This is a genomic window from Pseudoroseicyclus sp. CXY001, from assembly GCF_041714655.1.
Taxonomy (GTDB): Bacteria; Pseudomonadota; Alphaproteobacteria; order Rhodobacterales; family Rhodobacteraceae; genus Pseudoroseicyclus_A.
Window position 1 is genome coordinate 2,418,644 of sequence record NZ_CP168219.1, and the last position, 55,122, is coordinate 2,473,765.

Annotated in this window: 53 protein-coding genes and 1 riboswitch (2 of these 54 only partly in view); of the genes, 25 read left to right on the plus strand and 28 right to left on the minus strand. The window is 70.6% G+C overall.

What is annotated here, in order from left to right; genetic code table 11:
* The 6 genes in view from ACAZ03_RS11775 to ACAZ03_RS11800 are tightly spaced (at most 37 nt apart) and all read left to right on the plus strand, a layout consistent with a single transcriptional unit that may run on beyond the window.
* A protein-coding gene (locus tag ACAZ03_RS11775) for a cytochrome P450 (protein ID WP_373353801.1) crosses the window boundary here: on the plus strand, positions 1-611 show its 3' portion. Its footprint begins 562 nt before the window's first position; the window shows 611 of its 1,173 coding nt (coding positions 563-1,173); the start codon falls outside the window, past its left edge; its stop codon occupies positions 609-611.
* Entirely contained in the window at positions 608-2,056 is a 1,449-nt protein-coding gene (locus tag ACAZ03_RS11780; protein ID WP_373353803.1) for an amidase, read from the plus strand. The genes ACAZ03_RS11775 and ACAZ03_RS11780 overlap by 4 nt, the downstream gene beginning before the upstream one ends.
* A gap of 37 nt (positions 2,057-2,093) precedes the next feature.
* Positions 2,094-3,149: an ABC transporter ATP-binding protein gene (locus ACAZ03_RS11785; protein WP_373353805.1), complete on the plus strand. Its 1,056-nt coding sequence runs from the start codon at positions 2,094-2,096 to the stop codon at positions 3,147-3,149.
* A gap of 4 nt (positions 3,150-3,153) precedes the next feature.
* On the plus strand, positions 3,154-4,041 hold the full coding sequence (locus tag ACAZ03_RS11790) for an ABC transporter permease (RefSeq protein ID WP_373353807.1): 888 nt from the start codon (positions 3,154-3,156) through the stop codon (positions 4,039-4,041).
* Positions 4,034-4,840 carry an ABC transporter permease gene (locus tag ACAZ03_RS11795; RefSeq protein ID WP_373353809.1) on the plus strand — a complete coding sequence of 269 codons (807 nt, stop codon included), beginning with the start codon at positions 4,034-4,036 and terminating at the stop codon, positions 4,838-4,840. The genes ACAZ03_RS11790 and ACAZ03_RS11795 overlap by 8 nt, the downstream gene beginning before the upstream one ends.
* 36 nt (positions 4,841-4,876) lie before the next feature.
* Entirely contained in the window at positions 4,877-5,899 is a 1,023-nt protein-coding gene (locus ACAZ03_RS11800) for an extracellular solute-binding protein (RefSeq protein WP_373353811.1), read from the plus strand.
* A gap of 160 nt (positions 5,900-6,059) precedes the next feature.
* Here ACAZ03_RS11800 and ACAZ03_RS11805 read toward each other — a convergent pair whose 3' ends face one another.
* Positions 6,060-7,088: a histone deacetylase family protein gene (locus ACAZ03_RS11805; RefSeq protein ID WP_373353812.1), complete on the minus strand. Its 1,029-nt coding sequence runs from the start codon at positions 7,086-7,088 to the stop codon at positions 6,060-6,062.
* 87 nt (positions 7,089-7,175) lie between these two features.
* A complete protein-coding gene (gene cobT, locus ACAZ03_RS11810) occupies positions 7,176-8,192 on the minus strand; it encodes a nicotinate-nucleotide--dimethylbenzimidazole phosphoribosyltransferase (RefSeq protein ID WP_373353813.1) in 1,017 nt (338 codons plus the stop codon).
* A gap of 86 nt (positions 8,193-8,278) precedes the next feature.
* Here cobT and ACAZ03_RS11815 point away from each other — a divergent pair, with 86 nt between their 5' ends.
* Complete coding sequence (locus tag ACAZ03_RS11815; RefSeq protein WP_373357076.1) at positions 8,279-9,031, plus strand: adenosylcobinamide-GDP ribazoletransferase; 753 nt, start codon at positions 8,279-8,281, stop codon at positions 9,029-9,031.
* Here the strand turns inward: ACAZ03_RS11815 and ACAZ03_RS11820 are convergent.
* Positions 9,028-9,783, minus strand: coding sequence for an FG-GAP repeat domain-containing protein (locus ACAZ03_RS11820; protein WP_373353815.1), 756 nt, complete (start codon positions 9,781-9,783; stop codon positions 9,028-9,030). The two genes, ACAZ03_RS11815 and ACAZ03_RS11820, sit on opposite strands and share 4 nt — an antisense overlap.
* A gap of 1 nt (position 9,784) precedes the next feature.
* A complete protein-coding gene (locus ACAZ03_RS11825; protein WP_373353817.1) occupies positions 9,785-10,108 on the minus strand; it encodes a 2Fe-2S iron-sulfur cluster-binding protein in 324 nt (107 codons plus the stop codon).
* A 200-nt stretch (positions 10,109-10,308) separates the two neighbouring features.
* On the opposite strand from ACAZ03_RS11825, the gene ACAZ03_RS11830 reads away from it, so the two are divergent.
* Positions 10,309-10,836 (plus strand): peptidoglycan-binding protein, encoded by a 528-nt coding sequence (locus tag ACAZ03_RS11830; protein ID WP_373353818.1) that lies wholly within the window; start codon positions 10,309-10,311, stop codon positions 10,834-10,836.
* Positions 10,837-10,910: 74 nt separating this feature from the next.
* Here the strand turns inward: ACAZ03_RS11830 and ACAZ03_RS11835 are convergent, their stop codons facing one another.
* From ACAZ03_RS11835 to rpiA, 6 genes are all read right to left on the minus strand, one after another.
* Entirely contained in the window at positions 10,911-12,449 is a 1,539-nt protein-coding gene (locus tag ACAZ03_RS11835; RefSeq protein ID WP_373353819.1) for a Do family serine endopeptidase, read from the minus strand.
* Between the two features lie 231 nt (positions 12,450-12,680).
* The gene (locus ACAZ03_RS11840) at positions 12,681-12,875 is read right to left on the minus strand and encodes a DUF2065 domain-containing protein (RefSeq protein ID WP_373353821.1); all 195 of its coding nucleotides are present in this window, start codon (positions 12,873-12,875) and stop codon (positions 12,681-12,683) included.
* Complete coding sequence (gene hflC / locus ACAZ03_RS11845; protein WP_373353822.1) at positions 12,875-14,071, minus strand: protease modulator HflC; 1,197 nt, start codon at positions 14,069-14,071, stop codon at positions 12,875-12,877. The genes ACAZ03_RS11840 and hflC overlap by 1 nt, the downstream gene beginning before the upstream one ends.
* A gap of 1 nt (position 14,072) precedes the next feature.
* Positions 14,073-15,320, minus strand: coding sequence for an FtsH protease activity modulator HflK (hflK, locus tag ACAZ03_RS11850; protein WP_373353824.1), 1,248 nt, complete (start codon positions 15,318-15,320; stop codon positions 14,073-14,075).
* 375 nt (positions 15,321-15,695) lie between these two features.
* On the minus strand, positions 15,696-17,060 hold the full coding sequence (gene gor / locus ACAZ03_RS11855) for a glutathione-disulfide reductase (protein WP_373353825.1): 1,365 nt from the start codon (positions 17,058-17,060) through the stop codon (positions 15,696-15,698).
* Positions 17,061-17,184: 124 nt separating this feature from the next.
* Complete coding sequence (gene rpiA / locus ACAZ03_RS11860) at positions 17,185-17,973, minus strand: ribose-5-phosphate isomerase RpiA (protein WP_373353826.1); 789 nt, start codon at positions 17,971-17,973, stop codon at positions 17,185-17,187.
* 217 nt (positions 17,974-18,190) lie between these two features.
* Here rpiA and ACAZ03_RS11865 point away from each other — a divergent pair, with 217 nt between their 5' ends.
* The 5 genes from ACAZ03_RS11865 to ACAZ03_RS11885 all read left to right on the plus strand — a co-directional run bounded on the left by ACAZ03_RS11865 (position 18,191) and on the right by ACAZ03_RS11885 (position 22,438).
* Positions 18,191-18,544: a YbaN family protein gene (locus ACAZ03_RS11865; protein ID WP_373353828.1), complete on the plus strand. Its 354-nt coding sequence runs from the start codon at positions 18,191-18,193 to the stop codon at positions 18,542-18,544.
* Positions 18,545-18,744: 200 nt separating this feature from the next.
* Positions 18,745-19,413, plus strand: a complete 669-nt coding sequence (locus ACAZ03_RS11870) for a glutathione S-transferase family protein (RefSeq protein ID WP_373353830.1) — start codon at positions 18,745-18,747, stop codon at positions 19,411-19,413.
* Positions 19,413-20,786, plus strand: coding sequence for an L-serine ammonia-lyase (locus ACAZ03_RS11875; protein WP_373353832.1), 1,374 nt, complete (start codon positions 19,413-19,415; stop codon positions 20,784-20,786). The genes ACAZ03_RS11870 and ACAZ03_RS11875 overlap by 1 nt, the downstream gene beginning before the upstream one ends.
* Before the next feature lie 188 nt (positions 20,787-20,974).
* Complete coding sequence (locus ACAZ03_RS11880; RefSeq protein ID WP_373353834.1) at positions 20,975-21,427, plus strand: host attachment protein; 453 nt, start codon at positions 20,975-20,977, stop codon at positions 21,425-21,427.
* 102 nt (positions 21,428-21,529) lie between these two features.
* On the plus strand, positions 21,530-22,438 hold the full coding sequence (locus ACAZ03_RS11885; RefSeq protein ID WP_373353835.1) for a DMT family transporter: 909 nt from the start codon (positions 21,530-21,532) through the stop codon (positions 22,436-22,438).
* Here the strand turns inward: ACAZ03_RS11885 and ACAZ03_RS11890 are convergent.
* Positions 22,386-23,081, minus strand: coding sequence for a thiamine diphosphokinase (locus tag ACAZ03_RS11890; RefSeq protein ID WP_373357077.1), 696 nt, complete (start codon positions 23,079-23,081; stop codon positions 22,386-22,388). The two genes, ACAZ03_RS11885 and ACAZ03_RS11890, sit on opposite strands and share 53 nt — an antisense overlap.
* A 138-nt stretch (positions 23,082-23,219) precedes the next feature.
* Here ACAZ03_RS11890 and ACAZ03_RS11895 point away from each other — a divergent pair, with 138 nt between their 5' ends.
* On the plus strand, positions 23,220-25,718 hold the full coding sequence (locus ACAZ03_RS11895; RefSeq protein ID WP_373353837.1) for a hypothetical protein: 2,499 nt from the start codon (positions 23,220-23,222) through the stop codon (positions 25,716-25,718).
* Positions 25,719-25,878: 160 nt separating this feature from the next.
* Positions 25,879-27,468 carry an ATP-binding cassette domain-containing protein gene (locus ACAZ03_RS11900; RefSeq protein WP_373353839.1) on the plus strand — a complete coding sequence of 530 codons (1,590 nt, stop codon included), beginning with the start codon at positions 25,879-25,881 and terminating at the stop codon, positions 27,466-27,468.
* 33 nt (positions 27,469-27,501) lie between these two features.
* Here the strand turns inward: ACAZ03_RS11900 and ACAZ03_RS11905 are convergent, their stop codons facing one another.
* Positions 27,502-28,008: a D-galactarate dehydratase gene (locus tag ACAZ03_RS11905; RefSeq protein ID WP_373353841.1), complete on the minus strand. Its 507-nt coding sequence runs from the start codon at positions 28,006-28,008 to the stop codon at positions 27,502-27,504.
* Between the two features lie 123 nt (positions 28,009-28,131).
* On the opposite strand from ACAZ03_RS11905, the gene moaA reads away from it, so the two are divergent.
* A complete protein-coding gene (moaA, locus tag ACAZ03_RS11910; protein ID WP_373353842.1) occupies positions 28,132-29,130 on the plus strand; it encodes a GTP 3',8-cyclase MoaA in 999 nt (332 codons plus the stop codon).
* 7 nt (positions 29,131-29,137) lie between these two features.
* Positions 29,138-30,433 (plus strand): 3-deoxy-D-manno-octulosonic acid transferase, encoded by a 1,296-nt coding sequence (locus ACAZ03_RS11915; RefSeq protein ID WP_373353843.1) that lies wholly within the window; start codon positions 29,138-29,140, stop codon positions 30,431-30,433.
* 269 nt (positions 30,434-30,702) lie between these two features.
* Here ACAZ03_RS11915 and ACAZ03_RS11920 read toward each other — a convergent pair whose 3' ends face one another.
* The 4 genes from ACAZ03_RS11920 to metZ form a co-directional block, all read right to left on the minus strand.
* A complete protein-coding gene (locus ACAZ03_RS11920) occupies positions 30,703-31,863 on the minus strand; it encodes a M20 aminoacylase family protein (protein WP_373353845.1) in 1,161 nt (386 codons plus the stop codon).
* 77 nt (positions 31,864-31,940) lie between these two features.
* On the minus strand, positions 31,941-33,389 hold the full coding sequence (locus ACAZ03_RS11925) for a TrkH family potassium uptake protein (RefSeq protein WP_373353847.1): 1,449 nt from the start codon (positions 33,387-33,389) through the stop codon (positions 31,941-31,943).
* 153 nt (positions 33,390-33,542) lie between these two features.
* Positions 33,543-34,670: a GTP cyclohydrolase FolE2 gene (gene folE2, locus ACAZ03_RS11930; RefSeq protein ID WP_373353849.1), complete on the minus strand. Its 1,128-nt coding sequence runs from the start codon at positions 34,668-34,670 to the stop codon at positions 33,543-33,545.
* A gap of 62 nt (positions 34,671-34,732) precedes the next feature.
* The gene (gene metZ, locus ACAZ03_RS11935) at positions 34,733-35,944 is read right to left on the minus strand and encodes an O-succinylhomoserine sulfhydrylase (protein WP_373353851.1); all 1,212 of its coding nucleotides are present in this window, start codon (positions 35,942-35,944) and stop codon (positions 34,733-34,735) included.
* A 64-nt stretch (positions 35,945-36,008) separates the two neighbouring features.
* Positions 36,009-36,086, minus strand: a riboswitch (SAM riboswitch).
* A 267-nt stretch (positions 36,087-36,353) separates the two neighbouring features.
* On the opposite strand from metZ, the gene ACAZ03_RS11940 reads away from it, so the two are divergent.
* Positions 36,354-37,217 (plus strand): DUF726 domain-containing protein, encoded by an 864-nt coding sequence (locus ACAZ03_RS11940; RefSeq protein ID WP_373353853.1) that lies wholly within the window; start codon positions 36,354-36,356, stop codon positions 37,215-37,217.
* A gap of 49 nt (positions 37,218-37,266) precedes the next feature.
* Here the strand turns inward: ACAZ03_RS11940 and ACAZ03_RS11945 are convergent, their stop codons facing one another.
* From ACAZ03_RS11945 to ftsY, 3 genes are all read right to left on the minus strand, one after another.
* Entirely contained in the window at positions 37,267-37,887 is a 621-nt protein-coding gene (locus ACAZ03_RS11945; protein ID WP_373353854.1) for an inner membrane-spanning protein YciB, read from the minus strand.
* A gap of 9 nt (positions 37,888-37,896) precedes the next feature.
* A complete protein-coding gene (locus ACAZ03_RS11950; RefSeq protein WP_373353856.1) occupies positions 37,897-38,799 on the minus strand; it encodes an EamA family transporter in 903 nt (300 codons plus the stop codon).
* A gap of 430 nt (positions 38,800-39,229) precedes the next feature.
* Positions 39,230-40,693 (minus strand): signal recognition particle-docking protein FtsY, encoded by a 1,464-nt coding sequence (ftsY, locus tag ACAZ03_RS11955; protein ID WP_373353858.1) that lies wholly within the window; start codon positions 40,691-40,693, stop codon positions 39,230-39,232.
* A 227-nt stretch (positions 40,694-40,920) separates the two neighbouring features.
* On the opposite strand from ftsY, the gene ACAZ03_RS11960 reads away from it, so the two are divergent.
* Together ACAZ03_RS11960 and ACAZ03_RS11965 are read left to right on the plus strand one after the other, a co-directional pair.
* Complete coding sequence (locus tag ACAZ03_RS11960; RefSeq protein ID WP_373353859.1) at positions 40,921-41,322, plus strand: DUF2177 family protein; 402 nt, start codon at positions 40,921-40,923, stop codon at positions 41,320-41,322.
* 75 nt (positions 41,323-41,397) lie between these two features.
* Positions 41,398-41,787, plus strand: coding sequence for a hypothetical protein (locus ACAZ03_RS11965; RefSeq protein ID WP_373353861.1), 390 nt, complete (start codon positions 41,398-41,400; stop codon positions 41,785-41,787).
* Positions 41,788-41,791: 4 nt separating this feature from the next.
* Here the strand turns inward: ACAZ03_RS11965 and xseA are convergent, their stop codons facing one another.
* Both xseA and ACAZ03_RS11975 read right to left on the minus strand, forming a co-directional pair.
* Entirely contained in the window at positions 41,792-43,384 is a 1,593-nt protein-coding gene (gene xseA / locus ACAZ03_RS11970) for an exodeoxyribonuclease VII large subunit (RefSeq protein WP_373353863.1), read from the minus strand.
* Positions 43,385-43,484: 100 nt separating this feature from the next.
* The gene (locus tag ACAZ03_RS11975) at positions 43,485-44,045 is read right to left on the minus strand and encodes a type 1 glutamine amidotransferase domain-containing protein (RefSeq protein ID WP_373353865.1); all 561 of its coding nucleotides are present in this window, start codon (positions 44,043-44,045) and stop codon (positions 43,485-43,487) included.
* 148 nt (positions 44,046-44,193) lie between these two features.
* On the opposite strand from ACAZ03_RS11975, the gene purD reads away from it, so the two are divergent.
* The gene (gene purD, locus ACAZ03_RS11980) at positions 44,194-45,456 is read left to right on the plus strand and encodes a phosphoribosylamine--glycine ligase (protein WP_373353866.1); all 1,263 of its coding nucleotides are present in this window, start codon (positions 44,194-44,196) and stop codon (positions 45,454-45,456) included.
* Here the strand turns inward: purD and ACAZ03_RS11985 are convergent.
* The 6 genes from ACAZ03_RS11985 to ACAZ03_RS12010 all read right to left on the minus strand — a co-directional run bounded on the left by ACAZ03_RS11985 (position 45,453) and on the right by ACAZ03_RS12010 (position 51,015).
* A complete protein-coding gene (locus ACAZ03_RS11985; protein WP_373353868.1) occupies positions 45,453-45,854 on the minus strand; it encodes a VOC family protein in 402 nt (133 codons plus the stop codon). The two genes, purD and ACAZ03_RS11985, sit on opposite strands and share 4 nt — an antisense overlap.
* Positions 45,855-45,969: 115 nt before the next feature.
* A complete protein-coding gene (locus tag ACAZ03_RS11990) occupies positions 45,970-46,479 on the minus strand; it encodes a CarD family transcriptional regulator (protein WP_373353870.1) in 510 nt (169 codons plus the stop codon).
* Between the two features lie 225 nt (positions 46,480-46,704).
* The gene (fdxA, locus tag ACAZ03_RS11995) at positions 46,705-47,040 is read right to left on the minus strand and encodes a ferredoxin FdxA (protein WP_373353872.1); all 336 of its coding nucleotides are present in this window, start codon (positions 47,038-47,040) and stop codon (positions 46,705-46,707) included.
* 76 nt (positions 47,041-47,116) lie between these two features.
* Positions 47,117-47,422, minus strand: coding sequence for an RNA-binding S4 domain-containing protein (locus ACAZ03_RS12000; RefSeq protein ID WP_373353873.1), 306 nt, complete (start codon positions 47,420-47,422; stop codon positions 47,117-47,119).
* 22 nt (positions 47,423-47,444) lie between these two features.
* Positions 47,445-50,405, minus strand: a complete 2,961-nt coding sequence (locus tag ACAZ03_RS12005; RefSeq protein ID WP_373353875.1) for a helicase-related protein — start codon at positions 50,403-50,405, stop codon at positions 47,445-47,447.
* A 46-nt stretch (positions 50,406-50,451) separates the two neighbouring features.
* Positions 50,452-51,015, minus strand: a complete 564-nt coding sequence (locus ACAZ03_RS12010; protein ID WP_373353877.1) for a hypothetical protein — start codon at positions 51,013-51,015, stop codon at positions 50,452-50,454.
* Positions 51,016-51,087: 72 nt separating this feature from the next.
* Here ACAZ03_RS12010 and ACAZ03_RS12015 point away from each other — a divergent pair, with 72 nt between their 5' ends.
* The 4 genes from ACAZ03_RS12015 to ACAZ03_RS12030 all read left to right on the plus strand — a co-directional run bounded on the left by ACAZ03_RS12015 (position 51,088) and on the right by ACAZ03_RS12030 (position 54,995).
* Entirely contained in the window at positions 51,088-51,378 is a 291-nt protein-coding gene (locus ACAZ03_RS12015) for an SCP2 sterol-binding domain-containing protein (RefSeq protein WP_373353878.1), read from the plus strand.
* Position 51,379: 1 nt separating this feature from the next.
* The gene (locus ACAZ03_RS12020) at positions 51,380-52,318 is read left to right on the plus strand and encodes an alpha/beta fold hydrolase (protein ID WP_373353879.1); all 939 of its coding nucleotides are present in this window, start codon (positions 51,380-51,382) and stop codon (positions 52,316-52,318) included.
* 131 nt (positions 52,319-52,449) lie between these two features.
* On the plus strand, positions 52,450-54,267 hold the full coding sequence (locus tag ACAZ03_RS12025) for a M3 family oligoendopeptidase (protein ID WP_373353881.1): 1,818 nt from the start codon (positions 52,450-52,452) through the stop codon (positions 54,265-54,267).
* Between the two features lie 254 nt (positions 54,268-54,521).
* Positions 54,522-54,995: a GNAT family N-acetyltransferase gene (locus ACAZ03_RS12030; protein ID WP_373353883.1), complete on the plus strand. Its 474-nt coding sequence runs from the start codon at positions 54,522-54,524 to the stop codon at positions 54,993-54,995.
* Between the two features lie 65 nt (positions 54,996-55,060).
* Here ACAZ03_RS12030 and ACAZ03_RS12035 read toward each other — a convergent pair whose 3' ends face one another.
* Positions 55,061-55,122, minus strand: the 3' end of a protein-coding gene (locus ACAZ03_RS12035; protein WP_373353885.1) for a S1C family serine protease. It continues 1,048 nt past the right edge of the window; only the last 62 of its 1,110 coding nucleotides appear in the window; its start codon lies off the right edge, out of view; it ends in the stop codon at positions 55,061-55,063.

A 55,122-nucleotide genomic window follows, 5' to 3' on the forward strand; every position in this document is an offset into this window, starting at 1 on the left:
CCTTCGCCGATTACATCCGCCGGATCATTGCCGCCCGCCGGACCCGACCCGGCGACGACCTGATCACCGAGCTCATCGCCGCCGAGGCCTCAGGCGAGAAGCTCTCGCCGGAGGAGCTGGTGACCACCTGCATCCTCCTCCTCAACGCCGGCCACGAGGCGACGGTGCACACTTTGGGCAATGCCGTGGCCCTGCTCCTTCCGAGTCCACCCGACAGGGTGGACGAGGCACTCATCGAGGAGGTCCTCCGCTTCGATCCGCCGCTCCACATGTTCACCCGCTGGGTCTACGAGCCCTGCGAGCTCTTCGGGCATGAGTTCCAGCGCGGCGACCAGATCGCCTGCCTGCTCGCCGCCGCCGGGCGCGACCCTTCGGTCTACCCGGACGCCGCGACCTTTGACCCCGCCCGCTTCACCGCCAAGGCCCCGGCCCATGCGGCCTTCGGGGGCGGCATCCATTTCTGCGTCGGCGCGCCGCTCGCGCGGATGGAGCTGCTCGCCGGCCTCAAGACCCTCTTCGAGCGGGCCCCGGGCCTCCGCCTCGCCGAGCCGCCGGCCTTCGCCGATCTCTACCATTTCCACGGCCACGACCGCCTCATGGTGACCCGATGACCCCCGACGATTACGCCCGCCACGACGCCACCGCTCTCGCAGCCCTCGTCGCCTCGGGCGAGGTGACACCCGACGAGCTTCTCGACCTCGCCCTCGCGCAGACGGAGCGGCTCAACCCCGAGCTCAACGCCGTCGTGCTGATCCGCGAGGAGGTCGCCCGCAAGACCATCGTCGATGGCCTGCCGCCGGGGCCCTTCCGGGGGGTGCCCTTCCTCCTCAAGGATCTCGGCTGCGAGGCGATGGATTTCCCCTCGCACAACGGCTCCCGCCTCCTCGCGAACACCACCTACAGCCAGGACAGCGCCATCTTCACCCGCATCCGCGCCTCGGGCGTCGTCACCTTCGGGCGGACAACGTCGCCCGAGGGCGGCATCGGCCCGGCGACGGAGGCGGCCGTCTACGGCGGGCCGACCCGCAACCCCTGGGACCTGGCGCGCACGCCCGGCGGCTCCTCCGGTGGGGCCGGGGCGGCGGTGGCGGCGGGGATCGTGCCGATGGCCCATGGCTCCGATGGCGGCGGCTCGGTCCGCATCCCCGCCGCCTCCTCCGGGCTCTTCGGCTTCAAGGCCTCCCGCGCCCGTTTCCCCGACGGGCCCTATGCGGGCGAGGGCTGGGCGGGGATGGCGATCGACGGGTTTCTCACCCGCTCCGTCCGCGATGCCGCCACCATGATGGACGAAACGCAGGGCCCCGACCTCGGCGCCCCCTATTACGCGCCGCCCCTCCGCATGGGCTTCGCGCGGGCCATCGAGGCGCCGCCGGCGCGGCTGCGCATCGGGCTTTGCCCCACCCGCTTCGACGGCGCACCCGTCGCGCCGGAGGTCGCCGCCGAGGTGGAGAAGGCCGCGACGCTCCTCGAGAGCCTCGGCCATGAGGTCACCCCCTTCCGCCCCGAGGCGGATCACGAGGGCATGATGCAGGCCTGGACGCGCATCGTCGCCTGCGGCACGGCGCTCTCCGTCCGCAAGGCGCTGGCCCGCGCCGGGCGGGCGCTCGCCCCCGAGGATGTCGAGCCCGTCACCCGTGGCACCATGGCCTATGCCGAGAGCCTCTCCGGCGCCGATTATCTGGAGGCGGTGGGCAAGATCCATGCCTATGGCCGCCAGATGGCCGCCGCCTTCGAGACAATCGACGTGCTCCTCTCCCCCACCCTCGCCGAGCTGCCGGCCAAGATCGGGCGCTTCGATCACCGGACGGAGGATTACGTCGCCTTCCGCACCGGGCCGGAGGGCGTCTTCGCCTATTCGCCCTTTTGCGCCGCCTTCAACGCCTCCGGCCAGCCGGCGGCCTCCGTCCCGCTCGGCGAGGCGGAGGGCCTGCCGGTCGGCATCCACCTCGCGGCACCGATGGGTGAAGACGAGCGCCTGCTCGCGCTCTGCGCAGAGCTTGAGCAGGCAGCGCCCTGGGGGGGGCGCAGGCCGGCCATGGCCCTTGCCACCGCGTAAACTGCCGTTCAACATCGGGGCAACGACAGGGAGCCGCATGACACACGCCATCGAAGCCCGCGATATCACCAAGCGCTTCGGCACCGGCACGGATGCCGTCACCGCCCTCGACGCCGTCTCCATCGAGATCGCCGAGGGAGAGTTCTTCACCCTCCTCGGGCCCTCCGGCTGCGGCAAGACCACGCTCCTGCGCTGCATCGCCGGTTTCGAGACGCCGACCTCCGGCACGCTCCTTCTCGCCGGGAAAGAGATCACCCATGCCCCGCCCAACAAGCGCAACGTCAACACGGTCTTCCAGAGCTACGCGCTCTTTCCGCACCTGACCGTCGCCCAGAACATCGGCTTCGGGCTGAAGATGCGGGGCGACGCGGCCGAGACGGTCAAGGCGCGCACCGAAGAGATGCTGGCGCTGGTGAAGATGGAGCCGATGGCGGCCCGCTATGCCGCCCAGCTTTCCGGCGGGCAGCAGCAGCGCGTGGCGCTGGCCCGCGCCCTCGCCCCGGCGCCGGAAGTGCTGCTGCTCGACGAGCCTCTTTCGGCGCTCGACCTGAAGCTCCGGAAGGAGATGCAGGGCGAACTCAAGCGCCTGCAGGCCGAGACCGGCATCACCTTCGTCTTCGTGACCCACGATCAGGAAGAGGCGCTGACGATGTCGGACCGGATCGGCGTCATGTCGGGCGGGGTGCTCCAGCAGGTCGGCACGCCGCGCGAGATCTACACCAAGCCGGTCAACCGCTTCGTCGCCGATTTCATCGGCGAGACGAACTTCCTCGTGGCCAGGGCGGAGGGCGACAGCGTCACCCTCTCCACCGGCGAGCGGCTGGCGCTGCCGGGCGCGGGGACGGGCGAGATCACCCTCGCCGTCCGCCCCGAGCTCATCCGCCTGACCGAGCCAGCGGAGGGAGACCTCGCCGCCAAGGTGACGGGCACCGTCTATTTCGGGACCGACTGGCACTGCCATCTGGCCCTCGGCGACGGCACGGAGGTCGTCGCCCGGCTGCAATCGCCGCCCTCGGGCGAAAGCGCGCTGGCCCCCGGGCAGGAGGTCGGGCTGGCCTTCGCCCCGGGCGCGCTCCGCGTGCTGGAGGACTGAGCGCATGGCGACGAGCCCCACCCGCACGGCCTGGCTCCTCTCCGCCCCCGCGCTCTTCGTGCTCTTCATCGGCGCGGTCGGCCCGCTCGCCATCGTGGTGATCTATTCCTTCCTCGAGCCCGGCGAATACTCCGGCGTCGTCTGGAATCCGACACTCGAGGCCTGGTTCCGCGTGCTCTTCCGGCGCGACATCTTCGACGGCACGGTGCATCTGGCCGATGCCCATCTGACGATCTTCTGGCGCTCGGTGAAGCTGTCGCTGCTCACCACGCTGATCACCTTCATCGTCGGCCTGCCGACCGCCTGGTTCATCGCCACGCGCTCCGCCCGGTCGCGGCCGCTCTGGCTCTTCCTCATCACCATCCCGTTCTGGACGAACCTGCTCATCCGCACCTTCGCCATCATGCAGGTCATCCGGAACGAGGGGCTGCTCAACGTCGTCCTCCTCAAGATCGGCATCATCGAGCGGCCGCTGCAGCTACTCGCCACCGATACCGCCGTGCTCATCGGCATGGCCTATGTCTACCTGCCGCTCATGGTGCTGCCGCTCTTCGCGGCCATCGACCGCTTCGACTTCCGGCTCATCGAGGCGGGCTACGACCTCTATGCCTCGCGCCTGAAGGTGCTGCGGCGGATCATCCTGCCGATCATCCGGCCGGGGATCGTCGCGGGCTCGATCCTCGTCTTCGTGCCCTCCCTGGGAGCTTACGTGACCCCCCGCCTCCTCGGCGGCGGCAAGAACATGATGATCGGCAATTTCATCGAGCTGCAGTTCGGCCAGGGCCGCAACTGGCCGCTGGGCGCGGCGCTGTCGATGGTTCTTCTCGTGATCGTCTGCGCGGCGCTTCTCGTCTATGTCCGCGTCTCCAGCCGGGATCAGCCCCATGGCTGAGCGCGCCTTCTCCGTCACCCGCCTGCCGGGCTTCACCACGATCGCCATCACGGCCTTCGTGGCGCTCTATGCGCCGATCCTGGTGCTCGTCGTCTATTCCTTCAACGCGTCCAACTCCGTCGCCACCTGGGGTGGCTTCTCGCTCGACTGGTACCGCGCCGCCTGGGAGAACGAGGCCGTGCAGGAGGCGGCCTTGCGCTCCGTCATCATCGCGGCCTTCGCGGCCTGCTTCTCCACCATCCTCGCGACGCTGACCGCCGTCGGCACCACGCGGCGGGGCCGCTTCAAGGGCGAGACCTTCATCTACGTGATCATCAACCAGCCGTTGATGGTGCCCGAGATCGTCACCGCCGTCGCGCTGCTCATCCTCTTCGGCGCCATCCGGCAGGCAACCGGCCTTCACGGGCTCGGCTACCTGATCCTCGCCCATACCGCCTTCTGCGTGCCCTTCGCCTATCTGCCGATCCGCGCGCGGCTGGAGGGGATGGACATGAGCCTCGAGACGGCGGCCGCCGACCTCTATGCCACGCCCTGGCAGGCCTTCCGCCATGTGACGCTGCCGCTGCTCCTCCCCGGCATCATCGCCGGGGCGATGCTGGCCTTCGTCGTCTCGCTCGACGACGTCATCATCACCGAATTCGTGAAATCTGCGGGGCAGGACACGCTGCCGACCTATATGCTCGGCCAGCTCCGCCGCGCCATGACGCCGGAGGTGAACGCCATCTCCACCGCGCTTCTGGCGCTGACCGTGCTGCTCTTGACGATCTTCTTCTTCATCACCCGGGGCCGGGACCGCTGAAGGCCCCCAAAGCCGACCGCAACAGGGAGAAAGACCATGACACGGACACTGACGCTGACCACCGCGCTCACGTTCCTCGCCGGCGCCGCCGCCGCACAGGAGCTGCAGCTCTACAACTGGGGCAACTACACGAGCCCCGAGCTTCTGGAGAAGTTCACCGAAGAGACCGGGATCACGGTGACGGTCACCGATTACGATTCCAACTCCACCGCGCTCGCCAAGATCGAGGCCGGCGGCCACGGCTTCGACCTCGTCGTGCCCTCCGCCAACTACGTGCCGATCTATGTCGAGAAGGGGCTCCTGATGGAGCTCGACCACGAGCGCCTCGCCAACATCGGCAATATCGAGCCGCAATGGGTGGATGTGCCCTGGGACCAGGGCCGCATGTACACGGTGCCGTGGCAATGGGGGACGACGGGGATCTCCGTCAACACCTCCGCCTACGACGGCGACATCAACACCTCGGCCATCTTCCTCGACCCGCCGGACGAGCTGGTCGGCCAGGTCAACGTCGTGCCCGAGATGGCCGACGTGATGTCGATGGCGATCATGTATGTCGGCGGCGAGCCCTGCACGGAGGATCTCGAGGTGCTCCGCGAGGTGCGCGACCTCCTCGCCGCGGCCAAGCCCGACTGGATGTCGATGGATTACGGCATGACCGAGCGGATGACGGCGAATGACGTCATGGCCTCCGTCAACTGGAACGGCTCATCGATGCGCATCCGGCTCGACAACCCGGACGTCGCCTATGGCTACCCGGTCGAGGGCTATCCGGTGTGGATGGATTCCGTCGGCATCCTCGCCGATGCGCAGAATGTCGATGAGGCCTACCTGTTCCTCGACTTCATCATGGAGCCGGAGAACGCCGCGATGATCTCGGGCTTCGCGCGCTATGCCAACGGCATCGCCGGCTCCGGCGAGTTCATGCCGGAAGACATGAACACCGCCCCCGAGATTGCCATTCCGGCGGAATATGCCGATGCCGGCGTCTTCCTGCCGACCTGCCCGAGCTCGGCGAACGATCTCTACACGCAGATCTGGACGGAGCTCATGCAGTAGCGCCAGGTCGAGAGGCCGGGGGGCCGTCTGCCCCCCGGACCCCCCGAAGGGTATTTGGAAAGGGGCAGAGGCAGGGTGGGTCCTGCCAACTCTCGCTTTTCTCCAAATACCCGCGGGGGAAGTCGGCCTCGCAGGCCGACGGGGGGCAGAGCCCCCCTCTTCACGCCCCCTCGAAGCCCGCCAGCACGTTCACGGTGTTGATCCCCACTGCCTCGATGGCATAGCCGCCCTCCATCACGAAGAGCGTCGGCAGACCCAGCGTGGCGATCTTCGCGCCGGCACGGGTGAAATCTTCCGACTGGAGCTTGAAGAAGCTGATCGGGTCGTCCTTGAAGGCATCGACGCCGAGCGAGACGACGAGCGCCTCGGAGCCGTGGTCGCGGATCCTGCCGAGCGCGTCATCGAGGGCGGCGCCCCATTCATCCCAGGCCGTGCCGGGCTTCATCGGATAGTTGCGGTTGGCGCCCTCGCCGGCGCCCGCGCCTCGCTCGTCTTCATGGCCGAGGAAATAGGGATAGGCCTCCATCGGGTCGCCATGGAGCGAGGCGAACAGCACGTCTTCCCGGTCGTAGAAGATGTTCTGCGTGCCGTTGCCATGGTGGAAGTCGATGTCGAGCACCGAGACCCGGGCGCCGCCCTCCGCGAACATCTGGGCGGCCATGGCGGCGTTGTTGACGAAGCAATAGCCGCCGTACTGATCCGCCGTCGCATGATGGCCCGGCGGGCGGCAGAGCGCGAAGGCGGCGCCGGCCCCGCCCGCCACGGCGCGCTGCGCCGCCTGGGCCGAGGCGGCGGAAGAGAGGACGGCCTCCCAGGTGCCGGCGGTGATCGCCGTCTCGGACGCGTGGCAGTAATAGCCCGCCTTGCCGTCGATATTGTCCGGGATCCGGTCGGTGCGCATGCCGCGGGGCGCGATGCAGCCGGCGATGAGCTCGCCGGCATTGCCGTCGGCCTTCCACTCCGCGAAGGCGCTCTCAAGGAACGCCAGATAACCGGTGTCGCAGATCGCCTCGATCGGGCCCATGTCGGCGGCGCCCGGGGCGAGGATCTTGCCCATGCCCCGCGCCAGAAGCTCGGCGCGCACGTATTCGACGCGCGACGGCCGCTCGAAGGGCGTCACGAACTGCCCACCGGAGAGCTCGGCCTGCGGAAAATGCTTGCGGTGGTCTTCGGAGAAAAAGGTCTGCATCTGGGGTCCCCCTCGTCTGCCGCTCACGCTGCCCTGCCCCGAGCCGGCCCGCAAGGGCCGGCCGAGGGGGGCCGCCCCGGGGAGGCCTCAGCCGTCGCTCACCCCGGCCTCGGCGAAGGTCGCCATGCCCGAATGGCAGGCGAGCGCACCGCGCAGGATGCCGATGGCCAGCGCCGCGCCCGAGCCCTCGCCGAGCCGGAGGTCCAGCGACACGAGGGGGTTCTTGCCGAGCCGCACGAGCATGGCGGCATGGGAGGATTCCGCGCTGCAATGGGCGGCGACGCAGTGATCGAGCGCCGCGGGCGCGGCACGGTGGAGCACGGCGGCCGCCGCGCTGCAGATGAAGCCGTCGAGCAGCACCGGGATCCGGTGATGGCGCGCGGCGGCGATGGCACCGGCCATGGCGGCGATCTCGCGCCCGCCCAAGCGGCGGAGCACCTCGAGCGGGTCGCCGAGCGCGTCCCGGTGCAGCGCGAGCCCGGCCTCGACGATCTGCCGCTTGCGGGCGAGGCCGGTGTCATCCACGCCCGTCCCCCGCCCGACCCAACCGCTCGCCGGTCCCCCGAAGAGCGCCGCGGCGATGGCGGATGCCGCCGTCGTGTTGCCGATGCCCATCTCACCGGTGACGAGGAGATCCGCCGACGGGTCCACCGCCGCCCAGCCGGCGGCGAGCGCCTCGACGAATTCCGCCTCGCTCATCGCCGGGGCTTCGGTGAAATCCGCGGTCGCCGTGTCGAGCGACAGCGGCGTCACGCTCAGGCGCGCGCCGAATTCCCGGGCGAGCTGGTTGATCGCCGCGCCGCCCGCTTCGAAATTCGCCACCATCTGTTCCGTGACCTCCGGCGGGAAGGCCGAGACGCCGCGCGCGGCGATGCCGTGATTGGCGGCGAAGATGCAGATGAGCGGCGCTTTCAGCTCCGGCCGCGCCTCGCCCCGCCAGCCGGCATACCAGAGCGCCAGCTCCTCCAGGCGGCCGAGCGCGGCCGGCGGCTTGGTCAGCTGCGCATTGCGCTCCGCGGCGGCGACAAGGGCGGCGGCATCGGGCCCGGGCTGGACGGCGAGCAGGGCGCGGAATCCGGCGAGATCGGTGAAGGGGGCTGACATCGGGCTGGCCTCATTGCAATCGGGACGCCCCCTCTCTAACGCTCGGGCCAGCAAACGAAAGGCCGGGGGCGGACCCAATGACAAGGATTGGCGACATCGGGACGCAGGGTCTTCGCGATATCGCCGCGGCCATCGGGCTTCTGACCCGCCTGCCGGTCGGCCAGGGCGGCGCGGCGGCGCGCGGCGCCCGGGCGGCCTGGGCCTTCCCCGTCGCCGGGCTGGTCGTCGGAACCCTCGCCGGGCTGGTCGGCACCCTCGCGCTCTGGCTCGGCCTGCCCGCCGGGCTGGTGGCGGCGCTGGTGCTCGCCGCCCAGGCACTCGCCACCGGGGCGCTCCACGAGGACGGGCTGGCCGACACGGCGGACGGGCTCTGGGGCGGCTGGGACAGGGCGGCGCGGCTCGCCATCATGAAGGACAGCCGGACGGGCGCCTATGGCGCCATCGCGCTCGTCCTCACCACACTCGCCCGCTTCGCGGCTCTGGAGCCGCTGATCGCCGCCGGGCTTCTCTGGCCCGCCCTGCTGGTGGCCCCGGCTTTCGCGCGGGGCGCCATGGCCTGGGTCATGGCCGTGCTGCCGCCGGCGCGGGCGGACGGGCTGTCGCGCGGGGTCGGCCGGCCGGGCAAGGCGGGCTGGGCGGCGCTGGGGCTCGGCACGCTCTGGGCGCTGATCCTGATCGGCGGGGCCGGGCTGGTGCTGGCCCTAGCCGGTTTCGCGGCGGCCGCCGCGCTCGCGCTGGTGGCGCGTGCCAAGATCGGCGGCCAGACGGGAGACATCCTCGGCGCCGCCTGCGTGCTCGCCGAGATCGGCGGGCTCGCGGCGCTGACAGCGCTGATCTAGGGCGCCTCGCAGCGGAGCGCCCGCGTGAAGGCGGGCCGGCCGGCGGCGGCGGAGCCGATGTCGCGGGCCGTCAGCTCCGCCCCGTCGAAGGTCACGGCCAGCACCCGCGCCCAGTCGGGGCTGGCGACGATGATCTCCGGCCCCACCCCGCAATCGCGGATGCCGCCGGAAATCCAGTCCTCGCCGATCCGATGCGCGGTGACGCCGGAGAGCGCCGCGACCTCCACCAGCGCCGCGCCGTCCTGCCGCACCACGCGCAGCACCCGCGCCAGATGCGGCCGGTCGACATAGGCGAGTTCCACCCGCCCGTCCCCGTCGAGATCGGCGGCGCCGAGGGGAGCGAGCCAGCGGTGGGGCTGGCCGATGAAGGGCGTCGCCGCCATGAGGCCGGAGGGCGCATAGACGGCGAGCCGGGCGCCGAGGGCGAGATCGCTCTCGACCGTGATCGCCTCGGCCACGCCGTCGCCGTCGATATCGGCAAGGCGCGGCTCGAGATCCTCGAAGACGCGCGACTCCGGCAGGGTCAGGCGGCGGTGAACCGGCTGGAAATTGGCGCAGGCCGGGCAGCGGTCGAAGGTGAAGACCAGCGCGCCCCATTCGATGGCATCGCCGAGGACGCCATGGTCATAGCGATCCGTCGGCGCGTCATAGACGGCACGGACGGGGCGGTCGGCCCCCTCGATGAGGGCAAGCCCGTCCTCCGCCGCCGCTCCGCCGGCCCAGAGGGCGAGGAGGAGCGCGGCGCCGCGCATCTCAGATCTGCTTCTCGGGCATCTGGACGACGAGCCCGTCGAGCGCGTCGGAGACCTTGAGCTGGCAGGTCAGCCGCGAGCGCGTGGGATCGGGCTCGAAGGCGAAATCGAGCATGTCCTCCTCCATCGGCTCGCGCGGGGGGAGCTTCTCGACCCAGTCGGGATGCACATAGACATGGCAGGTGGAGCAGGCGCAGGCGCCGCCGCAATCGGCCTCGATGCCGGGGATGCCGTTATCGCGCGCCCCCTCCATCACCGTGAGCCCGTTCGGCACATCGACCTGATGCTCGGTGCCGCCATGTTCTATATAGGTAATCCGCGCCATAGATGCCTCTTGCCTCACCTCGCCCCTAGATAGGGGAGCCTGCCCGGCATGGCCAGAGGGGGCATGGGACGGCATGACGACGCGGCAGGTGAGGACGCGCCGCCACAACGCCCGGGGGCCGGGGCGGCGGGCCTTGCGGGCCCCCGCAGGCGCCCCCTAGGATCGGCGACCAGAATGCGGCAGCGGTGACCGGCAGCCAGATGAGACGCGCCCTCCTTCTCCTGACCCTTGCCGCCTGCGCGCCCGCCCCCGACAGCCCGGGCCAGGGCGGCTCCGGCGCCATGCCCCCCGCCTTTTCCGGCGCCGAGATCGAGATCGGCGAGGAGGGGCGCTGCTACGGGCATGACATCACCCCGGCGGTGATCGAGACCTTCACGGCGCAGGAGCTCGTCCGCCCCGAGGTGCGCGCCGAGGACGGCACGGTCGTCTCCCCCGCCAGCTACCGCACGGCCACCCGGCAGGACATCACCCGCGAGCGGCAGGATGTGCGCTTCGAGACGCTCTGCCCGCCGGTCTATACCCAGGCCTTCGTCGAAAGCCTGCAGCGGGCGCTGGCCGTCCGCGGCTTCTATGCCGGGCCGGTCAACGGCCAGATGGACGTGGCGACGGGCCGGGCGATCCAGGATTTCCAGCGCGGCAACGGGCCGGACAGCCCGCTCCTGTCGCTCGCCGCGGCGCAGGCGCTGGGGCTGGTGGCGCTGAGCGAGGCGCAGCTCGACCGGCTCTGATCCGGGGCTGCCGCCCCCACAGCAAAAGGGCGCCCCGAAGGGCGCCCCTGCCGCTCCCCGCGAGGGGGAGGCGTTTACTCCGTGTCGACGCTGTCGTCGATCACCAGCGCGACGAAGCGCGGGTCACCGCCGCGGCGGATGAGGAGGAGGAGCGAGCGGCGCCCGGCCTCCACCGCCTCGTCGATGCGCGCCGTGAAATCGTCGAGCGAGGCGACGGGCTGCTGGCCGGCCTCGGTGATGACGTCACCGGGCAGGATGCCCTTCTCGCCGGCGTCGGACAGCGGGTCGACATTGGTGACAAGCAGGCCCGCGAGGTCGCCGAGGTCATATTCCTCCGAAAGTTCGGGGGTGATCTCGGAAAGCTCCAGCCCGAGGATCTCGTCGCTCTGCGGCATCAGATCGTCCTGCTGCGCAGCGGGGAAGACCTCCTCGACATTCTCCTCGCGGCGGCCGAGCGTGACGCCGATGGTCACCTCTTCGCCGTTGCGCAGGATGTCGACCTGGACTTCCTTGCCCACCGGCGAGTTGCCGACGATGTTGACGAGCTCGCGGGTGCTTTCGACCTCCTGACCGTCGAAGGTCAGGATGACGTCGCCGGCGAGCATCCCGGCATCCTTGGCGGGCCCGTCCGGCACGTCGGTGACGAGCGCGCCCTCGACCGAATCCATACCCTCGATGGCATCGACCATGTCGGGCGTGATGTCCTGGATATGGACGCCGAGCCAGCCGCGGCGGGTCTCGCCGAATTCGATGAGCTGGTCGACGACGCGGGTGACGACGTTCGACGCCATCGAGAAGCCGATGCCGATGGAGCCGCCGTTGGGCGACAGGATCGCGGTGTTCACCCCGATGACCTCGCCGTCCATGTTGAAGAGCGGGCCGCCCGAGTTGCCGCGGTTGATGGCGGCGTCGGTCTGGATGAAGTCGTCATAATTGCCGGAGAGCGCCCGGTTCCGCGCCGAGATGATGCCGGCGGAAATCGAGAAGCCCTGCCCCAGCGGGTTGCCCATGGCCATGACCCAGTCGCCGACCTCGGCGGTCTCGTCGTCGCTGTCGCCGAATTCGACGTAAGGCAGCTCGACGCCCTCGACCTTCAGGACGGCGATGTCCGTGTTCGGGTCGGTGCCGACCAGCTCGGCAGAGAGCGTATCGCCGGAGAAGAACTCGATCTCGATCTCGTCGGCGCCCTCGATGACGTGGTTGTTGGTGACGACATAGCCGTCAGACGAGATGACGAAGCCCGAGCCGAGCGCGGAGGAGCGGCGCGGCGCCTCGCCGCCCCGATCCTGGAAGTCGCGGAAGAAATCCTCGAAGGGCGAGCCCTCGGGCACGACGCCCTGCGGCGAGGTGCTGCCGGCCACCATGGTGGTGGTGGTGATGTTCACCACCGCCGGGCTGACGATGCGGGCGAGGTCGGCGAAGGAGGCCGGCCGGTCGAGCCCGGGATTGCCGAGCGGCGGGGTGTCGCTGTTCTCGGTGACCTCGGGATTGACCCCGTCGTCCTGCGTCTCCTGCGCGCCCACATGGACGGGCGAGAAGGCCAGGGTGAGGCCGACGGCGGCGGCGCCAAGGCCGAGCGGCCCGACCGTCGTGATTTTGGACCTGTTCGACACTTGTATCTCTCCATGTTGTTTGCGGCTCGTCCCGCCGGCCCGGGAAGGGGGCGGGGCGGATGCGCGACCATCGCGCGTTCGGGGGCCCGGGCACAATCGCTCATTGCAAGGCGTCAAGGCCATGTGAATGCCTGCAATCGGCATGTGAGCTTAGCGTGAACAGGCGGTTAACAGGGCGGCCGGCACCGTGGCGATCGGCCTGATGCGGCCGAGGGGCCTTATAGCGGGGCGTCAGGCGCCGAGGCTCTTGGCCAGCCAGAGCAGCGCCACGCCGGCGGCGAGGGCACCGAGCCCGAAGAGCCGCCGCTGGGCGTGATCGAGCGCGCGGAGCGCCTCGAGCATCGCCTCGATCAGCCCGGGCGCCAGCGCCCAGAGCAGACCCTCGGCCACCAGAAGGAGGCCGAGGGCGAGGATGGCTGTCGCCATCAGGGATTGGTCGCCGGCGCGGTGGCGTCGTCCGCCGCCGCATCGTCTTCGGCGGCGGCGTCATCGGCCGTGGTGTCGTCAGCAGCGTCGTCAGCCGGGGCTTCATCCGCCGCAGCGTCGTCGGCCGGAGCCTCGTCCGCCACAGGCTCGTCGGCAGCCTCGTCGGCCGGAGCTTCCTCCGCCGCATCGGCCTCCTCCGCCGGGGCGTCCAGCAGAGCGTCCTCCGCCTCCTCGGCCGGCTCTTCGAGCGCGGGCGACGGGACGTCGTCCGACTCATCGGCCGGCAGCACCGCGGAAGCCTCCGCGCCGCCATCGCCGGAGCCCGCGATATCGTCGGTGTAGAGGTAATCGAAGAACTCGCTCGAGGGCGTCAGCACCATCGAGGAATTCGCCGAGCCCAGCGCCACGCGATAGGCCTGCAGAGAGCGGTAGAAGTCGAAGAACTCCGGATCCGCCCCATAGGCCTCGGCGAAGATGCGGTTGGCTTCGGCATCCGCCTCGCCTCGCGTGATCTGCGCCTCGCGTTCGGCTTCGGACTGGGTCTCGACCACTGTCCTGTCGGCCAGGGCGCGCACGCGCTGCGCCGCCTCGTTGCCTCGGGCGACCTCGTCCGCCGCCTCGCGCTCACGCTCGGCGCGCATCCGGTCGAAGGTCGCATCGAGGTTCTGCGGCGGCAGGTTGGTCTGCTTCAGCCGCACGTCGACGACGTCGAGCCCGAGGTTCAGCGCCGAGGCGCGGGCCTGATCGCGGATCCGGGTCATCAGGAGCCGCCGGTCGGAGGACAGGATCGTGTCGGAAGTCACCTGATCGGCGCCGAGGACCTCGCGGATCTGGGCGTTGAGGATCGACTGCAGCCGGTTCTCGGCCGTGGCGATACCGCCCACGCCCACCGCCTGGCGGAAGCGGACGACATCGTTGATCCGGTAGCGGGCAAAGGCATCGACCACCAGCCGGCGGTCATCCGACGGCGTGACCTCGATGGTCTGCGTGTCGAGGCTGAGAATCCGGTCGTCGTACTTGACGACCTCCTGGATGATCGGGATCCGGAAGCCGAGGCCCGGATCCTCCTTCACGGTGACGATCTGGCCGAATTGTAGGACCAGCGCCTTTTCCTTCTCGTTGACGACGTAGATCGACGAGAGCGCGAGCGCGAGCACCACGACGATGGCGGGGATCAGATAGACGGCGCGGCGCATGTCAGTTGCTCCCCGATTGCGTTGTGATCGCGCCCGAGGGCGGCGGTGCCGTGCGGCCGAGCTCGTTCAGCGGCAGATAGGGGATGACCCCCTGCCCGCCACCCGAACCGCCGGCGATGGCATCGTCGAGGATGATCATGTTGGTCTCGCCCAGCACCTCTTCCATCGTCTCGAGATAGAGACGGCGGCGGGTGACATCCTCGGCCGTCTGGTAGGCCTGGAGCACCGAGGTGAAGCGGCTCGCCTGGCCGAGCGCGTCGTTGACGGTCTCGGCGCGGTAGGCCTCGGCCTCCTCCACGATCTGCGCGGCGGCACCGCGCGCCTCGGCGAGGGCACGGTTCGAATAGGCATCCGCCTGGCGCTGCAGCCGGTCGCGTTCCTGCTCGGCGGCCTGCACGTTGCGGAAGGCGTCGATCACCTCGGCCGGCGGGTCGGCCCGCTCGAGGTTGACCCGGACGATGTTGATGCCGCTTTCGTATTCGTCGAGCGTCGCCTGGATGCTCTCCTGCACGGTCGCGGCGATGAGGCCCCGGTCGCGGTTGAGGATCGGCGCGAGCGTCGAGGCCGCGATGACCTCGCGCATGACGCTTTCCGACACCGCCTGCACCGTCTCCTGCGGCTCGGCGATGTTGAAGAGGTAGCGCGCCGGGTCGGCGACGTTCCAGACGACCTGGAAGTTGATGTCGACGATATTGGCATCCGTCGTCAGCATGAGGCCCGTCTGGTCACGCGCGGTGCCGGTGGAGCCGATGCTCTCCGTCCGTTCGGAGGTGACGTTGACGACCTCGTGGGTGACGAAGGGCCAGGGCGCGAAGTTGAGGCCCGGATTGCCGGTGGAGGAATACTGGCCGAAGAAGAGCTCGACCGACTGTTCCTCGGGGCGCACCGTGTAGAACGACATGAAGGCCCAGGCCGCGATGACGACGAGGGCGGCGAGACCGACGGTCCCGCGGGTGATGCGGAACTCGCCGCCCCCGCCCGGGCCGCCGCCGGTGCCGTTCGGCCGCTTGTTGCCGCCGCCGCCCATCAGGACGCGCAGTTGCTCGCGGCCGCGGTTCATCAGATCGTCGATCTCGGGGATGCCCTCCTGCCGGGGCGGACGGCCCGTCGGGCGGCGCCCGCCGTTCGGGCCCCCGTTCGGCCCGTTCCCCTGACCATTGCCAGAGCCGTTGCCCTGGCCACCATCATCACTTCCTCCGCCCTGTCCGCGACCACCGCCGCCCCAAGGCCCCTGGCTGTTGCCTGCCATCGGCTCCCTACTTTCTTTTTGCCGCTCCCGGCCGTTCCCCTCCATCTGGACTGCTCTGGCCCGATTTTCAAGCCGGGCGCGACGCCGCGGCAGGCTCCGGCGCGGGCGCTGGGCCGGTTCAGGGGACCTCGCGAAGAGATCGTGGATAGGCCAGACGCGGGGGCTGCCGCCCCGTCGCCATGGGTGCTCGAACCCATGGCGCACCCATGGCGACCCCCGCCTCGGGGGGCGCTCGCGCCCCCCGAGATCCCCCCTGAGGATTTTCCGGGAGCAAAGACGAATGGCCCCGGATCCCCTTTCATCTGGCCGAAAATACCTCGGAGGTGTGGAGGCAGAGCCTCCACCCGGCCCAACGGGCCGGCCCCCCGCGAGCCCTCAGCCCAGCCGCCGCACCGGCATCTTCATCGTCACCAGCTCTTCGGCCATGGTCGGATGCACGGCGCAGGTGCGGTCGAAATCCTCCTTCGTCGCGCCCATCTTCACCGCCACGGCGGCGAGCTGGATCAGCTCCCCCGCCTCGGGCGAGACGATGTGGCAGCCAAGGACGCGGCGGCTCTCCGTTTCCACCACCAGCTTCATGAGCACCCGGTCGGGCGCCCCGGCGAAGGCGGAGCGCATCGGGCGGAAGGACGTGGCGTAGATCTCCACCGGGCCCCGGCCCCCGGCCTCGTCCTCCGTCAAGCCGACGGAGCCGAGCTCCGGCTGGGTGAAGACGGCCGAGGGCACGAGCTCGTGATCGACGGGCGTCGGGTTGCCGCCGAAGACCGTCTCGACGAAGGCCATGCCCTCGCGGATCGCCACCGGCGTCAGCGCGATGCGGCCCGTCACGTCGCCGACGGCATAGATCGAGGGCACATCCGTCTGGCTGTATTCGTTGACGACGATCTCCCCGGCCTTGCCGATTTTCACGCCGGCCTCCTCGAGGCCCATCCCGTGGGTGTTCGGCACCCGCCCGGTGGCGAGGAGGACCTTCTCGTAGACCTCCGCGCCGCCGGTCGAGGCGGTGATGCGCGTGCCGCCCTCCACCTCTTCCGCCGCCTCGATGGTCGTGCCGAGCCGCAGGTCGACGCCCCGCTCGCGCATACCCTCGGCGACGAGGTCGCGCGCCTCGCCGTCGAAGCCGCGCAGGATCTGCTCGCCGCGGTAGAACTGCGTCACCTTCACGCCGAGCCCGGCGAGGACGCAGGCGAATTCGCTGGCGATATAGCCGCCGCCGATGATGAGGATCGACTTCGGCAGGGTCTCGAGATTGAACACATCGTCCGAGACCATGGCGCTCTCGCAGCCGGGGATCTCGGCCCGGAAGGGCCGGCCGCCGGTGGCGACGAGGATATGGCGGGCGGTGAATTCGGTGCCGTCGGCGAGCCGCACCCGGTGCGGATCGGCGATCACCGCCCGCTGGTCATGGATGGTGACGCCGGCATTGACGAGCCCGGCGCGGTAGATGCCCTCCAGCCGGTCGAGCTCGGAATGGAGCTTCTTGCGGAAGACCGGCCAATCGAAGGAGGCGGCGCCGACGCGCCAGCCATAGCCCGCCGCCTCGGCCAGCGTGCCCGGCACGGTGGAGGCGAAGACCATCAGCTTCTTCGGCACGCAGCCGCGGATCACGCAGGTGCCGCCCATGCGGCTCTCCTCCGCGAGCGCCACCTTGGCACCGCCCTGCGCCGCCACCCGCGCGGCGCGCACGCCGCCCGAGCCGCCGCCGATCACGAAGAGATCAAGGTCGAAGGAAGTCGCCATGGCCTGCCCCTTTGCTGCCCGCCCGGCCCCTGAGATAGGCCAGCGGGCGGCAGAGTGCCAGAAGGGGGCGGCTAGAGGCCCGCCCGATGGGCCGGGCGATGGCGGCGCCGGAGCCGGCCGGGGCTCAGTCCGTCATGTCGGAGAAGGCGTTGCCGTCCTCGACGAAATCGTAGCTCTCGCTGGTCGTCTCGCCGGTGGCGAGGTTGCGCATCTCGACACGGCCGTCGCCATGGCCGATGACCACGGCGTCGCAGATGTCGATGAAGAGCCCGTTCTCGACCACCCCGGGGATCTGGTTGAGCACGAGGCTGAGCTGCCGCGCATTGCCGATCCGGTTCAGATGCAGATCGAGGATATGGTTGCCCTCGTCGGTGACGTAAGGCGCCTCGCCGTTCATGCGGAGCGCCGTGGTGCGTCCGAGCACGTCGAGCCCGATCAGCGTCTCCTCGATCAGAAGCCGCGTCGTCTGCCAGCCGAAGGGGATGACCTCGACGGGCAGCGGGAAGGCACCCAGGGTCTCGACCTCCTTGGAGCCGTCGGCGATGACCACCATCTGGTCGGAGGCGGTGGCGACGATTTTCTCCATCAGAAGCGCCCCGCCGCCGCCCTTTATGAGGTTGAGCTTTTCGTCGAACTCGTCGGCGCCGTCGATGGTCAGGTCGAGCCAGCGCGCCTCGTCGAGCGATATGACCTCGATGCCCACGTCCCGCGCCAGCGCGGCGGTGCGAGAAGAGGTCGGTACGCCGGTGATCTTCAGCCCCTCCTCGCGGACCATCTCGCCGAGGCAGCGCACGAGCCAGGCGGCGGTGGAGCCGGTGCCGAGCCCGACGCGCATCCCCGATTCCACCATCTTCGCCGCCCGCTTGGCGGCGACGAACTTGGCCTTGTCGATGGGGGAAAGATCGGCGGGCATGGGCGGGCTCCTCAAGACGTTGGGCTCTTATAGGAAGGTTGGCGGCGAAGGGCGAGAGGTCTGGCGGCGGCCGGACGGGCGCAGAGGCGGCCGGGGCGCAGGGGGGCGCGGCTGCCCCCGGGGCCGGATCAGCCCGGGCACCGGCCGGCCTTGACGGGGGCGGGAGGCGGCGCCACTTCCGGAAAGGGCGAGAGGCCAGGCCAGAGAGGAAGCCGCGATGCAGCGATGGGTCTATCTCGGGCTCGGCTGGCTGATGATCGGGCTCGGGCTCATCGGGATCGTCCTCCCCGGCCTGCCAACCACGGTCTTCATCATCCTCGCCGCCTTCTTCTTCGCCCGCTCCAGCCCGGCGCTCCATGCGAAGCTCCTCGCCCATCGCCGATTCGGGCCGGTGCTGAGGGATTGGGAGGCGCGGGGCGCCATCCCGCGCCGCGCGAAAGCCTGGGCCGTGGGCAGCATGGCGGCGATCCTGATGCTCAGCCTCGTCCTCGGCCTGCCGGCCTGGGTGATCGGAGTGCAGGTCGTCGGCATGGGCGCCGGCGCCGCCTATATCCTCACCCGGCCGGACTGAGGCTTCGGGGTAGCCCGCCCTGCACCTCCGCCCCCCCCGGATCCCCCTTCATCTGGCCCAAAATACCTCGGAGGTGTGGAGGCAGAGCCTCCACCCGGCCCGGCACGGGCCGGCCCCCTCCCCGCGCAAGACGTCGCTTTCTGGCTGCGGCCTGTCTGTCCCGGCTGGCCGGACGGGCGGCGAGGTGCTTAGCTGCCCCCATGACCCCACTCGTCCTTCACTACGCGCCTGACAATGCCTCGCTCTGCGTCCGGCTGGCGCTGGAGATGCTGGGCACGCCCTATCGGACGCAGCTCGTCGACCGACGGGCGCGGGCGCACAAGATGCCGGAGTACCTGCTGCGGAACCCGATGGGGCTCATCCCCGTCCTCGAGACGCCGGGCGGGCCGATGTTCGAGACCGGCGCCATCCTTCTCTGGCTCGCCGACGATGCCGGGCGGCTCTTTCCGGCGCCGGCCGAGGCGGCGCGGGGGCCGGCGCTGAGCTGGCTCTTCTGGCTCTCCAACGCGCTCCACCCCGCGCTCCGGGCGCGTTTCTATCCGCGCCAGTTTCCCGAGGCGGCGCCCGAAGCGGCGCGGGCGCGGGTGATGGAGCTGCTGGAGATCGCCGAGGCGCGGCTCTTCCCGGTAATGACCGAGATGGAACCGGGCATCCTCGATTGCTACCTCGCGCCCATGCTCCGCTGGCTGGCGCTCTACCCCGAGGAGGGCGACTGGCCGCCCCTTTCCCGCTGGCCGGGGCTCGAAAGCCTCGCCAAGCGGATGGAGGCGGAGCCGGCGACGGCGCGGGCCGCCGAGGCCGAGGGGTTGGGGCCGGCGCCCTTCACCCGGCCCGAGCCCTGCCGGCCGCGCGAAGGGAGTGCGCTCTGATGTTCCTCTCCGTCTTCGAGATGTTCAAGGTGGGGATCGGCCCCTCCTCGTCGCATACGATGGGGCCGATGGTGGCGGCGGGCCGCTTTCTCGATCACCTCCGCGCCCAGCCCTTCAGCACCGCGCGCATCCGCGCCACGCTCTACGGCTCGCTCGCCTTCACCGGCATCGGCCATGCGACCGACCGGGCGGTGATCCTCGGCCTCGCCGGCTTCACCCCCGAAGGCTACGATGCCGAAAAGGCCGAGGCGGCGCTGGCGGCGATCCGCGAGGAGAAGGCGCTGACCCCCGAGGGCCTGCCCCGGCTGGCCTTCGACCCCGAGCGCGACCTGCAGTTCGATTACGGCGGCCCCCTGCCCGGCCATGCCAACGGCATGGTGCTGCAGGGGCGCGACGCCGAGGGCGATGTCATCACCGAGGTCACCTATTACTCTGTCGGCGGCGGCTTCGTGCTGACTGCCGAGGAGCTGGCATCGGGGGAGGACAAGGCGGGCGGCCCGCCCGTGCCCTACCCGTTCAAGACCGCCGCCGAGATGCTGAAGATGGCCGGCGCCTCGGGCCTGACCATCGCCCAGATGAAGCGCGCCAACGAGGAAAGCCGCATGGGGCGCGGCGATCTCGATGCCGGCATCGCCCGCATCTGGGAGGTGATGGAGGCCTGCATCGCGCGGGGGCTGGAGGCGCGGGGCACGCTCCCCGGCGGGCTCGACGTCCGCCGCCGGGCCGCCGCGATCCACGAGGCGCTGAAGGCCGAGGCCGGGCAGAACCTCGCGGCGCCGCATGTCATCAACGACTGGATCAGCGCCTATGCCATGGCGGTGAACGAGGAAAATGCCGCCGGCGGGCAGGTCGTCACCGCCCCCACCAACGGCGCCGCCGGGGTGGTGCCGGCGGTGATCCGCTACTGGCTCTCTCATGTGCCGACGGCGCAGGCCTCGAAGCTGCCGGACTTCCTCCTGACGGCCGCCGCCATCGGCGGGCTCATCAAGTACAACGCCTCGATCTCCGGCGCCGAATGCGGCTGCCAGGCGGAGGTCGGCTCCGCCTCGGCCATGGCCGCCGCCGGGCTCTGCGCCGTTCTCGGAGGCAGCCCCGAGCAGGTGGAGAACGCCGCAGAGATCGCGCTCGAGCACCATCTCGGCATGACCTGCGACCCGGTGAAGGGGCTGGTGCAGGTGCCCTGCATCGAGCGGAACGGCCTCGGCGCCATCAAGGCGATCTCCGCCGCCTCGCTGAGCCTGCGCGGCGACGGCCAGCATTTCGTGCCGCTCGATGCGGCGATCGAGACGATGCGCCAGACGGGCAGCGACATGAGCGAGAAATACAAGGAGACCTCCCTCGGCGGCCTCGCGGTGAACGTCCCGAATTGTTGATCGGGCTGGTCAGTGGAGCGGCCAGGGCCGCATTTCCCTTGTGACGCTGGGGGCATTCTGCCCCCAGACCCCCTGAGGATTTTTCGGGAGCAAAGACAGGGAGCGCGCCCGCGGAACGGCGTGGCGGGGGGCGGCGTTCTCCTTCCAAAGGGTCCGGGTAAAGGGCCGCAACGGAAGGAGTTTTCCCGATGGGCGAGATCAGCCTCAAGCACGACACCTATGTCATGGTCGCCGATGGCGAGAAGGCGCTGCTCTTCCGCAACGAGGGGGACGAGAAGTTCCCCAATCTCGAGGTCGTCCGCGAGTTCCATGAAGAGAACCCGCCGACCCGCGAGCAGGGCACCGACCGGCCCGGCCGGATGAACGACGGCGGCGGCCGGGTGCAGAAGAGCGCCCTCGACGAGGCCGACTGGCACAAGCTCGCCAAGGAGCGCTTTGCCGACGAGCTGGCGGAGCGGCTCTACAAGCTCGCCCACAAGGGCGCCTTCGAGCATCTGGTGATCGTCGCGCCGCCGGTGGTGCTCGGCGAGATGCGCCAGAAGCTCCACAAGGAGGTGGAGGCCAAGGTCATCGCCGAGGTGCCGAAGACGCTGACGGGCCATCCCGTCGACAAGATCGAGGCGGTGCTGACCGCCGCCTGACCCTCCCCCTTGGCCCCGGCCTGCCCTGTGTGGCGATACGCCGCCGGACGCGCCTGCGGCCCGAGGCTGGACCTGATGCCATGGCGCGGCTAGCGTCGCGCCATGGCTCAAGACCGCCCGCTCCTCGGCATCCTCCTCATGCTCGGCTTCTGCATCATGGCGCCCATCGGCGACGCCATCGCCAAGGTGCTTGGGGAGAGCCTCGCCATCGGCCAGCTCGTGGCGATCCGCTTCGGGGTGCAGGCCGCGGTGCTGGTGCCCCTGGTGCTCCTGACGGGCGGGACGCTCGTGATGTCGCGGCGGGCGATGGGGCTGACGCTTCTGCGGACGATCCTCCATATCCTCGGGCTCTTCGGCATGTTCACGGCGCTGCGCTATCTGCCGCTGGCCGATGCGGTGGCCATCGCCTTCGTCATGCCCTTCATCCTCCTCCTCCTCGGCTGGGCCATTCTCGGCGAGAGTGTCGGCCCGCACCGGCTGGGCGCGGCGGCGGTGGGCTTTGTCGGGACGCTCCTCGTCCTGCAGCCGAACCTGCGCGAGGCGGGGGCGGTCGCGCTTCTGCCGCTCGGGGTGGCACTCGTCTTCGCGCTCTTCATGCTCGCGACCCGCGCCGTCGCGCGCGAGGTCGGGCCCGTCCCCCTGCAGGCGATGAGCGGGGCGATGGCGAGCGTGATCCTCGTGCCTCTGGCGCTGATCTTCGCGGGGCCGGAGGGGCTTTTCGCCTGGTCGGCGCCCGATGCCGCCACCTGGGGGCTGATCGCGGCGCTGGGGCTGACGGGGACGCTGGCGCATCTGGTCATGACCGCGTCGCTGCGCTTCGCGCCCGCGGCGACGCTGGCGCCGATGCAATATCTCGAGATCCCCTTCGCCACCTTCATCGGCTGGCTGGTCTTCACCGATCTGCCGGGGCCGATGGCGACGGCGGGCATCGCGCTCACCATCGCCGCCGGGCTCTATGTCATCGCGCGGGAGCGGCGGGCGGCCAGGCCGGCGCCGCCACCAGCGCCCTGACGAGGGCGCCGAGCGCCTCCAGCGGCAGGATCAGCAGCATCCCCGGCGCATCGGGGCGGAGCCGCACCTGCCCCGCCACCTCGTTCGACGTACCGATGCGCCCGCCCATCTCGAAGAAGAGCCCCTCCGTCGGCCAGAGAAGCCCCTCGCTCTCGCAGCGGCAGGGCGTGAGCGGGAAGAGCGAGAGATCCATCCCCGCCGGCAGGTCCGGCGCCAGCTCGGGCGGGCAGAGGCAGGCGAGGTCCTCCTCGCCGACGAGGAGGCACGGCCGCTCGGGATGCGCGGCGAGCACCGAGAGCCCCGCCAGCTCGTGATCGAGCCGGCCACCGCGGAGGCCGAGGCCGATCACCAGCGGCGCCGAGATGAGGCGAAGCGCCTTGTCGAAATCCGTCGTCTCCTGCTCTGGGACCTCGACGAGCCGCCCGGCGAGCGCAGCCCGCGCCGGCTCCGACAGGCTGTCCATGTCGCCGATGACCGCCTCGGGCCGGTGGCCGAGCGCCAGCGCCCGGTCGGCGCCTCCATCGGCCGCAAAGAGCCGCGGCGCGAGGGCCAGCGCCGCCGCCAGTGCCTCGGCGGCCACGGGGCCTCCGCCGACAAGCGTGACGGGAGCGGTGCTGACAATCACCGGGCGTGGTGCCACAATGTGCCCCTATTCGGGATGGATTGCCCAGAAAAGGTCCTGAAAACAGCCATGGCCGACCTACTTCTTCCGTCTGAATGGAACGTCAAGAGGGGCCCTTTCGGCCCGATGCACCGAGCCAGACAGCGAAGTGAGTGACGAATGGTCGGATCGAGCAAGATTCTTACCGTCTCCTACGGGACGTTCAGTTGCACCCTCGAGGGGTTCGACGATTCCTTCGGGACGATGAAGGCCATTGCGGAATACTTCCGCGATCTGGCGGCGGATGACAGGTATTTCGGCGCGGAACCGCCGACGCCCGATGCGGACATGCTGGCCCGCATCGCAGAGCGCGAGATCGCCCGCCGCGTCGAGGCCCGTCAGGAAGGCGGCGGGATCGTGCTGCGCGCCGCGCAACTGACGGCGCCGGAGGCAGCGCCCGCGCCGGTCGAGCCGCCCGAGGCCGCCTCGCAAGAGGCGGATGACGAGGCCCCCGCGCCGGCAGAGGCTGCCGAAGACAACGCGGCGGACAGTGCCGAGACCGCCGAGGATCACACCCCCGCCATGCCCCCCTCCCCCCGGCAGCCCGCCGGGGCCGGCGGCTCCGTGGCCGACAAGCTGGCGCGCATCCGTGCCGTCGTCGGCACCGGCGCGGCCGCTGTGGCCGGCGCCGCCGCCGCAGAGGTGGAGGATGCCGAAGAGGTGGCCGGCGCTCCGGCCGAGCCGGCTCCCGAGGCTGCGGGCAGTGCCGAGATGTCGGCGGAGCCCGAGGTGGCCGAGGCGACCGCGTGGGAGACGGCCGAAGATACCGCCGCTGAGGCCGAGGTCGAAGAGGAGGCGAACGTCTTCGCCGAGCCCGACCTGGCCGAGCCCGACCTCTCCGAGACCTACGAGCCCGCCCCCACAGGCGAGCCGCCCTTCTCCGAAGAGGCGTCCGAGGCCCGTGCCGAGGATCTCGGCCTCGATCTCGACGTCCCCGCCGGTGCCGAAGACGAGGCGCTCGCGGAGGAGGACGAGCTGACCGACGGCATGACCGACGAGGAGCTCGAAGCCCTCGCCGCGGCGCTCGAGGCCGGCGACGGCCCGGCGTTCGAGACCGCCCTTGCCATGCCCTACGACAGCCTGTCGCCGGCGGAGCAAGAGGGGGCGCAGGCCCCCGCCGCCGCTGACCCCGCCCATGATCCGGCCCAAGAGGCCGCGCCCGCCCCGCAGCCCGATGCCGCGGGCACGGTCGGCCCGGCCGTGCCGGAGAGCGAGGAGGTCGGCGCCGAAGAAACGGATTCGCCCTTCGTCGGCACCCTGTCCGACAGCGAGGAGGCGGAGCTTCTTGCCGAGCTCGCCGCGCTCGAGGCCGACGACGAAGACGCCGCCTTCGCCTCGGCCGCGCCCATCGAGCCCGAGGCGCGGGTCGGCCAGCACATGCCGACCGAGAGCATGGATACGGCCGGCGAGATTCCGGCCGAAGAGGCGCTCGACCTGCCGGACGAACCCGAAGACGACCTTCCCGAGCCGACCCGCTTCGCGACGGCGCCCCAGGCGCCCGATGTCGACGCCGCCCCCGCGGCGGACGGCTGGCCGGTGGGCGAAGCGCCCGAGGCGCTCGGCGCCCTCGGCGAGGAAGAGCCGCCGCGCCCCGACCCTGCCGAGCTCGCCGCCGCCGAAGCCGAGCTGCAGGACTGGGCCGAGGATGAAGCCCTCTTCGCCGACCCCGAGGAGCCGGCCCTCTCGGACGAGGCGATCGGTGAGGCCGACGGCTGGGACGACGATGAGGACGACATCGAGGACGACGAGGCCGGCGATGCCTGGCCCGGCCCCGCGAACGCGTTCGACAACGGGGCCGATGACGACACCGCGGACGATCTCGATAGCGACGCGGCCCCCGTGCCCGCCGCCGACTCCGGGGCGCCGGCCCAGGCCGCCTGGGACGAGCCGCGCCCCTTCGCCGCCGCGCCCGAGGCGGATGAGGCCGGGCTCAACCGCATCCTCACCCGCACCGACGAGCAGCTCGCGGAGCCCGGCAATTCCCGCCGCCGCGCCGCCATCGCCCAGCTCAAGGCCGCCGTCGCCGCCACCGAGGCCGCCCGCCGGCTCGGCGAGGGCGACGGGCGCGAGGGCAAGATGGCTGCCTTCCGCGAGGATCTCGATCAGGTCGTGCGGCCCCGCCGCCCCGTACGCGGCGGCGACCACCAGTCCGAGCGGCCGCGGACGGCGCCGCTGAAGCTCGTCGCCTCCCAGCGGGTCGACATGACGGCCGAGGAGCCCGCCGCCGCCCCCGCCTCGCGCCCGGGCGAGCCGATCCGGCCCCGCCGGGTCCTCCCCGGCGAGGCCCCGGCGCCGCGGCCGATGCCGCCCGCCGCCGAGGCCCCGGAGGAAGAGCTCGAGACCTTCCCCGTCTATGCCGCCGATGCCGGCGCCGAATCGCTCTCGGACCTTCTCGAGGCCGCCGCCGCCTACACCTCGCAGATCGAGGGCGCCGAGGATTTCTCGCGCCCGCAGCTCATGCGGCTCGTGGGCGAGGCCGCGCCGGAGAGCTTCGACCGCGAGGAGGGTCTGCGCAGCTTCGGCACGCTCCTCCGCCAGGGCCGGATCGTGAAAGTCCGCTCCGGCCGCTTCGCGCTCTCGGGCACCAGCCGCTTCCATCCCGAGCGCCGCGCTGGCTGACGCGCCTTACCTTCTCTCCAGTGAGGGGCCGGCCCGGTGGGTCGGCCCTTTTTCTTTGCGCCCGGGCACCCTAGCTTGGGGGAGAGACCGCAAAGGAGGCTCAAGATGGATCGCACCGCAGTTTTCGTCGCCCGTCCCGCAACGAACGCCCCGGTGATCCATGCCTGCCTTTCTGACCCTTTCGGATGTCTCTCTCGCCGCGCCTGACGGCACCCCCCTCCTGCCGCCCCTCTCGCTCGCCTTCGGGGCCGAGCGCACCGGTCTGACCGGCGCCAACGGCGCCGGCAAGTCCACGCTTCTTTCCGTCATGGCCGGCGCCCTGAGCCCGGGCTCTGGCAGCGTTGCCCGAAGCGGCACGCTCGGGCGGCTCCTGCAGAGCTGGCCCGACGCCGGCATCCCCGTCGCCGAGGCCATCGGCGCCGGCCCCGGCCTTGCCCGCCTCGCGCGGATCGAGGCGGGCGACGGCACGGAGACGGATTTCGCGGAGGCCGACTGGACGCTTCCCCAGCGCGTCACCGCGGCGCTTGCCCGCGCCGGCCTGCCGGAGGATGCGCTGGAGAGCCCGCTCGGCACCCTCTCTGGCGGCCAGCGGACCCGCGCCGGCATTGCCCGTGCGCTTCTCGAGGCGCCGGACCTCCTCCTCCTCGACGAGCCGACGAACAACCTCGATGCCGAGGGCCGGGCCCTGATCGCCGGGCTCGTCCGGGACTGGGCCGGCGGCGTCGTGATCGCCAGCCACGACCGGGCGCTTCTGGAGGGGGTAGACCGGATCCTGGAGCTCGCCCCGACCGGCGCCACGCTCTTCGGCGGCGGCTGGAGCGCCTATGCCGAGGCGCGCGCCGCCCGCATCGCCCGGGACGCAGCGGCGCTGGAGGAGGCCGAGCGCGACCTTGCCCGCGCCCGCGCCGAGGCCCGCGCCCAGGCGGAGCGGCAGGCGCGGCGCATGGGCGCCGGGCGGCGGCAGGGCAAGGCGGGCGGCATCCCCCGGATCGTCATCGGGGCGATGAAGCAGCGCGCCGAGGGCACCGCCGCCCGCACTCGCACGCTCGGCCAGCGGGCGGAGGCGGAGGCACGCGCCGCCCGCGACGCCGCCGAGGCCAGGATCGCGCGCCGGGCGCCCCTGAAGATCGGCGCCGAGGCCGGCGAGGCGCATGGGCTCGTCCTGTCGCTGGACGGCGTCACCGCCCGGCGCGGTGCCTTCCGGCTCGGGCCGCTCGACCTGGGGCTCCGCGCCGGCGAGCATGTGGCGCTCGACGGCGCCAACGGCGCCGGCAAGTCAACGCTGCTGGCGGTGATCCGCGGCCGCCTTCCGCCCGAGGCCGGCGCGCTCCGCCGGCCCGCCCGCCTCGCCATGCTCGATCAGCATGTCTCGGATCTGCAGGCGGGAGAGACGCTCCTCGCCGCGCTCCGCCGGACCCACCCGGCGCTGACGGACGAGGCCGCCCATGCGCTTCTGGCGCGCTACGCCTTTCGCGGCGAGCGGGGGGAGGCGGAGGTCTCGACCCTTTCGGGCGGCGAGCGGCTGCGGGCGGGGCTGGCGCTGGCCCTCGGCGGCGCGGAGCCGCCGCAGCTCCTCATCCTCGACGAGCCGACCAACCATCTCGACATCGAAGCGGTGGAGCTGCTGGAGGCGGCGCTCGCCGATTACCCGGGCGCCATGCTGGTGGCCAGCCACGATGCGGCCTTCCTCGCCGCCATCGGCATCGACCGGCACCTGCGGCTGGCGGCGGGGCAATGGGCAGAGCCGTAAGCGCCTGCCTGCCCCTGCCCTGCCCCGGCCGCCCTAGCTGGGCGCCCCGCCCGGCAGCTCGTAGAGCACCAGCTCGGGGAGCGCCGTGAAGGGCAGCTCCAGAAGCCGCATGGCGGGCAGCGACAATTCGGCGCCGGCGCCGGGCTCGCCGCCCGTGGGGCGCAGCTCCAGGCTGATCGCGGCGCCGGTCGAGGGCACCTCGACGCGGCCCCAGGTCAGCTCGGTCACATAGCCGGTCTTCACCCAGATGCCGGGATCGGCGGGATCGCCGAGGGAGCCTATCGTCTCCCCCAGTCGCCGCTCGCCGCCGGCGGCGACGGGGCTCGCGAGCGCGGCGGTGCGATCCTCCTCGCTCGTCGTGTCGAACTCATCCGCCGTCGTGGCGCCCGCCGGGGGCGGCGGCGGCGGGGTGGGATCGAGCGTCGGCGCGGCGGTGGGCGCGGCGGCCTCCGTCGGCGGCGTGGCGAAGAGCCCGGCGAGATCCGCCTCGGTGCAGGCAGCGAGGGGCAGAAGGAGGGCAGCGAGCGCGATGTGTTTCATGCGCCGATTTTAGGCCGGCGCACCGGAGCGCGCAACGGGGCGCGCGTGCGCCGGGTGCGGCCGGCCATGCCGCACCCGTGACCGGCGCTTGCGCGCCCGCGGCGCGGCCCTTACGTTCCGCCCATGGTGCTGACCGACCCTTTCCAGCGGGATATCCGCTATCTGCGCGTCTCCGTGACGGATCGCTGCGATTTTCGCTGCGTCTACTGCATGTCCGAGCAGATGGAATTCCTGCCCAAGAAGGAGCTGCTGACGCTCGAAGAGCTCGACCGGCTCTGCTCTGCCTTCATCCGCCTCGGCGTCGAGAAGCTGCGGATCACCGGCGGCGAACCGCTCGTCCGCCGCGGGATCATGACCTTCTTCGAGGCGATGGGCCGGCATCTGAAATCCGGCGCCCTCAGAGAGCTGACGCTGACCACCAATGGCAGCCAGCTCTCGCGCTTCGCCGATCAGCTGGCGGCGGCGGGGGTGCGGCGGGTGAACGTCTCGCTCGACACGCTCGACGAGGGCAAGTTCAAGGACATCACCCGCTGGGGCCGCCTGCCGCAGGTGATGGAAGGCCTCCGCGCCGCCAAGGAGGCGGGGCTCAAGGTCAAGATCAACACCGTGGCGCTCAAGGGCTTCAACGATGTGGAGCTCTTCGACCTCGTCGAATGGTGCGCCGCCGAGGGGCACGACCTGACCTTCATCGAGGTCATGCCGATGGGCGACATCGGCAACGAGGATAGGCTCGGGCAATACTGGACGCTGAGCGACCTCCGCGCGCAGCTCGCCGAGCGCTATCACCTCGAGGGGCTGGCGGAATCGACCGGCGGGCCGGCCCGCTACAGCCGCCTGGCCGAGACGGGGCAGAAGATCGGCTTCATCACGCCGCTCACGCACAACTTCTGCGAGAGCTGCAACCGGGTCAGGATCACCTGCACGGGCGAGATATACACCTGCCTCGGGCAGGAAGGGCATTCGGACCTGCGCGCGCCCTTGCGGGCGTCGGAGGGCGATGCGCCGCTGGAGGACGCGATCCGCGCCGCCATCGCGCTGAAGCCGAAGGGCCACGATTTTGACTATTCGCGGCAGGACGTGGCGGGCCGCGTCAGCCGGCACATGAGCCACACGGGCGGATGAGCCGCGGATGAGTCCGCGGGCCCCGACGCCGCTTCTCTTCACCTATATGACGGCCGCGAACCTCGCGGCGCCCGTTGTCCTTAGGCAGGTGACGCGCGGGCTCGCGCGCGCCGGCGTCGATGCGGCGCGGCTCGGCGAGCGCGCCGGGCGCGCGACTCTGGCACGGCCGGAGGGGAGGCTCGTCTGGCTCCACGGGGCCTCCGTCGGCGAGGGTCTGTCGCTCCTGCCGCTCGCGGGTGCGCTGCGGGCGGAGGGGGCTGGGGTGCTCCTGACGACCGGCACGGCGGCGGCGGCGGAGATCCTGCCCGGGCGGCTGCCGGAGGGGGCGCTCCACCAGTTCGCGCCGCTCGATGCGGCGTGGCCCTTGCGGCGGTTCCTGAAGCATTGGCGGCCGGATGCGGTGGCCTTCGCGGAAAGCGAGATCTGGCCGCAGACGATCCTGCGGCTTCAGGCGGAGGGCGTGCCGCTGGCGCTCGTCAACGCCCGGATGTCGGCGCGCTCGGCGGCCCGCTGGGCGAAGCGGCCGGCCACGGCGCGGGCGCTCTTCTCTGCCTTCGGCCTCGTGGCCGCGCAGGGGGAGGAGATGGCCGCGCGCCTTGCGGCGCTTCGGGGCGGCGATGCCGAAGGGGCCGCCGTCTTCGACGGCGGCGATGCCAAGGCGGCGGCGGCTCCGCCGCCCGTTGACGAAAAGGTGCTCGCCGCGCTCCGCGCCGCGCTCGGCGGCCGTCCGGTCTGGGCGGCCGTCTCGACGCATCCGGGGGAGGAAGCGGCGGTGCTGGCCGCGCATCGCCAGGTGCTGGCCGCCCAGCCGGACACGCTCCTCATCCTCGTCCCCCGTCATCCGGAGCGGGGGGAGGACGTGGCGCGCCTGGCGCGCGGCCTCACCCTTGCGCGGCGCTCGTCGGGGGAGAGCATGGCGGCGGCGGTCTACCTCGCCGACAGCCTCGGCGAGACCGGGCTCTGGTTCCGCCTCGCCGGGCCGGTGTTCCTCGGCGGCTCGCTGGTCGAGGTCGGCGGGCACAACCCCTGGGAGCCGGCCCAGCTCGGGCGCGGCGTGCTCCACGGGCCGCATGTGGCGAACGCCGCCGGCGCCTATGCGGCGCTGGGGGCCGTCGGGGCGGCGGAGGAGGTCACGGCCGAAGGGCTGGGCGCGGCGGTGCTGCGCGGGCTCGCCGGCGGCGGGCCGGACGGGGCGGCGGCTTTGAGCGTGGCGGAGGGGGCAGGGCGGGCCTTCGCGGCAGGGCTGGCGCGGCAGGTGGATTTCCTGATGGGCGGGGGTGGGGTGAAGACCGACACTGCCTGAGCGGCGCCCGGCGGGCACGCGTAGGATGGGTTTTCAACCCACCGTCCTCCCTCACCACCGAGCCCTGACCTATCCGCGCAGGGCAAGCGCCGGCCCGGGGGTTGGCGCTCCTGTCGGTGCCGCATGGCACTTTATGGTGCAACCAATCCCCCGCCCGGAGCTCACGCCCAGCCCCGCCAGAGCGCCAGCCCGCGGGACGGGCCGGCGCTCGCCCTGCGCCTGCGGCGCGTACCGGGCGGGGGCGCCGTCCCACGAACATCGCGGCCCGCTCAGCCCGCCAGCGGCAGCCGCCGCTCCACGATCTCCGCCCAGAAGGAGCAACCGGCCGGGATGGCCTCGTCGTTGAAATCGTAGCCCGGGTTGTGGACCATCGCCGTGTCGCCGTTGCCAACGAGGATATAGGCGCCCGGGCGCTCCTCGAGCATGTAGGCGAAATCCTCGCCGCCCATGACGAGGTCGGCCTCGGCGCAATCGCCGGAGACCGCCGCCGCCGCCTCGCGGGCATATTCCGTCTCGGTCTCGGCATTGACCATCACCGGATAGCCGTTGATCCACTTCACGCGCGCCTCGCCGCCGAAGCCCGTGGCGATCGCCGCCGCCAGCGCCTTGATCCGCTCCTCGCCCAGCACCCGCATCTCGGGCGCCAGCGTCCGCACCGTGCCGCGGAGCGTCACCTTCGGCGGGATCACGTTGAAGGCGGTGGAGGAGGTGATGAAGCTCGTCACCGAGACGACGATCTGCTTCACCGGGTCGGCATTGCGGCTGACGATGGTCTGCATCGCCAGAACGAGCTGCGCCGCCATGACCGTCGGATCGACGCTCTCGTGCGGCTTGGCGGCATGGCCGCCGCGGCCCACCATCTCGATCTCGAACTGGTCGGTCGAGGCGAAGAAGCCGCCGGGGCGGATCGCGAAGCTGCCGACCGGCGCGCCCGGCCAGTTGTGCATGCCGTAGACCTCGTCGATGCCGAAGCGCTCCATCATGCCGTCCTCGCACATCTCGCGGCCGCCGCCGCCGCCCTCCTCTGCCGGCTGGAAGATCACGGCGACGGTGCCGGCGAAGTTCCGCGTCTCGGCCAGATACTTGGCCGCGCCGAGCAGCATCGCCGTATGGCCGTCATGGCCGCAGGCATGCATGGCGCCGGGGGTCTTCGAGGCATGGGGCAGGCCCGTCTCTTCCGTGATCGGCAGGGCATCCATGTCGGCGCGAAGCCCGATGGTGCGCCCCTCGCCGCGCCCCTTGATGAGCGCGACGACTCCGGTCCGGCCGAGGCCCGTCACCACCTCGTCGCAGCCGAAGGCCTTCAGCTTCTCGGCGACGATGGCGGAGGTGCGGTGCGTCTCGTAGAGGATCTCGGGATTCTCGTGCAGGTCGCGCCGCCAGGCGGTGATCTCGGGCAGAAGTTCGGCAAATCGGTTGCGGATGGGCATGGGAGGGTCTCGCTGTTGGCTGTCGCCTCAGCCTCTGCCTCCGCCGCGCCGGGTGCAACCCCCGAGCCCCTCCCCGGCTAGTCGCGCCACATCCGCACGGTGAAGACCGCCATCACGACGAGCATCTCGAGCCGCCCGAACCACATGGCGAAGGAGAGGATCCACTTCGCCACGTCGTTCAGCCCGCCGAAATTCCCCGCCGGCCCGATCTCGCTGCCGAGCCCGGGGCCGATATTCGCCAGCGCCGTCGCGGCGCCCGAGACCGAGGTGATGAAATCGAGCCCCGTCAGCGACAGGCAGACCGAGACGATGCCGACCGAGATGATGAAGGCCACGAAGAAGGCCATGACGGAGTTGAGAACGTCCTCGCTTACCGGCCGCCCGTCGAAACGCGGCACGAAGACACCGTGGGGCGAGTAGATCTTGCGGATCTGCGCGCCGATGGAGGCCATGAGGATCTGGTAGCGGAAGATCTTCACAGAGCAGGCTGTCGATCCGGCGCAACCGCCGATGAGGCCGATGAAGAAGAACAGCGTCACGCAGAAGCTGCCCCAGGTCATGTAATCGGCCGAGGCATAGCCCGTGCCCGACATGATGGAGACGACGTTGAAGAGCGCCTCTCGGAAGGCCTGCTCCTCGAAGCCGTGCACGAAGCGGAAGAGCGCCAGCGTCACGAAGATCACGCAGACGAGGATCACGGTCAGAAAACCGCGGACCTGCGCATCCTTGAAAAGCGGCAGGGCCTGGCCGTTGATCATCTGCACGTAGCGCACGAAGGGCAGCGCCGCGAGGATCATGAAGAGCGCCGAGACGTAATGCGCCCCGGCGCCATAGGCCGAGAAGGAGGCGTCGGAATTGGCGAAGCCGCCGGTCGAGAGCGTCGTCATCGCATGGACGACCGCATCGAAGGGCACCATGCCGCAGGCCATGTAGGCGAGCGCGCAGGCCAGCGTCAGCGCGACATAGATGACCGAGATCGACTGGGCGATCTCGGCGGCGCGGGGCAGGATCTTGCCCATCGTGTCGAAGGCTTCCGAGCGGAAGACCTGCATCCCCCCGACCTTGAGCTCAGGCAGGAAGACCATGGCGAAGACGATGATGCCGATGCCGCCGATCCATTGCAGGATCCCCCGCCAGAGCTTGATGCCCTCGGGCAGATCCTCGATCCCGGAGAGGACCGTGGCCCCGGTGGTGGTGAGGCCCGACATGCTCTCGAAGAAGGCGTCGGTCACGTTCATCCCCGGCAGGCCGATTATGAATGGGAGCGAGCCGAAGGCGGGCAGCGCCAGCCAGACGCCGGCGGACATGAGGAAGGTCTGCCGGAGCGTCAGCCCCTCCTTGACGCCGTTGGACGAGGCCAGCGCCATCATGCCCCCGGTCAGAAGCGTGACGACACCGCTTTCGAGGAAGGTCGGCCAATGGCCGTTGCCGGCGAGCACATCGGCGACGAAGGGGCCGAACATCGTGAGCCCGAGCACCGCGACAAGGAGGCCGATGACATATCCGACGGGGCGCAGATCGAGCATGGACTGCAGCGTTGGCGCGGGCCGCGGGCGATGTCAACGAGCGGCGTGAGGGGGGCCGGCCCTTTGGGCCGGGGGGGGGCCCTGCCCCCACACCCCCGGCATATTTCCGGCCAGATGAAGGGGCATCGGAGGAGCTTGGGGCGGGGGCAGCGCTCAGCCGGCGTGATGCAGCGTGCCGAAGAGTTTCGGGTCTAAGCTTTCGGCGGCGAAGGTGGGGCCCTCCGTCAGGATGGAGACGGCATCGTGGCTGTGGAGGCTCTCCTGATGGCTCGCCACCACGCGGAAGTCGCCGATGCGGGGCTCGTCCTTCAGTTCGGCCGCGAAGAGGCGCACCGCGTCTTCCACGAAGATCGGATTGGCGGCGTTGAGCTCGGCAAAGGCCTGCTCGTCCTCGCGCTTGACCATCACCTGCGTCTCCGTCGGCACGGCGCGGCGGGCCATGGCGATCAGCTCCTCGAACCAGAGCCGGTCGCCGGCGTCGCGCGCCTCCACCGAGATGCGCGCCACGGAGCGCTGCGAATGCGGCGTCGCGAGCTGGCCGCGCGAGGCGCGGGCATGTTCGGAGAGCTCCAGCGAGCAGGGGCAGGTGGAGGAATAGACGTAGTCGAGATGCATGATGCGCTTGCGCTGGCCGCCCTGCTCCACCAGCTCGAGCGCGATGTCGTAATATTGAAAGCCGGCGAGGCCGGAGCGCAGGGAGCGCACCTTCTCGGGGTAGGAAAAGCGCATCTGGATGCGGGCGTCGAACGTGTCGTGATCGTCCTTGTAGGCGTCGAGCGCCCGGGCGATCACGTCGAAGCTGAAGGTCTCCTCCGCATGGGCATAAAAGCTGCGCATGATGCGGCTCATGTTGATGCCCTTGCGGTTGGCATCGAGGCTGACCGTGCCCGTCACCGAAGTTTCCAGCGTCAGCTCGCCCCCGCCCTTGGTGCGGAAGCGCACCGGCAGGCGGAAGTTGGAGATGCCCACATGCTGGATCGGCGCGCGGGCGCCGCGGATGAGGCTTTCGGGGCCGTTCTGCAGGTCGGGGAGCGTGGCGAGGTAATCGGTATCGGCCTCGAACTCCTCGGGATAGGCCCGGGCGAGCGCCGGGTAATTGCCCAGTGTGGGGTCGGCGATGAGACGCGAGATCGCCGGATCGAGGTCTGCGACCTCTTCGGGCAGCGCGGCATGGGCCCAGGCGCGAAGGACGGCCAGCGCGGCTTCGGCCTCCGCCCGGGCCGGGCCGGGCGCGCCGTCGGCCCCGACACCGGATTCGGCGAGCTTCGTGTCGACGTTCATGTCAGCCTCCAACGGTCGGGGGCCACCCCCGAGGCCCTATGTAGGGCCTCGAAGGCCGCGACTCAAACCTCCGCCGGCTCCAGCGCCACGTCGAGCGCCGCCGCGATGTCGGCGAGAAGGTCCTCCGGCGCTTCCAGGCCGATGGACAGCCGCACGAGGCCGGGGGTGATGCCGAGCTCGGCGCGCAGCTCCTCGGACAGACGCTGATGCGTCGTCGTTGCCGGATGGGTGACGATCGACTTGGCGTCGCCGAGATTGTTCGAGATGACGATGATCTCCAGCGCATCGAGAAAGCGGAAGGCCGCCTCCTTGGAGCCGAGGTCGAAGGCCAGCACCGTGCCGCCCGCGCCCATCTGCCGCATCGCCAGCGCGTGCTGGGGATGGGCCTTGAGGCCGGGGTAGATGACCTTCGGCAGCCGCCCGTCCTCCACCAGCGCTTCGGCGATCTCCTGAGCACCGGCCGTCTGGGCGCGCACGCGCAGCTCCATCGTCTCGAGCCCCTTGAGGAGGAGCCAGGCCGAGAAGGGCGAGAGCGCCGCGCCGGTGTGCTTGAGATAGGGCTCGGCCACCTTGCGGATGAACTCGCGCGTGCCGAGGATCACTCCGCCGAGCACCCTGCCCTGCCCGTCGATATGCTTGGTGGCGGAATAGACCACCACGTCGACGCCCTGCTCGATGGCCTTGGAATAGACCGGCGTCGCGAAGACATTGTCGGCGATCACCAGCGCGCCCTCGGCATGGGCGATCTCGCAGACCGCCGCCACGTCGATGAGGTCGAGCGTCGGGTTCGAGACGCTCTCGAAGAACACCGCCTTGGTGTCGGGCGTCACCGCCGCGCGCCACTCGTCCAGCTTCGTGCCGTCGACGAAGGCGACCTCGACGCCGAAGCGCGGCAGGATCTCCTGCAGAATGTAGAGGCACGAGCCGAAGAGCGCCCGGCTCGCCACCACGCGGTCGCCGGCCTTCAGCATCGAGACGAGCGCGCCGTTGACGGCGGCCATGCCGGAGGCGGTGGCGAAGGCATCCTCCGCCCCCTCGAGCGCGGCGATTCGCTCCTCGAACATGCGGACGGTCGGATTGCCGTAGCGCGCGTAGATGAACTCGTCGTCGCCGGTCTTGATGAAGCGCTGCTCCGCTTGGGCGGCATCGTCATAGACGAAGCCCTGCGTCAGGAAGATCGCCTCGCTCACCTCGCCGTACTGGCTGCGGCGGGTGCCGCTGTGGACGGCGCGGGTGCGGCGCGAAAGCGCGCGGGGGGAATGGTCTTGGGTCATCGTGTCGCCTCCTTCGGGGCCCTCGCCCCAATGAAAAACCCCGACACCGGCAAAGGTATCGGGGCCAGCGACCCGTCAGACCTCTTTAGCGGCATGTTTTACGTGGCCCGCAATCCGGTAACAAATCGCCACGAGGTCAGCCCTACGCCCGGGCGCCCCGTCGGTCAAGACCCGCCGGGTGGGGCTTCGCGGAGAGGCCCCCTCGTCTTTGCTCCCGGAAATCCCGGGGTCCGGGGCAGAGCCCCGAAAATCCCGCACTCTCCACCGAGGCGAGAGCTCGCAGCCGGGGCGCCGCGCCAGGTTGCCGTACGCGTAACCTTGATGTGCAACGTCACCCGCACGTCACCTGTCCTTAACGCCGTTGTCGTAGTCTTCCTTCAATGGGGGCACCATATCTTGTGGGTTTGGCATGGCATTGCTGCGGGCAGATGCGAATGACCTCCCCTCCGGTGCCACCATCGCCGGAGCGCTGGCCTGGCTCGCCCCCGGCGCCCCTATCGTGGTGATGATCCACGGCTACCGCTTCTCCCCCGCCGATCCGGCGCATGATCCGCACCGGCATATCCTCGCCCTCTCGCCGTCGCTGGGCGACTGGAAGGCGATCTCCTGGCCGCGCCATCTCGGCCTCGCCGGCAATCGCGGCCTCGCCATCGCCTTCGGCTGGGAGGCGCGGGGCACGCTCTTTCACGCCCACGCCGAGGCCGGGCGGGCCGGGGCGGCGCTGGCAGAGCTGATCGCCCGGCTGCGGGTGGCGGCACCGGGCCGGCCCGTGCATCTCCTCGGCCACAGCCTCGGCGCGCGGGTGGCGCTGTCGGCGCTGACGCGCTCGGCGCCCGGGGCGGTGGCCCGCGTCCTCCTCCTCTCCGCCGCGGCCTTCCGGGGCGAGGCGCGGCGGGCGCTGGCCAGCCCGGGCGGCGCGGGGGCGGAGATCGTGAACGTCGTCTCGCCGCAGAACTTCGTCTTCGACCTGCTCCTGCGCCTCGCGCTGCCGCATCACGGCGCGACGCTGGGCGGCGGGCTGGCCCTCGCCGATGCGGCGCGCTGGCTCGACGTGCCGGCCCAGCGCCTGCCGGAGCTGGGGTACCGGCTCGCGCCGGCGCGGGCGCGGATCTGCCATTGGTCGAGCTACCTGCGGCCCGGCATCTGGCGCTTCTACCGCGACATCCTGCTGACGCCCGAGGCGACGCCCCTGCCCGTGCTGGCGGCGCGGCTCTCCGCCAGCCGGCGGTGGCGGCTGCCGGCGGTCAGGTGGGGGTTCCGGCGGTCGGTGTGAGGGGCTCGGCCCGCCCTGCCGGGCAGGCTCGCGAGCGAGGAAGGCGGGCTCAGGCGGAGCCGTCCTCCTCCTCCACGCCGTAGCGCTCGAGGAGCCGGCCCTGCGTCATGAAGAACAGGAAGAGCGCCGCCGTCAGCCCGAAGGTCTTGAAGCTCACCCAGAATTCCGTCGAGAAGAGCCGCCAGACGATCTCGTTCGCCAGCGCCAGCGCAAAGAAGAACCACATGATGCGCTTCGTCAGCACCATCCAGCCCTCGCGGCGCAGCGGCATGGCCTCGCCCATCAACCCCTGCAGGTAGCTCTGCCCGCGCATCAGCCCGATGGCGAGCGCCGCGCCGAAGATCACGTAGATGATCGTCGGCTTCATCTTGAAGAAGCGCTCGTCGTTGAACCAGACGGAGAGCGAGCCGAAGACGACGACGAGCACCGCGGTGACGACCTGCATCTTCGAGAGCTTGCCCGTCAGCCACCACAGGATCCCGGTGCACAGGAGCAGGAGCGGCACGAAGAGCGCCGTGACGACGATGAAGCCCTGGTATTCCGTGCCGCCGATCTCGAACACACGGTCCTTCAGCCGCCCGTAGGCGAGGAAGAAGAGCAGGATCGGCCCGAAATCGAGGCCGATCTTCAGCCAGGCGGGGACTTTGCGGGGGGCGGTGCTGTCGGTCATGCCTGCTATCTAGCCTCCGAATTCGACGATGACAGCCCCCGCCGCGATCACAGCCATGAGGAAGAGGCGCCGCGGCCCCACCCCCTCGCCGAGGATGAACCATCCGATGAGCCCCGCGAAGACCGTCGAGGTCTCGCGGAGGACGGCCGCCTCCCCCACCTTGTCGAGATAGGTGGCGAGCATGACGCCGCCGAAGCTGATCCAGGCGATGAAGGCGCCGATGAGCCCGCGGAGCGCCAGCGGCGGCAGGCGCGGCGGCGCGGCCATCCGCCGGTAGCGGAAGGCGGCGATGAAGGGAAAGTCGAGCGCGGTGATGAAGAAGAACCAGGCGAGGAAGGTCATCGGCGAGGCGCCGGAGCGGATGCCCCAGGCGTCGTAGGTCGTGTAGATGGCCACCATCACCCCGCCCCAGAGCGCGAAGACGAGCCCCATCCGCATGGCGCGCGGGTCGAGCGACACCTCCGAGAGGTTGCGGATCGCCAGCATCAGGATGCCGCCGGAGAGGAGCGCGACGCCGCCCCATTGGACCAGGGTGAAATGCTCATGGAAGATGATCGAGGCGGCGGCGACGGTCACCACCGGGCCGGAGCCGCGGACCACCGGATAGACGAAGGAATAGGCTGCCCGCTCATAGGCGAGCGCCATGGCGAGCTTGTAGACGAAGTGGATGACCAGCGCCCCGGCGAGGATCGCCCACATCGTCGCATCGGGCCAGGGCACGAGGAAGAGCGCCACGGGGGCCGAGATGAGGGCCAGCGACGCGTCGATGGAGCCCCGCGACAGCCAGGGGTCATGCGCGCCCTTCTGGAGCGCCCCGAAGACCGCATGGGCGATGGCCGAGGTGAGCGCGAGAAGCGTCGCGAGCTGCGCCCCCGCCGCCGTCCCTGCCAGTGAAGCGAACCACTCTCCCATCCGCTCCCTCTCGCCCGAGGCGCGGGGAATGGCAAGAGAGGCGCCGGCGACGGGGCTGGTTGCCCTGAGGTTGGACCACGGCCCCGTGCAGGGTGAGCGTCAAAACGCCCGTAGGGTGGGTTTGTAACCCACCGCCCCCCCCTTCAACCGGGCGCAACGGCGCCGCGCAGGGCGGGCGCCGGCCCGGGGGGTGGCGCGCCGACGGCGGAGCGGAGCGCTTTATGGTGCCGCGCATCCTGACCTGCCAGCGATGCGCGCCCTCTCGGAGCGCCGACCCGCGAGACGGGCCGGCGCTCGCCCTGCGCCTTCGGCGCGCACCGGGCGGGGGCTCAGTTCATCAGGTGTGACCAGGCGTAGGGTGGGTTTGTAACCCACCGCCTCGCTGGCAACCGGGCCAACCGCTGCCGCGCAGGGCGGGCCGAGCCCCGCCTCAGGCCGGCGCCAGCTCCGTGCCCACAAGGGCGGCCGCGAATTCCTCGGGGTCGAAGGGGGCGAGGTCGTCGATCTGCTCGCCGACGCCGATGGCGTGGATCGGCAGGCCGAAGCGGTCGGCGAGGGCCACGAGGACGCCGCCCCGGGCCGTGCCGTCGAGCTTGGTCATCACCAGGCCGGAGACATCGGCGATCTTGCGGAAGATCTCCACCTGCGTCAGCGCGTTCTGGCCCGTCGTCGCGTCCAGCACCAGAAGGGTGTTATGCGGCGCGTCCGGGTCCTTCTTGCGGATGACGCGGACGATCTTCGCCAGCTCCTCCATGAGGTCCTGCCGGTTCTGCAGCCGCCCAGCCGTGTCGATTAGCAGAAGGTCCGCGCCATCTTCCTGCGCCTTCGTCATTGCGTCGAAGGCCAGCGAAGCCGGGTCGCTCCCCTGCGGCGCGGTCATCACCGGCACGCCCGCGCGCTCGCCCCAGACTTGCAGCTGCTCCACCGCCGCCGCGCGGAACGTGTCGCCCGCGGCAATCACCACCTTCTTGCCGGCACCGCGGAACTGGCTCGCCAGCTTGCCGATCGTCGTCGTCTTGCCCGAGCCGTTGACGCCCACCACCAGAACCACCTGGGGCTTGGACGGGTAAAGCGGCAGCGGCCGGGCGACCGGATCCATGATGCGGGAGATCTCGCCGGCGAGCGCGCCCTTGATCTCCGCCGAGGTCAGGCGGCGGCCCATGCGGCCCTCGGCGATGTTGGCGGAGACGCGCATCGAGGTCTCGACGCCCATGTCGGAGGCGATGAGCAGCTCCTCGAGCTCCTCCAGCATCGCGTCATCCATCAGCCGGCGCGGCGCCTCGACGGCCGGTCCCCGGCGGAACATGCGCGAGACGATGCCGCCCCGGGGGGCGGGGTCGGCGGCGGGCTCAGTTGAGGGCGCGGGCTCCGGCGCGAGGGCTACATCCGCCGGGTCGTCGACCATCGGCTCGTCGGCATCGGGGCCGGCCCCCCGGGGGGAGACCGGCGCGGCGGGCGCGCCGGGCGGCGGCGCCTGGGGCACATCCGGGCCGGGGGTGGGTTGCGGCATCTCGGGCACGTCCGGGCCGGGCGTTGGCTCGGGCATCTCAGGCACATCGGGCCCCGGGGGCTCGGGCACCTCGGGGACCTCCGGCACGTCGGGCGTATCCGGCGGCTCGGGGAGCGGCGGCTGCGGGGTCTCCGGGGGCTCGGGCACCGGCGGTTGAGGCGTCTCCGGCGGCTCGGGCACGGATGGCGGGGGGACTTCGGGCGGCTCCTGAACCGGGGGCTCGGGCGCCTCCGGCGGGCGCGGCGTCTCGGGGACCTCGGGCACGGGGGCGGCGGCATCGACAGGCGCAGCCTCCTCCCCCTCGCCGACCAGCGCATCGATGCCGGACTCGAGTTTCGAGGAAGACGACAGGAGCCTGTCTTTCAGCTTTCGGAAGAACGACATCGGCGGGGCCTTTCTTTTCTACCCTCCGACCTAGTGCGTCGGGCCAGTCAGGGAAAGGGGTCGGGAGGCGGGAGAGGGCCGGCCCGTTCCGGGCCGGGTGGAGGCGCTGCCTCCACACCTCCGGCATATTTCCGGCCAGCTGAAGGGGGAGCCCGGAAGGCGGGGCGGATCGCGAGTGATCCAGGAGGGCGCGCCCTGCGTCTTCCTCCGAAAGGGAGACCCGATCCATGACCGCCTTCGTCCTCTACGGCGCCACAGCGCTGATCTTCCTCATCGCTGACGCGCTGATGCTGAGCTTCGTGCTCAAGCCGCTGTTCGAGCGGCATCTCGGCGACCAGCTCCGCGAGAGCATCCGTGCCGTGCCGGCGCTGCTCTTCTATCTCGCCTATGTCGGAATCCTCAGCTGGATCGTCACTTGGCCGGCCTTCCGCGATGGCACGCCCCTGCCGCAGGTGGCCCTGACCGCCGCGCTCATGGGCTTCTTCGCCTATGGGACCTACGAGTTCACCAGCTACGCCGTCATGGCCCGCTGGCATGTCTCGATGCTGGCGGCCGATCTGGCCTGGGGGACGCTGCTGACCGCCGGCGCCGCCACCGCCGGGCTCTGGATCGCGCGCACGGTGACTTGAAACGGGTCACCTGACACGGTGTCTTGAGCGGGCGGGGGCTTTCGCCCCGGCGCGGGACGCGGCAAGGTCGGGGGCATGTTGCGCCATGCCCTCTGCCCTGCCCTCCTCGCCCTTCTCGTCGCCGGCCCCGCCACCGCGGAGCCCATGAGCGCCGAGGAGTTCGAGGCGTATGTCACCGGCAAGACCTTCGGCTATGCCTCGGGCGGCGAGCCCTATGGGGTGGAGCGCTATACCGAAGGCCGCCGGGTGCTCTGGGCCTTCGTCGGCGATGAATGCGTCGAGGGCGAATGGTATCCCAGGGGCGAGGACATCTGCTTCTTCTACCCGGACTTCGACGACGAGCAGTGCTGGCAGTTTGAGCTGTCCGGCGGCGGGCTGACGGCGCGCTTCACCGGCGAGGGCGCGACCGGCATGGTCTATTCCGTCAGCGAGGCGCCGCTCATCTGCCCCGGCTACGGGGTCTGAGCGCTCAGAAGAGGCTGCCCTGCTCGGGCGGTTTCGACGCCTTCGCAGGCTTGGGCGGCTCCGGCTTCGCGCGCGGGCTGCCGCCCGAGGCGCCCCCCGCACCCCCCTCCGGTGTGAATCGGCCATCGGCGAATTCGATTTCCAGATGCGCGGCGGCGGCGGCCTCGGTGGCGGAGGTGACGACCCGCGCCCCCTCCCCGGCCCCGTCCCGCACAACCGCATAGCCGCGCGCCAGCGTCGCCTTGTAGCTCAGCGTCTCGAGGAGCCGCCCGGCCCCGGCGAGCCGCTCGCTTCGCCGCTCGGCCAGCCGCCCTTCGGCGCCATCGAGCCGCTCGGCGGCGCGCAGGAGCCGGGCGCGCCCGTCCGAGAGCTGCCGCTCGAGGGGCGCGGCCGCGAGCTGCAGCCGCTCGAGCCGATGGCGGCGGGCGCGGACGACGTCTCTGAGGCCGGGGCCGAGCCGCGCCGCCACCCGCTCCAGCCGACCGGCGGCGCCCTCGCGGGCGCGGGCGAGGAGGCTCGGCGACAGCGGCACCCGGGCGAGCGCCAGCCGGCGCCGGTCGACGACGCGGGTGAGTGCGCCGGGCAGCCGGTCACCGGCGATGTCGAGCCGCTGGCGGGGCGTCGCCAGCAGCGCCTCGGGCCGCGGCAGGGCGCGGGAGAGGTCGGCGAGCCGCTGGCGGCGGCGCATCACCGCGCCCTCCGTCGCGCCCGCGAACCTCTGGCCGAGCTGGCCCACGGCGCGCTGCAGGTCCGCCCGGACCGGAACCGCCATCTCGGCGGCAGCCGTCGGCGTCGGCGCGCGGCGGTCGGCGGCGTGGTCGATGAGCGTCACGTCGGTCTCGTGGCCGACGGCGGAGATGAGCGGGATGGCGGAGGCCGCCGCGGCCCGCACCACCGCCTCCTCGTTGAAACCCCAGAGGTCTTCGACGGAGCCGCCGCCCCGGGCGACGATCAGCACGTCGGGCCGGGGGATCGGCCCGCCGGGCTGCAGCGCGTTGAATCCCTCGATGGCCCTCACCACCTCCGGCGCCGAGGCGGCGCCCTGCACCACGACGGGCCAGAGGAGCACATGGCGCGGGAAGCGGTCGTGCAGACGGTGGAGGATGTCGCGGATCACGGCGCCGGTCGGCGAGGTGATGACGCCGATGACCTCCGGCAGATAGGGCAGCGGGCGCTTGCGGGCGGGGGCGAAGAGCCCCTCCGCCTCCAGCGCCTTCCGGCGCTTCTCCAGCATCGCCATCAGGGCGCCGGCGCCGGCAGGCACGAGGTCGTCCACCGTGAGCTGGTAGCGCGATTGCGGCCCGAAGGTGGTGAGCTTGCCGGTGGCGATGACCTCCATCCCCTCCTCCGGCATATGCGCGAGCCGGGCCGCCTGGCCCTTCCAGCTCACCGCCGAGAGGACGGAGCGCTCGTCCTTGAGGTCGAAATAGAGATGCCCCGAGCGGGCATGGGTGACGCGGCCGACCTCGCCGCGCACGCGCACGCGGCCGAACTCGCCCTCGATCACGCGCTTCACCGCGCCGGTGATCTCGCCGACCGTGTAGTCATGGGCATTGCCCGGGGTGGGGCCGGGGCCGTCGTCTTCGAAGAGGTCCATGGGGTCTTGTCGCCCGGCGGGCGGGCGCCCGCAAGAGAAACGGGCGGCCCCCGGGATGGGGACCGCCCGCTTTGCAGGACTGTTCGCGAGGGGGCGCCGGTCAGGCGGCGCGCTTCTCGTGGCGGCCCTCGGCGATCTCTTCGACCATCTTGGCGCAGAAGGCGTCGAGGTCGTCGGGGCTGCGCGAGGTGACGATCGCCTGGTCGCAGACGACCTCGCTGTCTTCCCAAAGCCCGCCGGCGTTGACGACGTCGGTCTTGATCGACTTGAACGAGGTCACCTTGCGGCCCTTGAGGACGTCCGCCTCCACCAGCAGCCAGGGCCCGTGGCAGATTGCGCCGATGGGCTTCTTCGCTTCGAATATCGCCTTGACGAAGGCGACCGCCTCGTCATTGGCGCGCAGGATGTCGGGGTTGATCACGCCGCCCGGCAGCACCAGGGCGCTGTATTCGGCGGGCGAGACCTCCGAGAGCACCCGGTCGACCTTGACCGGCTGCCCCCAGTCCTTGCCCTTCCAGCCCTTGATCTCGCCGGATTCGGGCGAGACGACATGGACCTCGGCGCCGGCATCCTTCAGCTTCTGAAGGGGCACCTCCAACTCGGACTGCTCGTAGCCATGGGTGGCGAGGATCGCGACGGTTTTTCCTTCGAGAGTTGGCATGTGAGCCTCCTTTCGGTTTCGTTTCGGATTTGACGGACCAACGGCCTCCCCCCTCCTGGTGTTCCATCGGATCGGGCAAACGGGCCCTTCCCTTGCCTCACGATCCCGTGGCCCCTAGAGGAGCGGCAGGAGATCGAAAGGGCGGCCGATGAACATCCTCATTCTGGGCTCGGGCGGGCGCGAACATGCGCTGGCCTGGGCGGTGCAGCAGAACCCCAAATGCGACCGGCTGATCGTGGCGCCGGGCAATGCCGGCATCGCGGCCATCGCCGAATGCCCGGCGCTCGACATCCTCGACGGCGACGCGGTGGCCGCCTTTGCGGCCGACAATGCCGTCGATCTCGTCATCATCGGCCCCGAAGCCCCCCTCGAGGCCGGGGTGGCCGATGCCTGCCGCAATGCCGGACTTTCCGTTTTCGGACCGTCGCAGGCCGCAGCGGAGCTCGAAGCGTCAAAATCTTTCACAAAAGCGATCTGCGACGCGGCCGGTGCCCCGACGGCGGCTTGGGCACGGTTCAGCGAGCTCGACGCCGCGAAGACACATGTGGACGCGGCCGGCGCCCCCATCGTCATCAAGGCCGACGGGCTCGCCGCCGGGAAGGGCGTGACCGTGGCGATGGATATCGCCACCGCACACGCCGCCCTCGAAGACTGCTTCGGCGGCGCCCATGGCGGCGCCGGCGCCGAGGTGGTGATCGAGGAGTTCATGACGGGGGAGGAGGCGAGCTTCTTCGTCCTCGTTGACGGCGAGGTCTGCCTGCCCATCGGCACCGCGCAGGACCACAAGCGCGCCTATGACGGCGACGAGGGGCCCAATACCGGCGGCATGGGCGCCTATGCGCCGGCGCCGATCCTGACGGAGGCGCTGCAGGCCGACGTGATGGCCCAGATCGTGCGCCCGACGATGGCCGAGATGGTCCGCCGCGGCACGCCCTATCAGGGAGTGCTCTATGTCGGGCTGATGATCGAGGACGGGCGGGCCCGGCTCGTGGAATACAATTGCCGCTTCGGCGACCCGGAGACCCAGGTGCTGATGATGCGCCTCGGCGCCCAGGCGCTGGACCTGATCCAGGCCGCCGCCGAAGGGCGGCTCGGCGAGGTCTCCCCCAGCTTCGCCTCCGATCACGCGCTGACGGTGGTGATGGCGGCGGAGGGCTACCCAGGCGCCTACGAGAAAGGCAGCGAGATCAGGGGGCTGGAGGCGCTGCCGGAGAGCTCGACGCAGGTCGTCTTCCATGCCGGGACCAAGGCGGAGGGGGGCAAGATCCTCGCCGATGGAGGGCGGGTCCTCGGCGTCACGGCGCGGGGCGCGACCCTCGCCGAGGCGCAAAGGGCTGCCTATGCGATGGTCGATGCCATCGACTGGCCGGAGGGCTTCTGCCGCCGCGATATCGGCTGGCGGGCGCTCTAGTCCTCGACCTTCAGGCGCTGGACGAACTGGACGGGGTTGCCGTCGGGGTCGGCGATCCAGCCCGCCTTCAGCCGCCCGCCCAGGAATTCATGCGCCGCCGAGATCACCGGCGCGCCCGCGGCCTCCGCCGCCGCCATGGCGCCGTCGACATCGTCCGTCCAGAGGATGATCTCGATCCAGCGGCCCTCGCCCATCGGGTTCAGCCCGTGATCTTCCCGCGCCACCTCGACCGTGGCGATGCCGATGGTGAAGCCCTCGAGCCGCAATTCCACATGCACGGGCGCGCCGTGCCTGGGCGTGCGGAACGTCTCTTCGAAGCCGAAACGCTGATAGAAGGCCAGCGCCCGGGGCAGATCCGTCGAATAGAGATTGATGCTTGCTTCGCTGTATGTCGGCATGGGCGCCCCCTTGCCAAGGGATAGAGCGCCCGGCGAAAATATGGTCAAGACGCGAAGAAGCCGCGCCCGGAAAGGCGCGGCTTCTCATGGCCCTGAAGGGCGAAGCTCAGGTAGCTCAGGCGGCAGCGCGCCCGACGAGCACCTGGTCGATCTCGCGGGCGGCCTGCGTCTCGTCATTGCCGAGGGCGGCCGCGATCTCGCGGGTCAGCCGCTCGAGTGCCGCCTCGTAAAGCTGCCGCTCGGAATAGCTCTGCTCGCGCTGGTCATCGGCGCGGTGCAGGTCGCGGACGACCTCGGCGATGGCGATGAGGTCGCCGGAATTGATCTTCTGTTCATATTCCTGCGCCCGGCGCGACCACATGGCCTTCTTGACCTTGGCCTTGCCCTTCAGCGTCTTCATCGCATGGGCGACGACGTCCGGCGAGGACAGGGCGCGCAGCCCGGCCTCGGTGGCCTTCTGCGTCGGCACGCGGAGCGTCATCTTGTCCTTCTCGAAGGAGATCACGAAGAGCTCCAGCTTGAAGCCGGCGACCTCCTGCTCCTCGATGGAGACGATCTTGCCGACGCCATGCGCCGGATAGACGACGAAGTCGTTGGGGCGGAATTCATTCTTCTTCTTGGTCATGATGTCCTTTCCGGCCGGAGCGGCAGCCGACACACCCCCTTGACGACGAAACCCGGCGGGACCCTCGAAGGTACCGTCGGGTTGATGGGCCATCAGCGGGATCAGCTTTCCAGCAGCAGCATTTGCAGCATCATAGCACAAAACTGCCATATATGGAAGCAGATCGCGCTAAGCGATTGTCAGGGCGTCAGAATCCGGCCCGGGCGACGGGGCCGGAGGCGCGAATCAGCCGCCCTCGCCGGCGGATTCGGAGAAGAGCTCCATCTTGCCGGGCTTGCCGTCCATCTCTTCGGCGCCGGGCAGCGGGTCCTTCTTGGTGACGATGACCGGCCACATCTCCGCATACTTGCGGTTGAACTCGACCCATTTCTCCATGTCCGGCTCGGTATCGGGGCGGATCGCGTCGGCCGGGCATTCCGGCTCGCAGACGCCGCAGTCGATGCATTCGTCGGGATGGATGACGAGCATGTTCTCGCCTTCGTAGAAGCAGTCGACCGGGCATACCTCGACGCAGTCGGTGTATTTGCAGGCGATGCAGCTGTCGTTGACGATATAGGTCATGCGGGCTTTCGGGTCAGCTTGGAAGCGGGTCGGGCTGGTGAGCGCCCGCCTCAGTTAGAACGCCCGTTGCGGAGATTCAAGCACCGGCGGGCGGAGGGGTTTCGAGGTCCTCATAGAGCGCCGCCGCCTCGCTCGCCGGGCCGCGCCGCTCGCCGCAGGCGAGGACGCGGATCACGCGGATATTGCCCGCCTGGGGAAAGGTGAGCACGTCCCCGGCCCCCACGGCGCGCGCCGGTTTGTCGGTCCGCTGGCCGTTGACGCGGATGCGGCCGGCGGAGGCGAGGCTGGCGGCGAGGGCGCGGGTCTTGAAGAACCGCGCCTGCCAGAGCCACTTGTCGAGCCGGATGGTCTCGCGCGGGCTCGTCGAGCCCGGAGCGGTCAAACGCGGCTCCGCAGAGCGGCGCTCACTTCGGCTTGAAGCCCGCGAGGGCCGCGGCGAAGGGATTGTCGGGGTCGATCTTCTGCTCGCGCTTGGGCGGGCGGGCGGAGGCGGTCTTGGGGCCGCGCTCGTCGTTGCCGCCCTTCTTCGGGCGCTTGCCGCCCTGGCCCTTCGGGCCGGCGCCGCGGGGCTTGCCCTGCGGGCGACCGCCCTCGCGCGCGCCCTCACGGGCCGCGTCACGCCCGCCTTCGCGGCGGGACTTGCCGCCGGCCTGCTGGCGGCGGCCAACCCAGGTGAAGGTGTAGAAGGTCTCGAGCTCGGGCTCGGCAGCGGGCTCCGCGACGGCCTCTTCGGCCAGCGCCTCGTCCGGCTCCGCCTTTGCGGCCTCCGGGGCGGGCTGCTCCTCGGAAGGCTCTTCCGCCGCCTCCGGCGTCGCCTCGACCTCGCTGGCGCCTGCGACGCCCGCATCTGGCTCGGCCGCCGGCGGCTCCGCCGCCTCGGGGGTCGCCTCGGCCTCGCTCGCGCCGTCGGCGCTCTCGGTCGGGGCGGCGCTCTCGGCCGGGGCCGCCTCTTCGGCCGCTGGCGCGGCCGCCTCGGGTTTCACCTTGGCGCGCTCGCCCTTCTCGGCCTTGTAGCCGAGGCCCTCCATCAGGCCGGCGAACTGCTCCAGCGTCAGGCCGGTGATCGACAGCATGTCGGGATTGGCCTCGAAGCCGCCGCGGCTGTCCTTGTCCCTCAACAGGTCGGCCAGCCGCTCGGCCATGTCGATGCGGATCGCCCGCTCGCCGGCGCGGCGGTAGCCCTGCATGGCATCCTGCCCCTCGGGCCCCTCCTCGGCGGGGATGGTCACCAGCCCCGGCGGCGGGGCGGAGGGGAAATGATCGAGCCCGTTCCAGAGCGACCAGAGCACGAGGCGAAGGCGCGTCGGCGCCGGCTTCAACAACGCAGGCAGGAAGATCGTGTATTGCCCGAAGCGCACGCCATGCTTGCGGAGCGCGCCGCGCGAGTCCTGGTCGAGCGATTTCACATCGTCGGCCACCTTGGCGCGGGGGATGACCCCGAAGGCCTCCACCAGCTGATAGGCGAAGCCCTTGGCGAGGCCGGTCAGCGCCTCGTCCTTCTGGAGCGCGACGAGCGGCTCGAAGGCGGCGGCGATCTTGCGGTCGATAAAATGCTGCAGGCGCCGCTGCACCTTGGCGGCGACATCCGGGCCGGCCTCGTCATCGACGAAGGGCACGATCTCGGGGCGGAGCGCCTCCGGCCCCTTGGCGAGGCGGCCGACGGCGTCGGAGCCCCACATGAGGCCCCCCTGCTCGGTCACGTCGATCTCGCCGTCGGGGGCGTTGTAGAAGCGGTCGGCGCGCAAGTTGAAGAGCGGCGCCAGTGCCTCGCGCGCGGCGCGGGCCAGTGTCTTCTGCTCATCGGCATTCGCCGCCTTGTCGGCGCGGAAGCGGAACCCTTCCAGACGCCCGACAAATTCTCCCTCGACGGTCACTTCGCCGCTCTCGGTCACCTCCGCCACGAGACTATCCTTCTCCTTCAGCCGCCGGGCGAGGACGCTCGTCCGCCGGTCGACAAATGCTTGAGTCAGGGCGCTGTGAAGCGCATCCGACAGTCGGTCTTCTACCGCGCGGGTCTCCCCCCGCCAATGGCTTTCGTCGTCCAGCCAGCCGTTGCGCTGGGCGACATAGGTCCATGTGCGGACATAGGCGAGCCGCTTCGAGAGCGTGTCGATGTCGCCGTCCGTCCGGTCGATGCGGTGCACCTGCTCGGCAAACCAAGGCACATTGATGCGCCCGTGGTCGTGCAGGTCCCTGTAGATACGCCCGAGGAGGGTCGCATGTTCCCCGCGCGATATGCCGCGGAAATCGGGGATGCGGCAGACGTCCCAGAGCAGCCGCACGTCGGGCCCCGTCGTGGCGCGCCCGGCGATGTCAGGCTCGGCGGCCATGGCCTTCAGGGCCGCCAGATCATCGGATTCGCGGACGCGGGAGAGCCAGGGGTTCTCCGTCCGCTCCTCCAGCCGCTGGATCAGCCGGCCGGGGGAGCCGAAGTCGAGCGCGGTGTTCCGCCACATGAGGCGGCGGACGGGGGCGAAGCGATGCTCCTCGACGGCCTCCACCACCTCGGGGTCGAGCGGCGGCGCCTCGCCGGTGGTGCCGAAGGTGCCGGGCCGCTCGTGCCGGCCGGCGCGGCCGGCGATCTGGGCGAGCTCGTCGGCGGCGAGGGGGCGCATCCGCTGCCCGTCGAACTTGGTGAGGCCGGAGAAGGCAACGTGCGAGATGTCGAGATTGAGCCCCATGCCGATGGCATCGGTGGCGACGAGGTAATCCACGTCGCCGTTCTGGTACATCTCCACCTGCGCGTTGCGCGTCCGGGGGGAGAGCGCGCCCATGACCACCGCCGCCCCGCCCCGCACCCGGCGGAGGAGCTCGGCGATGGCATAGACGTTGTCGACCGAGAAGCCGACGATGGCGGCGCGGGCCGGCATGCGGCTCAGCTTCTTCACGCCGGTGTAGCTCAGCGTCGAGAAGCGGTCGCGCGAGAGGATCTCCACCCCCGGCACCAGCGCCTGCACGGCGGGGCGCATGGTGGCGGAGCCGAGGAAGAGCGTCTCGTGCCGGCCCCGCGCATGCAGCAGCCGGTCGGTGAAGACATGGCCGCGCTCGGGATCGGCGCAGAGCTGGATCTCGTCGATGGCGAGGAAATCGGCGCCCATCCCCTCGGGCATCGCCTCGACCGTGCAGACCCAATAGGCGGTGCGCGGCGGCACGATCCGTTCCTCCCCCGTCACCAGCGCCACGACGCCGGGGCCGCGGACGGCGACGATGCGGTCATAGACCTCGCGGGCAAGAAGCCGCAGCGGCAGGCCGATGATGCCGGACTTGTGGGCGAGCATCCGCTCGATGGCGTAATGCGTCTTGCCGGTGTTGGTCGGCCCCAGCACGGCGGCGAGGCGGCCCTGCCTGTTGAGCGGCGCGGTCATGGCGAGGTGATGTCTTCCCTGCTTGCCGGCCGGCGGTGCCGGCCTGTCAGAGGCTTTGGCCGAGCAGCTCGGTCTCGAGCCGCTCTACCGAGTCCTGGCTGACAGCATCACCCGGATAATACTCCAGCACAACGCGATAGACCTCGAGCGCCTCTTCGGGGCGTTCGAGCTCTTCGAGGATGATGGCAAACCCGCGCATGGCGATGAACTGGTCTGGGTTGAGCGCCAGCGTCCGCTCCAGATCGGCGAGGCCGGGGCCGATCATGCCCAGATAGTAGTAGGCCTCCGCCCGGGCGTGATAGGCCTCGGCGAAGTCCGGCGCCCAGTCGATGGCGGCGGTCAGATGGTCGACGGCGCCCTCGGCATCGCCCTCCTCCATCGCGTCGCGGCCCCGCTGGAGAAGGAGGTCGACGGTGGCGGAGCCGGATTTCGACCATTCGTTCACGATCTCGCCGACGATCCTGACCGACTGCCCCTCCGGCGCCTCGCGGAGCGCGCCGAAGAGATCCTCCAGCCGGTCGGCATGGGCGGCGGCAGCGGGTAAGGAAAACCCGACTGCAAGGGCAAACGACGCAAGGATACGTTTGATCGACGTGAACGAGGCTTCCATATCTTCGAGTGTACCCAAGGCCGGGGCGCGGGCAAGCGCCCGGGCCATCACGAATGATGGAAGGGAAGAGACATGAGCGACGTGGTGGACAAGGCAGTGATCGCCCTGAACGAGAAACTCGGCGGCAGCAGCCTCGGCGGCACGGCGAAATTCGTCATCGAGGACGAGGGCACGATCCTCGTCGATGATGCCGGCGCCCGCGCCGAGGATGGCGAGGCCGATGTCACTCTTTCGGCCTCGGCCGAGACCTTCGAGGCGATTCTCGATGGCAGCGAAAACCCCACCGCCGCCTTCATGTCCGGCAAGCTGGCCGTGGACGGCGACATGGGCATGGCGATGAAACTGGCAGGTGCCCTTGCTTGACATGACCCCGATCCGGGCCCCGTTCTACGCGGATGTGGCCGACGCCCCCGAAGGCTGGACCTGTCACTGGATGACGGCGGCCGACGGGCTGAAGATCCGCGTGGCAAGCTGGCGGGCGGAGGGGGAGCGGGGCACGCTCCTCCTGATGCCGGGCCGGACGGAATATATCGAGAAGTACGGCAACGTGGTTGGGGATTTCCTCGCCATGGGCCTGTCGGTCGTGGTCATCGACTGGCGCGGCCAGGGCATCGCCGAGCGGATGCATCCCAACCGCGACCTCGGCCATGTGGGCCGGATCAGCGACTACCAGCACGATGTCCGGGCGATGATCGCCCATGTGGAGGCCGAGCGGCTGGCGAAGCCGCTCTATATCCTCGGCCATTCCATGGGCGGCGGCATCGGCTTCCGCGCGCTCGAGGAGCGGCACGACATCGCCGCGGCGGCCTTCACGGCGCCGATGTGGGGCATCCAGATGGCGGCGGCGCTGCGGCCCGTGGCCTGGGGCCTGTCGAGCATCGCGGGACCTCTGGGCTTCTCCGCCCTCTTCGCACCGACGCAGAAGGCGCAGGCCTATGCGCTGCGGGTGGCGGTGGAGGACAACGTCCTGACCACCGACCGCGCGCAATACGAGCGGCTGACCCGCCAGCTCGTCGCCCATCCCGACCTCGCGCTCGGCGGGCCGTCGCTCCACTGGCTCGGCCAGGCTCTGCGCGAGATGAAGCGCATCCAGTCGGCGCCGGCGCCGAAGGTGCCGTCGATCACCTTCCTCGGCGGTGACGAGGCGATCGTGCATCCCGGCGACATCGCGGCGCGGGTGAAGAGCTGGCCGGGGGCCGAGCTCGTGACCTATCCGGGCGCGATGCACGAGCTGCTGATCGAGCGGCAGGAGGTGCGCAGCGACATCCTCGCCCGGCTCGACGGGCTCTTCCGCCCGAGCTGAGCCGCGCGGCGGCGCAGTCTGCAGGGACTGCGCCCGCGGGAGCCCTTTGGCTTCCATCGCCCGGGTGGCCGGGCTTTCCCCTCCCCGCGCGAGCGCCTATCTAGGGCGCGAACGCCGACAGGAGGCCCGAGATGACCCGCACACCTCTCTTCGATGCGACCGCCGAGAAGGGCTCCAACGCCTTTGGTCCGCTGCCCGAATGGGACCTCACCGACCTTTATCCCTCCATCGATTCCTCCGAGCTGCAGGACGACCTCGCCTTCGTGAAATCCGCCTGCGCCGAGTTCGCCGCCGCCTATCAGGGCAAGCTCGCCGACCTCGATGCGGCCGGGATGCTGCACGCCGTCCAGCGCTATGAGGAGATCGACATCCGCGCCGGGCGCGTCATGTCCTATGCCGGGCTCGCCTATTACCAGAAGACCACCGACGCGCAGCGCGCCAAGTTCCTCTCAGACTGCCAGGACCGCATCACCGAGGACACGACGCCGCTGGTCTTCTGGTCGCTCGAGGTCAACCGGCTCGACGATGCGCATGTCGATGCGCTCTTCGACGCGAATGACGAGCTCGCCCGCTACCGCCCGATCTTCGAGCGGATGCGCGCGATGAAGCCCTACCAGCTCTCCGACGAGCTGGAGCGCTTCCTGCATGACCAGTCCGCCGTCGGCGCCACCGCCTGGAACAAGCTCTTCGACGAGACCATCGCCGGCATGACCTTCGAGGTGCAGGGCGAGCGGCTCGGCATCGAGGCAACGCTCGACCTTCTGTCCGAGCAGGACCGCCCCCGCCGCGAGGCCGCCGTGCGCGCCCTTGCCGAGGGTTTCCAGAAAGACATCAAGCTCTTCGCCCGCGTCCACAACACGCTGGCGAAGGAGAAGGAGATCGAGGATCGCTGGCGCGGTCTGCCTTCGCCGCAGATGGGCCGCCACCTCGCCAACCATGTCGAGCCCGAGGTTGTGGAGGCGCTGCGCAACGCCGTGGTGAAGGCCTATCCGCGCCTCTCCCACCGCTATTACGCGCTGAAGGCCAAGTGGATGGGCCTCGAGCAGATGGAGGTCTGGGACCGGAACGCCCCCCTCCCCATCGAAGAGATGCGCATCATCCCCTGGGACGAGGCCTGCGACATCGTGCGCACCGCCTATGCCGGCTTCTCGCCCGAGATGGCCGAGCTGGCGGAGCCCTTCTTCACCAAGGGCTGGATCGACGCAGGCGTGAAGGAGGGCAAGGCCCCCGGCGCCTTCGCCCATCCCACCGTCACCACGGCGCATCCCTATGTGATGCTCAACTACCTCGGCAAACCGCGCGACGTGATGACGCTCGCCCATGAGCTCGGCCATGGCGTCCACCAGCGGCTGGCCGCCGGGCAAGGCGAGCTCCTCAGCGCCACGCCCCTGACCCTCGCCGAGACGGCCAGCGTCTTCGGCGAGATGCTGACCTTCCGCAAGCTCCTCGCCGAGGCGCCGGATGCGAACGCCAAGAAGGTGCTCATCGCCGGCAAGGTCGAGGACATGATCAACACGGTCGTCCGCCAGATCGCCTTCTACGATTTCGAGTGCAAGCTGCACGAGGCGCGGCGGCAGGGCGAGATGACGCCGGAGGACATCAACGCGCTCTGGATGTCGGTGCAGGCCGAGAGCCTCGGTCCGGTCTTCAATTTCGCCGAGGGCTACGAGACCTTCTGGGCCTATATCCCGCACTTCGTGCACTCGCCCTTCTACGTCTATGCCTATGCCTTCGGCGACGGGCTCGTGAACGCGCTCTATGCCGTCTACGAGGAGAGCGGCCCGGGCTTCGTGGAGAAATACTTCGACATGCTGAAGGCCGGCGGCTCGAAGCACCACAGCGAGCTCCTCGCGCCCTTCGGCCTCGACGCCTCCGACCCGGCCTTCTGGGACAAGGGGCTGAGCATGATCGAGGGCTTCATCGACGAGCTGGAGGCGCTGGAGGATTGAAGCATAGGCAAGAGGCTTTTGGGGTAGTCCCTGCATTTCGGAACGTGGGAGGAGGACATGCGAAGGCTGATTGGGTGGGTCGCGGGGCTCTTCTGCCTTGCTGCACTACCCCATAGCTCTGGTGGTGTAATTCTTGCTGAAGGTGGCGCCTACGTCGCTGGGGGCTTCCTAGGCCCCGCAAGCATCATGGCTTTATTCGCCCTGGTGGTCTTTCTGGTCTGTCGAAAGTGAAGAACCCTTCTGCAGGTGGCCTCATGTCAGCCGTCACCCTCGCCCCCCTGCCCCGCGCCCAGGGCGCGGCCGTGCAGCATCTTGAGGTGCCGGAGCCGCAGCTCTCCTTCGTCGCCCCCATCCGGCAGATGCTGGGGGAGGAGCGGGAGAGCGTGGAGTTCCACAAGGTGCTCGCGGGCGCCGAGGCCGTCGGCTTCTTCAAGATCGACAGGGCCTACGGGCAGGACAGCGGCTTCGCGGGGCCGAAAGATACCGGGCTCCGCGGCTTCCTGATCGGCGGGCAATATCAGGGCCGGGGCTATGGCCGCGCGGCGCTGGAGGCGCTGCCGGCCTATCTGCGCGAGACCTATCCGGGCCTCGCGCTCGTGCGCCTGACGGTGAACCACCAGAACCCGGTCGCGCGGCGGCTCTACCTCGCCACCGGCTGGCGGGAGACGGGGCTCGTCTGGCGCGGCGGGCGGCACGGGCCGCAGGACGTGCTGGCGCTCGACCTCTGAAGGGGTGGGGGGCCGGGCTGAAGCCCGGCCTACGGGTGCTAAGCCCCGGGGCGGCGGGCGCCCGGTCAGGCGCCCGGCAGAAGCTCCAGCGTCACGGTACGTTCGCGGCTGCCGCGGCTGAGGGTGA

Coding starts and splice junctions, on each gene's coding strand:
- ACAZ03_RS11780 (WP_373353803.1), top strand. CDS start 608: ATGACCCCCGACGATTACGCCCGCCACGACGCCACCGCTCTCGCAGCC.
- ACAZ03_RS11785 (WP_373353805.1), top strand. CDS start 2,094: ATGACACACGCCATCGAAGCCCGCGATATCACCAAGCGCTTCGGCACC.
- ACAZ03_RS11790 (WP_373353807.1), top strand. CDS start 3,154: ATGGCGACGAGCCCCACCCGCACGGCCTGGCTCCTCTCCGCCCCCGCG.
- ACAZ03_RS11795 (WP_373353809.1), top strand. CDS start 4,034: ATGGCTGAGCGCGCCTTCTCCGTCACCCGCCTGCCGGGCTTCACCACG.
- ACAZ03_RS11800 (WP_373353811.1), top strand. CDS start 4,877: ATGACACGGACACTGACGCTGACCACCGCGCTCACGTTCCTCGCCGGC.
- ACAZ03_RS11805 (WP_373353812.1), bottom strand. CDS start 7,088: ATGCAGACCTTTTTCTCCGAAGACCACCGCAAGCATTTTCCGCAGGCC.
- cobT (WP_373353813.1), bottom strand. CDS start 8,192: ATGTCAGCCCCCTTCACCGATCTCGCCGGATTCCGCGCCCTGCTCGCC.
- ACAZ03_RS11820 (WP_373353815.1), bottom strand. CDS start 9,783: ATGCGCGGCGCCGCGCTCCTCCTCGCCCTCTGGGCCGGCGGAGCGGCG.
- ACAZ03_RS11825 (WP_373353817.1), bottom strand. CDS start 10,108: ATGGCGCGGATTACCTATATAGAACATGGCGGCACCGAGCATCAGGTC.
- ACAZ03_RS11830 (WP_373353818.1), top strand. CDS start 10,309: ATGAGACGCGCCCTCCTTCTCCTGACCCTTGCCGCCTGCGCGCCCGCC.
- ACAZ03_RS11840 (WP_373353821.1), bottom strand. CDS start 12,875: ATGGCGACAGCCATCCTCGCCCTCGGCCTCCTTCTGGTGGCCGAGGGT.
- hflC (WP_373353822.1), bottom strand. CDS start 14,071: ATGCGCCGCGCCGTCTATCTGATCCCCGCCATCGTCGTGGTGCTCGCG.
- hflK (WP_373353824.1), bottom strand. CDS start 15,320: ATGGCAGGCAACAGCCAGGGGCCTTGGGGCGGCGGTGGTCGCGGACAG.
- gor (WP_373353825.1), bottom strand. CDS start 17,060: ATGGCGACTTCCTTCGACCTTGATCTCTTCGTGATCGGCGGCGGCTCG.
- rpiA (WP_373353826.1), bottom strand. CDS start 17,973: ATGCCCGCCGATCTTTCCCCCATCGACAAGGCCAAGTTCGTCGCCGCC.
- ACAZ03_RS11865 (WP_373353828.1), top strand. CDS start 18,191: ATGCAGCGATGGGTCTATCTCGGGCTCGGCTGGCTGATGATCGGGCTC.
- ACAZ03_RS11870 (WP_373353830.1), top strand. CDS start 18,745: ATGACCCCACTCGTCCTTCACTACGCGCCTGACAATGCCTCGCTCTGC.
- ACAZ03_RS11875 (WP_373353832.1), top strand. CDS start 19,413: ATGTTCCTCTCCGTCTTCGAGATGTTCAAGGTGGGGATCGGCCCCTCC.
- ACAZ03_RS11880 (WP_373353834.1), top strand. CDS start 20,975: ATGGGCGAGATCAGCCTCAAGCACGACACCTATGTCATGGTCGCCGAT.
- ACAZ03_RS11885 (WP_373353835.1), top strand. CDS start 21,530: ATGGCTCAAGACCGCCCGCTCCTCGGCATCCTCCTCATGCTCGGCTTC.
- ACAZ03_RS11895 (WP_373353837.1), top strand. CDS start 23,220: ATGGTCGGATCGAGCAAGATTCTTACCGTCTCCTACGGGACGTTCAGT.
- ACAZ03_RS11900 (WP_373353839.1), top strand. CDS start 25,879: ATGCCTGCCTTTCTGACCCTTTCGGATGTCTCTCTCGCCGCGCCTGAC.
- ACAZ03_RS11905 (WP_373353841.1), bottom strand. CDS start 28,008: ATGAAACACATCGCGCTCGCTGCCCTCCTTCTGCCCCTCGCTGCCTGC.
- moaA (WP_373353842.1), top strand. CDS start 28,132: ATGGTGCTGACCGACCCTTTCCAGCGGGATATCCGCTATCTGCGCGTC.
- ACAZ03_RS11915 (WP_373353843.1), top strand. CDS start 29,138: ATGAGTCCGCGGGCCCCGACGCCGCTTCTCTTCACCTATATGACGGCC.
- ACAZ03_RS11920 (WP_373353845.1), bottom strand. CDS start 31,863: ATGCCCATCCGCAACCGATTTGCCGAACTTCTGCCCGAGATCACCGCC.
- ACAZ03_RS11925 (WP_373353847.1), bottom strand. CDS start 33,389: ATGCTCGATCTGCGCCCCGTCGGATATGTCATCGGCCTCCTTGTCGCG.
- folE2 (WP_373353849.1), bottom strand. CDS start 34,670: ATGAACGTCGACACGAAGCTCGCCGAATCCGGTGTCGGGGCCGACGGC.
- metZ (WP_373353851.1), bottom strand. CDS start 35,944: ATGACCCAAGACCATTCCCCCCGCGCGCTTTCGCGCCGCACCCGCGCC.
- ACAZ03_RS11940 (WP_373353853.1), top strand. CDS start 36,354: ATGGCATTGCTGCGGGCAGATGCGAATGACCTCCCCTCCGGTGCCACC.
- ACAZ03_RS11945 (WP_373353854.1), bottom strand. CDS start 37,887: ATGACCGACAGCACCGCCCCCCGCAAAGTCCCCGCCTGGCTGAAGATC.
- ACAZ03_RS11950 (WP_373353856.1), bottom strand. CDS start 38,799: ATGGGAGAGTGGTTCGCTTCACTGGCAGGGACGGCGGCGGGGGCGCAG.
- ftsY (WP_373353858.1), bottom strand. CDS start 40,693: ATGTCGTTCTTCCGAAAGCTGAAAGACAGGCTCCTGTCGTCTTCCTCG.
- ACAZ03_RS11960 (WP_373353859.1), top strand. CDS start 40,921: ATGACCGCCTTCGTCCTCTACGGCGCCACAGCGCTGATCTTCCTCATC.
- ACAZ03_RS11965 (WP_373353861.1), top strand. CDS start 41,398: ATGTTGCGCCATGCCCTCTGCCCTGCCCTCCTCGCCCTTCTCGTCGCC.
- xseA (WP_373353863.1), bottom strand. CDS start 43,384: ATGGACCTCTTCGAAGACGACGGCCCCGGCCCCACCCCGGGCAATGCC.
- ACAZ03_RS11975 (WP_373353865.1), bottom strand. CDS start 44,045: ATGCCAACTCTCGAAGGAAAAACCGTCGCGATCCTCGCCACCCATGGC.
- purD (WP_373353866.1), top strand. CDS start 44,194: ATGAACATCCTCATTCTGGGCTCGGGCGGGCGCGAACATGCGCTGGCC.
- ACAZ03_RS11985 (WP_373353868.1), bottom strand. CDS start 45,854: ATGCCGACATACAGCGAAGCAAGCATCAATCTCTATTCGACGGATCTG.
- ACAZ03_RS11990 (WP_373353870.1), bottom strand. CDS start 46,479: ATGACCAAGAAGAAGAATGAATTCCGCCCCAACGACTTCGTCGTCTAT.
- fdxA (WP_373353872.1), bottom strand. CDS start 47,040: ATGACCTATATCGTCAACGACAGCTGCATCGCCTGCAAATACACCGAC.
- ACAZ03_RS12005 (WP_373353875.1), bottom strand. CDS start 50,405: ATGACCGCGCCGCTCAACAGGCAGGGCCGCCTCGCCGCCGTGCTGGGG.
- ACAZ03_RS12010 (WP_373353877.1), bottom strand. CDS start 51,015: ATGGAAGCCTCGTTCACGTCGATCAAACGTATCCTTGCGTCGTTTGCC.
- ACAZ03_RS12015 (WP_373353878.1), top strand. CDS start 51,088: ATGAGCGACGTGGTGGACAAGGCAGTGATCGCCCTGAACGAGAAACTC.
- ACAZ03_RS12020 (WP_373353879.1), top strand. CDS start 51,380: ATGACCCCGATCCGGGCCCCGTTCTACGCGGATGTGGCCGACGCCCCC.
- ACAZ03_RS12025 (WP_373353881.1), top strand. CDS start 52,450: ATGACCCGCACACCTCTCTTCGATGCGACCGCCGAGAAGGGCTCCAAC.
- ACAZ03_RS12030 (WP_373353883.1), top strand. CDS start 54,522: ATGTCAGCCGTCACCCTCGCCCCCCTGCCCCGCGCCCAGGGCGCGGCC.